This window comes from Pseudomonas sp. GL_091 (genome assembly GCF_057837725.1).
The window spans coordinates 117,501-175,171 of sequence record NZ_CM174451.1 but is presented as its reverse complement, the minus strand read 5'-3'; the positions used below and the strand labels follow the sequence as shown (position 1 = coordinate 175,171).

Genomic DNA, 57,671 nt, shown 5'->3' with positions numbered 1-57,671 from the left:
GCCAGTTCGGCCAGGGCGAAGGCGGAAAACGGAGTTTGCGAAGCAGGCTTGAGCACCATGGTGCAACCGGCGGCCAGGGCCGGACCGGCTTTACGGGTGATCATTGCAGCCGGGAAGTTCCACGGGGTGATTGCAGCGGTCACGCCGATTGGCTGCTTGATCACGATCAGGCGCTTGTCTGGCTGGTGGCCCGGAATCACGTCACCGTAGATGCGCTTGGCTTCTTCGGCGAACCACTCGATGAAGGAAGCGGCGTAAACGATTTCGCCCTTGGCTTCGGCCAATGGCTTGCCTTGCTCCAGGGTCATCAGACGAGCCAGGTCGTCCTGGTTCTCGATGATCAGCTCAAACCAGCGACGCAGCTTGTTTGCACGTTCCTTGGCGGTCAGTGCACGCCAGGCCGGCAGCGCTTTGTCAGCAGCTTCGATCGCACGGCGGGTTTCGACAGCGCCCATTTTCGGCACGGTACCCAGGATTTCGCCCGTTGCCGGGTTGTTGACCTTGATCGTCTGACCATTGTCCGCATCAACCCACGCGCCATCGATGAAGGCTTGCTGGCGGAACAACTGGGTGTCTTTAAGCTGCATGTCGGCTTTCCTTAACAGCACCGCAACGAATGCGGAGCAAATTATGATTGTAGAAAGGCGCCTCAATAGGCTGCCGTCAGGGAAATCATTCACCGGGCTGAAGCACATAAATAGCGCACTGATTCAAATCGTGCGGTTCAGCACCCAGACAAGAGCGTTTGAAATCTCAAACGAATCCTAGGATCAAAGGGGGTAAAGGACAATAGCCTGTTCGAAAAAAAGAACGAAAACGACGCTTTTGCCTATTTTTTCTGATCAACGTAGCAAGCGCGCGTTACAGCTTTAAAAAAACGCAGGCGATTCAGCAGCATGGACGCCCGCAGCGCATATGCGTATCATGGCGCCCGCTGCACCAGTAGCTCAGCTGGATAGAGTACTGCCCTCCGAAGGCAGGGGTCGTGGGTTCGAATCCCGCCTGGTGCACCATATGTTGTAGCGAGAAAGCCTCAGGCCTTATGGGTCTGGGGCTTTTTTTGCATTCTGGGTTTGGCGATGTCAATCGTTGAAACACCTGCCTCATTCTGCATTTTCCTCAATGCGTTCAGTATCGCGATAAACCAACACATGAGGGAATATGCCGATGACACAAGGCTATTCAAAACCGTGGCACAGCTATCAGGAGCAGCTTGAGCTACTGACGGCTCGCGGAATGGAAGTGACTGCCCCCCTCAAAGCGTTGGAATACCTGGAGCGCATTGGCTACTACCGCCTCAGCGGCTATTGGTTTGCCTTTCGGGAGCGCACTGAGCTTTGCTGCCCACTCGATCGACAAGGCAGTAATAAACCAAACAAAACTAAACCGACTCGCCTTCCTCTCGACAAATTCAAACCAGGAACAACATTCCAGAATGCCGTCGAATTGTACGTGTTCGATAAGAAGCTGCGATTTTTGGTCCTGGATGCGCTGGAGCGTATTGAAATTGCACTACGGGTGGACATTGCCCACGGTCTCGGCAAACACGGAAAATTTGCTTATCTCAAACCCGAACTGTTCCATGAAAGCTTTTCTATCCAGCTGGATGGCAAGACGGGTTTGACGAAGCATCATGCCTGGCTTGGCAAACACGCTGCGCTGATCAATCGCTCGAATGAAGACTTTATTCGCCACAACAAAGAAAAATATGGTCTTCCATTAGCGGTCTGGGTGGCATGCGAGGTTTGGGATTTCTGAACGCTATCCACGCTTTATGCTGGAATGAGTGAAGCGGACCAAAATGCTATTTCTCAAGAGTACGGCATCACGAATGGAAGGGTTTTCGCCAGTTGGTTACGCAGCCTGAACTATCTACGCAATGTATGCGCTCATCACAGCCGCATTTGGAACCGAAACATCGTTGATCAACCGAAATTGCCACCCGCCGAGCAGGCTCCCACGTTGTCTGCCTTTCATGATGATGCATATCGCCGGGCTCGCCCGTTCATGCTTTTGTGCATCGCCCAGCATCTGATGAAATTTATCAACCCATTGTCGAGTTGGGGGAAACGCTTGAAGGCGCTGTTGGAAAACGACTTTCCTGATCTGGCACACCTGGGTCTCAGCCTGGAAGGAATGGGGACAAATCAAGACTGGCAGAGATACGACTGGTGATATGCAGAAAGTCGGGACAATAAAAAACCCCTGAGCAGTCTCAGCGCCGAAGCGTATCAACCGACAGGGGCCGTGTTGTAGGCGATTATAAGGGTTGATGACCTATCGTCAACGACCGGGATCACCGGCAATCTTTGCTTCAGGTTACTGGGAGTAAGTCATTCCCGCGTCAGTTGTTCGGTTTGTCCAAACGACTGCTTACGATAAAAACCGCCGAAGCGGTTTTTTCATTCTGTCGTCCAGTCGAACTCGTCGTACTCATCATCGTCCTCGTCGTCCTCGAAAAACTCTTCTTCAAGGTCGTCGTCTTCAACAATGTCTTCTTCCGGCTGGTTCAGCAGAAAATCCTTGCGACTCTCGGTAATCGCTCGCCGCAGTTCCTCGCCCTTTTGCGGGCAGTTGAGCATTTGGGCGATGCGGTCGATTTTTTTTGCCACGGCATCCTCCAACGCATCGGCTATAGCCTGATAGTGCGCGCTTTCGGGGGCGGATGCCAAATCCCCGGAATGCCGCGCACTTCAGTTTTATGCATATCCGTTGGGGCGATCAGCCTTCAGCGGTGATAGCGCCGTACCACGCTGCTGTTTCTCAGGACGTGGCCTTTGATTTTTTCCAGCAGCTGCGCACGGGTCAGGCCGGCGGGCAAGGCTTCCGGGGGCAGGTCCAGGGCATAGATCTGGATGATGTAGTGATGCGCGCTGTCGCCAAGGGGCGGGCAAGGGCCGATGTAGCCGGTGGTTGCCTTGCTGTTGGTACCGCCGACGCCCTCGAGGCCGGGTTTGCTCCCGGCGCCGGCCGGGATCTGGTGGGTAGCGGCCTTGATGCCGTAATGCACCCAGTTATCGACGCCCTGGCCTTTCTGGCCGTCAGGGTCATGCATGACGATGGCGTAGCTTTGGGTGGCTGCCGGGCCGGCGTTCCAGTTCAATGCCGGGGAAATGTTATGTCCGCCACAGCCCGCGGAATCGCTGGCGGCGGCGGACGTGAACAGACGGTCATCGGAGACACCCGGAATGTTCAGGGTGAAGCGCTCCTGGGCCTGCGCCGGGAACTGCACGCACAGGGCGACTGCTATGGCCGCGAGCCAAGGGTTCATTGAGGTCAATCGGGGCATACCGGAGCACCTTGTGCGTGTTGGGCCGTCGTCGGCGTGCAAACTATAGCCGGACCATTCGCGCCTTGGCAGGGGGGAATTGGCTGAACCTCGCGATAAGCGCCAGACTCATAAGTGAAACGTCTGTCTGGAGAGCAATCATGACTCTGCATCGTGTTGCGCGTGTCGCCAATGTGCCCGAAGACCGGGGTCTGGAAGTGCAAGTCCAGGACAGCAAGGTTCTGCTGTTGCGGGCTGGCGAACAACTGCGCGCTTATCAGGCCGAATGCCCGCATGCCGGAGCCCCGCTGGCTGACGGTGCGGTATGCAACGGGCGCCTGACCTGTCCGTGGCACAAGGCGCAGTTCCGGATCGAGGATGGCGGGCTGTGTGAGCCGCCGGCCCTGGACAGCCTCCAGCGCTATCCCCTTGAAGTCCGGGACGGCGACATCTGGGTCGGCGACCAGCCGATGCCGGGTGCCCACCCGCCACCGGCCGACGATCCACGAACCTTCATCATTGTCGGCGCTGGCGCAGCAGGCACGGCGGCGGCAGCGGCGTTGCGCGAGAAAGGTTTCGGCGGCCGGTTGCTGTTGATCGACCGCGAAGCCGATGCCGGATATGACCGCACCGCGCTGAGCAAATACGTGATAGCCGGGGAGATGACGCTGGACGAGGTCCCGCCGCTACGCGATGAGGATTTTTACTGCGAGCAGCGGATCGAGCGCCTGCGAGGCGAAGTGGCAAGCCTGGATGCGCCAAACCGGACGCTGCGGCTGACTGACGGCCAATCGCTGACATACGACGCCGCGCTGCTGGCCACCGGCGGCGTGCCCAATCTGCTGACGCTGCCCGGCGCCGACCTGCCGCAAGTGTTCGTCTTGCGCTCCAAAGCCCATGCGCAGCAGATTCTGGACAGCGCCAGCGCCGGCCAGCGGGTGGTGATCATCGGTGACAGTTTCATTGCCATGGAGTCCGCCTCGTCCCTGCGCCAGCTTGGCCTGCACGTGACCGTGCTGGCCCGCCACGAAGTGCCGTTTGCCAAACAGTTCGGTGACACGGTCGGCAAGGCTATTCGCGCCCGGCATGAAGCCCATGGCGTCGAGTTTCATACCCGGGGCAAAGCGGTACAGATCGAAGGGACGGACAAGGTCGAAGCCGTGCGCCTGGACAACGGCCAACGCTTGGCCGCCGATCTGGTGCTGGTCGGCATTGGCGTCACGCCAGCCACTGCTGCCTTTACCGGACTGCCGAAGGAGCAGGATCACTCGCTGCATGTCGATGGCGCAATGCGCGTGTCCGACGGCCTCTGGGCGGCTGGCGATATCGCCACGTTCCCGCTGAACAACCAACGCCTGCGCATCGAACACTGGAGACTGGCCCAACAGCAGGCGCGGATCGCTGCGGCCAATATGCTGGGCGGTGACGAGCATTATCTCGATGTGCCGTTTTTCTGGACCTGGCATTTCGGTAAAACCTACGAATACCTCGGGCACGCCGAGGCCTGGGACGAAGTCGAGTTCAATGGCGACCCTTACGATCCGCCCTTCATAGGCCTGTTCGGAAAAAACGGCGTGGTGTCGGCAGCGGTAGCCTGCGAGATGGACCGGGCCATGGCGATGCTCGCGGAGCGGATGAAACAACCGTTGCCCTGGGAAGAGGCATGGCGCCTGATCCGTGACGTTCCCTAGGGGGCGTTCTCAATTAGTTTCCCTACCGCGCCGGGTCTGCTGTTGTGCAGGGCAAGGCGCGAGAAGTGCAGTTTGGTCATTCCAAATCAGCTTCGAGCAACACAGCCCTGCACAACAGCAGGCCCGGCCCTTCGGGTTGTGCCTTAAAGCTGGCCATGCTGCGTTGCAGGCCTTGGAAAGGGAACAACCATTCCCAGCGGCCTACGCCTTGCCTGGCCAGCTTTAAGGCGACAACGCGGTGGGGAAACTAATTGAGAACGCCCCCTAGATGCCGGACAGCAAAACGCCCGGCGCCTGCGCGATGCAGAGGCCGGGCGTTGCAGAGTTAACAGCCGCCGTTATTCGGTGGCACCAGCATCTGCGAACTTGCTCATCACAAAACCGGCAAACTCTTCGACGGTCATTTTCTGGCCGTTGAAGTCCACCTGATTGTTGGCGTAATGCAAGTTGGTGACGATGTTATTGCCGTCCAGTTTTGCCAGTTGGCTACCGACCGCCATACTGCTGAACATGTCTGCGGTGGCGGTGGCCTGGTCGGCAATCAGCTTGGCGTCGGTCTGACCGTCGATCTGCGATTGCACGGAGAGCACATCGACCAGCATGGCTTTGGACACTTGCAGCTTGAAGTCCAACAGGGCGATCATCTGCCTGACCAACTGATCGGTCGGCAGATCGATGGCTTGTGGCTTGGTCAGGTCGAGCACCATATTGGCGCGGCTCTCACCGTTAGCGGTGTTGAACGACAGGTTTTCCAGGGCCACCTGCGGACCAGCCGCCAGCAGTTTTTCCAGGCTGGACTTGAGCAGTGCTTCTTCGGCTTCGGTCAGCTTCAACTCCGGCGCCGGCAGGCCGGCCGCCGTCGCTTCCGCCGCCGCCCTTTCATACGGCTGCAGTTTGCTCTGGTAAACCTGCATCAACGACAGGGTGGCTGGAATGTCGAGGTTCTTCAGGCTCATGGCCAGCGCACCGGAACCAATGGCCTTGCCGTTCAGGGATACTTCGCCGACCTTGTAATCGGCACGTCCGGAGGCGTTGCTGCCCTTTTCTTCGGTCAGGTTTTTCATCTCGAATTTCTTGAAGTCCAGCACCGACTGCTTGACGCCGAAGGTCGATTTGCCACTGGCCAGCTCAAGAACGTTTTCGCCGGTGTAGAAACCGTAGGTACTTTTTGTCAGGTTGCTGGCCAGGGTCAGGCCGCTCAATTCAACCTGCACCGGTGCCTGGTCTTCGGAAACGGTGGTCACCTTCAGGCTGTCCATGTAGCCGTTGGCCTTGACCTTCTGCGCCTGGGCACTGGCGTCGACGTCGATGCTCAAGCCGGAGAACTTCATGCTCGACTTGTCATCCAGCGCCATTTCCAGCGGCTGCAACTCGAAGGTGGCATTGGTAGCGTTGTCATAGCCGATATTGACCACGCCGGTCAGCGGGGACTTGTCCTTGGCGGCGGCAAACCACTTCTCGGTGGACGGGGTCTTTTCCAGTTCGTAGTGACTGGTCGCCAAGACAGGCAACCACTTGAGCGACATCAGCCGCGAGAACGGCAACGGGCCGTGTTCGATGTGATCGACAAACAGCAATTCGACCGGCGTTTCGCCGAACATTTCACCTTCGCCCTTGAGGCGATAGTGCGCGGTGCTGCTGAATACATGACGTTCCAGCGATACCAGTTCCAGCGACGCGGTGCCGTTGGAACCGACCATCGCCGCCTGCAATTCCTTGTTGGCATTGGCAATCGAGGTGTTCAACACACCTTCGATTTTGGTGCCGGTGAACCAGGCTCCGCCTGCGCTGATGGCACCGATTGCGACAACAATTCCCAGTAGCACGCCTGCTGATTTATTCATGTATGCCCCGTTCATGTCCGTTGTTGAAAGTGAGGTCGTCTTCCCTGAACCCATGACGGGTTGCGGCTCGACTGCGCTGAAAGTGAAATGCAGATTAGCACCGGGCGCGACGAACGGCTCAATGATTAAAGGTGAAAGAGTGTCTTGGGGGTGTTCACAAGGTTGGAGATATTCGCAGTCAATGCAATCGCCTTCGCGAGCAGGCTCGCGATGGCGATCGAACAGCCAATATCAACTCAAGAGTATTGGACTTCTATCTCATCCAGCTGATGATCGAAGCTTTTGAGCCGCGCAGTCCAGGTGTACACCAGCACTTCGAAGTCGCGGTTGATCACCGCCCCGCCCGTCACTTCCGCGCGCGGGTCGCAGACATCCAGTTGATAGCGCTCGCGGGCCATGGCCGTGGCGACATCGGCCAGCTCCCGGGCATTGCTGAGCCAGTGCCGACCGTCGTCAGCCACTTGCCGGTCCAGCGCCAGGCATTGTTTTTTCAGGGTTTCGAGGCTTTTTTCCAGCGGCGTGCCGGTCAATTCGCCCATGACTTCCTGAAACGTGCGCCCCGGTTGCCAGTAACTGCCCCAGAAATAGCGGTCGAACACCGTTTCGACACGACGCAGCGCCACCTTGGTGTCCCAGATCAGGACCAGGGTCTTGCCTTGTTCGAGTTGTCTTTTCTTGATGCGTTGATTCTGGACCGAGGCCCAGGCCACCACCGCAATGGACATCACGGCAATCAGCGCGGCGGCACTGTCGAGGAACGCCAGAGCCTTGTCGATCTGGTCGGCCAGCATGATGCCGTAGAAATAGGTGGCCGACAGCAGCACCAACGCCACGATGGCGCACCAGAAGCCGAGAGCGTAAGGGTTTTTCATTATTGGTTTCCCCCTGACCTGCGCGAGCCTTGTGCGAAGAAAGGGCGCTTTGCACGGGGCGACCCTCCAACACTTCAAAGCATAGCAACGGCCTCAGGGTTTGCCGGAGTTCGACGCTTGCGTTCGTCCGCTTTCCCATCCGCCGCCCAAGGCGAGGAACAAATCGATCTGACTGGCGGCAACCTGAGTGTTCGCGGCCGCCAGTTGCGCCGTGACGTCGATGTAGGTGCGGGTGGCTTGCAGGTCGGCCAGGAACGAGGCGCGGCCGGCCTGGAAGAAGCGGTGGGTCTGGTCGGCCGCCAGTTTTGCCGATTGCTCGGCATCGGCCAGTGCATCGCGGCGTTGCAGCAATGCCGTGTACTGGGCCAGGCCGGTCTGGGTTTCGCGAATGGCGTTGAGCACCACCCCATCGAAATGCGCCAGGGTCGCCTGGGTCACCGCTTCGGCTTCGCGGATGCGCGCCCGGGCGCCGTTGGTCGGCACGTTCCAGGTCAGCGACGGACCGAAGCCCCAGCGATTGGTAGACGGGTCGCCGAGATCGTCGAGGATACCGACGGTACCGATGGTCGCACCGATGCTGATGTTCGGGTACAACTCGCCCGTGGCGACGCCAATACCGGCCGTCGAGGCCGCCAGCCGACGTTCGGCCTGCCGTACATCGGGACGACGCTTGAGCAACGCGGCGCCATCGCCCACCGGAATCAATTGCGCGATTTTCGGCAGCTCGTCGCAGGTGGCGGTGCCGGCCGGCAGTTGGTCCACCGGTTTGGCCAGCAACATCGACAAGCGATACAGCCCGGCCTGACGTGCGGCCTCATAGCGCGGCATGTCGGCGCGCAGGGATTTGAATTGGGTCTGCGAGCGGGTGACCTGGGTTTCGTCGCCACGCCCGGCATCGCGCAGGCGCTGGATCAGCGTGGTGCTCTGGGCTTGCAGGTCGAGGGAATGCTGGGCGATTTCCCGCTCTTCATTGGCCGCGCACACTTGGGTGTAGGCCCGAACCACGTCGGCCACTACGGTGATGCGTGCAGTATCGGCGGCGGCCTGCGTCGCATCGACATTGGCCTTGGCCGCTTCGATACCGCGTTGCAAGGTGCCGAACAGGTCGAACTGGTACGACGCGCTGATGCCGATATCGCCGATGTTGGCCACCGGCACTTTTTCCGGCAGCAGGAAGGCCTGCCCCGCCTCCTGCAAGCGCTGGGCGCCCATCTGCACGCCGCCGCTCCAGCCGCCCGCCGCTTCCGCCTCGTCGACCTGAGCGCGAGAGCGGGACAGACTGGCCGCCGCCACTCGCAAATCAGTGTTGGAGGCCATGGCCTGCCGCACCAATTGGTCGAGTCGTGGATCCTTGTACAGGCGCCACCAATCGGCTGGCACCGGTGCGGAAACCACCGTTTTACCGTCGACCGCCAGATCGCCCTGGAAGTCTGGACGATGGACAGCCGCCGCTTCAGGCAAATGATAATCCGGCCCGACCATCTGACACGCCGACAGCAGCAAGCCTAACCCGGCGACCGCCAAACCCGAGGCCTTGCTCATTGCGCCAGCTCCCGCTTTTGATCGTCGATGATCGATACCGTGGCGGTGCGCCCGGCGATCATGCGGAAATCTTCCGGTACGTCATCGAAGGCGATGCGCACTGGAATCCGCTGGGCCAGCCGCACCCAGCTGAAGGCCGGGTTGACGTTGGGCAGCAGGTTGTTGCCGCTGGTGCGGTCGCGGTCTTCAATACCGGCGACGATGCTCTCCACATGCCCGCGCAGGCGCGCATTGTCGCCGATCACCCGGATATCGACGCTTTGGCCGATATGGATGCCGTTCAGTTTGGTTTCTTCGAAATAGCCATCGATATGGAACGAGTTGCTGTCGACCACCGACAACACCGGACGCCCGGCGCTGACGAACTCCTGGGCCCGTGGCGCGCGGTCGTTGACGTAGCCGTCCACCGGGCTGCGGATCACCGAGCGGTCGAGGTTGAGCTGCGCGCTGTCCACCGCCACTTGGGCTTCCATCAAGGCCACTTGGGCGCGGGCCACTTTTGACTGGCTTTCTTCCAGTTGCTCACCCGGCACCAGGTTGCCCAGGCCCTTGTTCCGCTTGGCCTCGCGCTGGGCCTGGGCCAGGGTTTCTTCGCGGTCGGCGACTGCCGCTTTCGCCTGGCGCAGGGCCAGCTTGAAGCGGTCCGGATCGATGCTGAACAGCACCTGGCCGCGCTTGACCAACTGGTTGTCGCGCACCTCCACTTGCTGGATCAGCCCGGACACGTCCGGCGCGATTTGCACGATGTCGGCACGGATGTGCCCGTCGCGGGTCCAGGGCGCGAACATGTAATACATCACCATGCGCCAGACCACGACAACGGCGAAGCACACGATCAGCAGGGTCAACACCACACGGCCCAAGGTCAAAAACGGTTTTTTCATGTCATCAGGTATCGACTGAGTGAGTCCACGGCGCCAAGCAGCAAGGCGTAGAGGGCCACGTTGAACAATGCCCGGTGCCAGACCAGACGGTAAAAGTGCAGGCGCGTCAGCACCCCGTGCACCAACAGGTACAACACATACGTAATGCCCATCAGCACCAGCAGCGTGGGCAGGAACACCCCGCTCAGATCCAGGTCACCGATCATAGAGGTGCTCCATCAATGCCATGGGGAAGCGGTTCTTCGGGCTCGGCCGAACCGACGAATTCGACGCCGGGCAACAGTGCCAGGCGCAGGCCGCTCAGGGCGTGCAGCAGATGCCGACGGGTTTCAGCATCGCCGGCACCGCTGAGGGCGCGACGCGTGCGGTCGAGGGTCATCAGCAACGGGCTCGGTGCCTGCAAGCGCTCACCGGCCTTGAGGCAGGCCTTGAAGTACTCGCCCACCTCGGCCACCACCTGACGCAGCAGTACCTGCGGCACACCGAGGACCCGCGGCGTATAAGCGAGCAGGTCCAACAGATTCAGCGCCACCCGCACTTCCCGCAGCGCCACGCCGGAGTCCTGGCCGGTCATGGCCAGGCGCGGCAGATGCTGCATCAGCCGATCAAGCATCCGTATGCCCAGAAGCCGATGCTCAGACAACGTGGCCGGCTCGGAGAGGCTGACGATGTCACGCCAGCTGAAGCGGGTCAGGCGCTTGGCTGCCAGTTCGGCACCGAACGGCCGGGCGATCAGGGTCCAGATGAACGCGAACAGCAGCCCCATGGGACCGGCCAGGTTGGAGTTGGCGAAACTGAGGAAGTCCGCGTCGTAAGCGCCCTGAATGCTGATGAAGGACGAAGTGTTGACCAGGGTCAGCAGCATGCCCAGGTAAAACTGCGGCTTGACCGTCAGGGTGCCGACGCAAATGAACGGCACGGCAAACGCCAGCACCAGCATCGGAAAGTCGTGCAGGTTGGGCAGCACCAGAAACAGATAAAGGCTGGCGAACACCACCGACATCGCCGTCCAGAAAAAGAACCGGTAAATCTGCGGCGCCGGGTCGTCCATCGAGGCAAAGAAACTGCACGCCACCGCCGCCAGGATCACGGCGCTGCCGCCATCGGTCCAGCCGAGCAGAATCCACAATACCGAGGCGACAATGATTGCCGTAACGGTCGACGCCGCGGAATAAAACATCAGGCCGCGATCCAGGAACGGCGATAGCCGCCCCAGCCGCCAGTGCCGATACACCGCGCGCCAGCTGTCCTGGCTTTCGCACTGGATGGCGTATTGCAGGCTGCGGCAGTCCTGCCACAAATCGATCCACTCGCCGAGACGGTAAATGGCATTGGAGAACAGCAGTTGCTTGCGGTCATCCAGCGCTTCGGGAGCCGGTTGCAGGGCCTCAAGTTGATCTTTCAGGGCCTGCCAGCGGTCGAGATCGGCATCCTTGTGCTCGAGCCATTCGGTGGTCGCGGCCAGCAAGGGTGCGAACTTGTCCACAAGCTCTGGGGTGCGCCGTTCCAGGGCATAGAGTGCATCGTCGAGGGCATCGATCACTGGCAGCAGGTGAATCATCCGTCCGCGCAATTCCTTGGTGTTGCGTACTGTCTGCGGACGCGAGCCTTCGTGGGGCAACTGACCGATCATCAACTCCAGGGAGTTGAACGTGGCGACCATCGATGCGCGCAACGCGCTGACTTCTTCAGGCTGCACGTTGCGACTGAGGAAGCGCAGGCTATAGGTCGATGCATCGGTAAACCATTTGCTCACCGAATCATTGAACACCGGCGCCAGGCGCCGGGGCCAGAACATCGCACCGACCACCGCCGCCACGGCGATGCCGAGAAAGATTTCTTCGGTCCGCGCTTCGGCCACGTCCCACACCCCCAGCGGGTTGTTCACCACCGGCAGGGCGATCAACGGCAAGGTGTAACCGGCGAGCATCAAGGCGTAGTTGTTGGCCGTGCGCAAATGCAGGGACAGAAACAACAGTGTTCCGGTCCACAGCGCAATCACCACCACCAGCACGTAAGGGCTCTGCACGAACATCGGCACGAACAGAACCGCCGCCGCAGCGCCGATAAAGGTGCCGACCGCCCGGTACAACGCCTTGGAACTGGTAGGGCCGAGAAACGGACTGGAAACGATGTACACCGTGGCCATCGCCCAGTACGGACGCGGCATTTGCATGAGCAGGGCGATGTACAGCGCGATCATCGATGCGGCGAAGGTTCGGACTCCGTAGAACCAGTCCCGCGCCGGGGGCATGCCAGAGAAGAATCCGTTCAAGAGTTGGCCACCGATGGCGGCGTAGCCGCTTCAAAAGCTCTCAGTACCCGCAGCGTAGCCTCCAGATCACTCTGGTTAATGCCTTCAAGAACTTCGTGGCGCAAGCGCACCAGCTCCACTTCGACCGCCTGCACCAGCTCCCGACCGGTTTCGGTCAGGCTCAGGCATTTGGCGCGGCGATCCTGTGCATCTTCGGTGCGGCAGACGTAACCGCCATGGCACAACTGATCGAGCAAACGCACCAGCGACGGGCTCTCCATCCCTGCTGCCTGGGCCACCGTCACCTGGCGCACACCCTCGCCCAGACGCCCGATCATCAACAGCGGAACGGCGCAGGCTTCGGAGATTCCATAGTTGGCCAGCGTGGTCTGGCAGATTTTGCGCCAATGCCTGGCGGCCACCACCATGGCACTGCTGATGTTCATCTGGAGAACGTCGAGGTTATTCGGCACGAGGGAAAATACACACTGTTAGTTTGCTAACTATCAATATTGCATTGGAGGGGTTTTTCCGTCAAGTTTTGAAACAAATACGTAACAGCGACCCGCCGAGAGCCATCAACGTTTCCTGGCACGCTCATACACTTCACTGCGTTCGCGCTTTCCTACTGCAACGACAGAAACGACGACGCGCTCATCTATCACCTCGTAGACGAGTCGATACCCCGATGACTTCAACTTGATTTTGTAGCAGTCGGGCATGCCATGGAGTGAGTCGGAAGGGATTCGAGGCATTTCGAGCCGCTCTGCCAACTTCTTTTTGAATTGTTCACGCAGCGTGTGCCCCAGCTTGTCCCATTCCTTGCGTGCAGATGGCAGAAATTCGAGCTTATAAGTCACCCAGCGTTACCGGGATCGGCGTTTCATGACGACGAGAACGCACGATTTCCGCCAACTCCAGATCATCCAGGCGTTCCATCATGGCTTCGAACACATCGGCAGGAACCATGTAACCCATGACGCGATTGTGATTGAGCACTGCGACGGGCCCTCCATGGGCGCCATTCAAAACGGCAGAGGGGTTTTTCTTTAGTTCAGACACGCTGACAGCCATATCAGCCAAAACGCTTTGCATAATTAAGACCTCAAATAAGGTCTTAATTCTGGTCAGTTATTGTAATCAGAGCAACCTCGGTTGAGCACCGCCTATCAGTTTTTTACACCCCACGCCCCTTCCTCAACAGCACATCCAGCTGATCAACTACTTCGGCCCAATCCGCGTCATCGAGTATCTCCTCACGCAGAAGATCCGCCTGACTCGGGCTCCAGAAAAATGCATCCGCAAGGTGCAGCTCCGGTTTGAGCGGTGAATGGGTGGCGATGAATTTATCGATGCTTTCGGCATCGTCCGGCAGGCCAAGTTGCTTGAACAGGGATGGAAGGTTGTGGTTCGGGTTTTCCATGACGAACTCCTGATGACCAATTTAGGGACCGCTGCGCGGTCATTCGCGGGCAAGCCCGCTCCCACAGGTTAATCGCAGTCCCTGTGGGAGCGACGGTGCGGCGATCCGACTTGCCCGCGATGACGTCAGCATTGACGAAACAAAACTCAATGACTCAACTCCCGCACTTCGGCATGCGGCACCATTTTCAGAAACTCGGGCATGTCCATGCGCACCAGGTTGACGTGGTTGCCGGCCTCCAGATAGATGTCTTTCTGCCGGGTCAGCAGCGGATCGATGACCACCTCCAACCCATAGGACTCACCCAGCGCCGGTACGGCACCGCGTTCGCAATCATCGAACAGGTGCGCCAGGTTGCTTTCGCGGGAAACCTGCCACTCACCGCTGCTGCGGACTTTGCTCAGGTCCAGGTGACGGCTGGCGGGCAGCACGGCCATCAGGTAATGCCCATGGTGATCGTCGAGGATCACCGATTTGGCCACCCGTTCGGCAGGAATACCTGCGACCCGTGCCGTTTCGAGGCTGCTGGCCGAGTGTGGGTGGCTGACGATGTCATATTCGCATTGAGCCTTTTCCAGGCTTCGCTGCACGGTTCTTGCCATACGCATGATGCACCTCGGTGTCCGCCATGACCGCCGGCGGACGATGGTTAAAGTTTTGCTTGCGTAGTGAAAGTCTAGGCCCGTCAGCGCGATCCGGCGGGAAATCTGCCCATCGGATGTCGACGGCAGTTGAGCAAAATTCATACCGGCCAAGGCTCAACTAAACTGTATTCAGAGCCACTCCACGACTCTCCCGGAGGGTCAAGTGAACACGCGTTGCTGTGCAGTTGCGTTGCTGTTGGCGTTGAGCGGACCGGCCTGCGCCGCCGACACGGTTGTGTTGCTGGTGCCCAACCCCATCGGGATCTGGCTGATCACCTTCGGCCTCGCGTTCCTGATCGCTGAGGCGGCCCTGCCCAATTACGGCGTAATCGGCCTGGGCGGCATCGTGATGTTCGTGATCGGTGCGGTGATCCTGTCCAATACCGAAGTGCCCGTGCCGTTGATGATCGGCCTGGGACTGGTCAGCGCACTGTTGCTGATCTACCTGGTGTTTCACGCCCTGAAGACCCGACCGCGCCACACCGTCAGCGGTGATGCCGGGCTGGTCGGCAGCGAAACGCTGGTCACGTCAGTGCAGCTCGGCAACGCCTATGGCGGCTGGGTTCATCTGCAAGGAGAACGATGGCAAGTGCTCAGCGCGACGCCGCTGCAACCCGGGCAACAGGTGCGGGTGGTGGGGCGCAAGGGCTTGCTGCTGCAAGTGGCCGCGGCTGACGCGGCGCCGGGCGGAGAATAGTCATGGGTTTGCAATTGGGTCTTGTCGCGCTGCTATTGTTGACCATCGCACTGGCGGGGTCGACGTTCCGCATCCTGCGCGAGTACGAGCGCGGGGTGGTGTTCCAGCTCGGGCGCTTCTGGCAGGTCAAGGGCCCTGGCCTGATCCTGCTGATTCCGGTGGTCCAGCAGATGGTCCGGGTCGATTTGCGCACCGTGGTGCTGGACGTGCCGCCGCAAGACGTGATCACCCGCGACAACGTGTCGGTCAAGGTCAACGCGGTGCTGTATTTCCGCGTACTCGACCCGCAGAAGGCAATCATCCAGGTCGAGGACTTCCTGGCCGCCACCAGCCAATTGGCGCAAACCACGCTGCGGGCGGTGCTGGGTAAACACGAACTGGACGAACTGCTGGCCGAGCGCGAACGGTTGAACCTGGACATCCAGCAAGTACTCGACGCCCAGACCGACGCCTGGGGCATCAAGGTCGCCAACGTCGAGATCAAGCACGTGGACCTCAACGAATCGATGATCCGCGCCATCGCCAAGCAGGCCGAAGCCGAACGGGAACGGCGAGCCAAGGTGATCCACGCCGAAGGCGAATTGCAGGCCTCGGAAAAACTCATGCAGGCCGCCGAAATGCTTGGCCGCCAACCGGGGGCCATGCAGCTGCGCTACATGCAGACCCTGAGCTCGATTGCCGGCGACAAGAGCTCGACCATCGTCTTTCCACTGCCGATCGAGTTGCTCAAGGGCATGGCGGACTTGTCATCGAAACCCTGAAAGTTGCGATGACGCCACTCATTGTCCGGTATTGCCGGACAGGTACAACCTCGCGGCAACACCACCGGCCTTCATCTGACGAGCGATATGCCATTGCACCGGCAACGGTGCGAACTCGTCAGGTACGTCGGCGGTACTGATCAGCCAGGTTCGTCCCGTGCCCTTTGGCAGGTCGCTCAAGTGGTCCAGATACACGTCTGGCATCGTCAAGGTACCGAAACCATAGTCGTTCGGCCGGCTCGAAGTGCCATCGGCCCGTGGCGGGGTGTAGAGCAGGGGCTGGGTACTGGTGCGGTTGTAGTAGACGTAACTCAAGTACCAGAGCATGTCACTGGTAACGATCCGGTCCCCCGGCTGAAAATGCAGATTGACGTCTTCCACCAGGACGTTGACCTGATCATGGACGTCCACCGTCGCGTTGTTTTTCAGGCCCACCAGTTCAACACCGACAAACAGGACCAGCACCGTCAGGGCCAGCACCCGGGAACCGGAGTACAAGCGGTCGATTGCCAATGCCGCCAACAGCGGCAGGCCAAGGGCATACGCGGTGAGATAGCGCTCGATGAATATCGGCGAAAAAAACGACACCGCAAACACCAGCAGCATCGGGACAAAGGTGAAGACCGCGAGCAACGCACTGCCGCGGAACACGCTTCGATCACGTGCCAGCGCCACCCACACCAACAACGGCAAGGCCAGCGGCAAGGCAATAAATACCAGGGGAGGCAGGGTTTCTCCGTCGTCCTGGGTCAGCAACGACCAGACCATCGACGGTAAGGAATCCAGGCTGACGGGCAGTTCCCAGCCAACATCGCCATTGGCCTTCAGTTGGTCCAGGTGCCGTAGCAGGTCGACGAACCCCGGCAGCCACGGCAGATACAGCGCCACGATAGCCACATTGGCCAGCCACCAGTCACCCCGCTGGATGTGCCGCAGACGATGCCCCGGCTGCACGCGGATGATCCCCAGGTACAACCAATGGCAGAGCACGCACAGGGCCGTGAAGTAATGGGTGTAAAACGCCGCGCTCATCAGCACGACATAGATCACCAGATAGCGCCGGCGCTGCGGCTTGCGGATCCAGTACACCAGCGCAATGGTTGCCCCCAGCAACCACAGCCCCAGCAGCGAATACATTCGCACTTCCTGGCTGTAGCGCACCGCCGTGGGCAGCAGGGCCAGCAGGACGCCGGCGAAGATCGCGGCACGGCGGGTGGCGAGCCGATCGACCAGCCACACACCGAGCCCGACCGAGGCAATCCCCGGCAGGGCACTGAGGCAGCGGATCGACAATATGCCGTCGCCAAACATCGCGATCCAGCCGTGCAGCAACATGAAGTACAGCGGCGGGTGCACGTCGTAGGCGGCGTGCAACCAGATGTCAGGTAATGAATAACGGGCCAGCAGCAGGCTGGAACCTTCGTCGCCCCAAATCGCGGCAGCGGTCAGATCGTAAAAGCGCACTAGCGCGGCCAATACCAGAATCGGCACTAGCCAATACTCTCGCGCCCAGCGGATCAACGGTTGCGCGCCCCTGGCGAAACCAGGATTGGCGTGCGGTCCCTGAGTGTCGCCCATCGGCGTTTCTCTGCGCGCCTCCATTGCCTCCCCTTGCGACGTTGAGTGAAGAGCCAGATTGTTTGCGCATCACTTTAGCCCTTCAAGCCGAGCAACGTCGATGCTGACCCGATAATGAAGCGATAGCCGGCGGCTGCACCGTCAGCGCTGCGCCGTCTCAGCCAACGGATACACCGACTCCCAACCGCCACCCAACGCCTTGTACAACCCGACGGCCGCCAGCGACACGCCGGTCGAGCTCTCGACCCACTGCTCCTGCGTCGCCAGCAACGCCCCTTGCACGGTGAGTACGGTGACGAAATCCACCACACCCTCAACGTACTGTTGTTGCGCGGTGTCCAGAGCAATGCGGTTCTGGCGCACGGCTTCGGCCAGGCTGTCGCGACGCAACTGGCTGGCGTTGTAGGCGGTCAGTTGGTCATCGATTTCATGCCAGGCGCGCAGCACGGTTTGCTGATAGGCGATAGCGGCTTCCTGTTGTTGTGCTTCACGCAACTCGAGCACGCCCCGCAAGCGGCCTCCGTCGAACAACGGCAAGCTCAATTGCGGGCCGATCCCGAACGAACGCGAACCCCAGGAGCCGAAATCGCTCAGTTGCATGGCCTGGGAACCGATGTTCCCCGACAGGGTGATTCGCGGATAGAAATCGCCCTTGGCCACGCCAATGCTGGCAGTGGCGGCATGCAGCCGTGCTTCGGCCTGGCGAATGTCCGGCCGACGTTCAGCCAGTTGCGAGGGCAAGCCAATGGCGACCTGACGCGGCGTTTGTGGCACTGGTGCGTCTGTGGATAACTCCGCCGCCAATGCCTGGGGCGGTTCGCCCATCAACAGACTCAAGGCGTTAATCAGTTGCCACTGGCGCTGCTCCAATGCGGGCAGGCGCGATTCGATGGCCGCCACCTGTGCGGCGGCTTCGGCGACATCCAGGTCCGTCGCGACGCCGTCGGCCAGACGCAGTTGCGAAAGTTTCAGGCTATGGCGGGCGACGTCGAGATTCTGCTCGGTGACGAGCCGGGTGTTCTGCACACCGCGCAACTGAATGTAGTCCTGGGCGGTTTCAGCCAGCACCGACAGCAGCACGCCGCGTCGGTCGTTCTCGGCGACTTCCAGGTTGGCGTCGGCGGCTTCGGTTTCCCGCCGCACGCGGCCCCAGAAATCCAGCTCCCAGGAGGCGGAAAAGCCGGCATCCCACAGGTTGAAGGCGGATTGGCCGTTGTGTCCTGACGGGTCGTTCAAGCCTTCACCGCTGTTGCGATTGCGTCCGTAACGGCCGCTGGCGGCCGTGTTGGGGTAACGCTCGGCGGTGATGACCTGACGCACTGCACGACTTTGCTGCAAGCGGCTGCCGGCCAGCTTCAGGTCGAGGTTGTCGGTCAGGGCACGCTGGCTCAGGGCCGAGAGTTTCGGGTCGTGGAACACTTCCCACCAGCGCTCGGCCATCGTTTCGGTGACAGCCTGGCTGGCGGCTGCCTTTGATGGTTTCGACCATTCGGCGATTGGCTGTTCCTCAGGCTTCTGGAAGTCCGGGCCGACGGTGCAGCCGCTCAATGACAGCAAACCCAGCCCGATAGCGAGTGCCTGAATGCAGTACCTGTGGCGAGGGAGCTTGTCGGATCGCCGCACCGTCCCGTTCGAGTGCGTAGCGCTCGTCGATTTCGGGTCCGCTTCGCTGCCCAGCGGGGGCAAGCTCCCTCGCCACATGGATGGGGACTTACCCACGCTCATCGCTGAGTCACCTCACGCGCAGACAACGCATTGCTGCCGGTATCGATACTCGCCTCCACCGACATCCCCACCCGCAAACGCTCGGCCAGCGACTGTCCCGGCTCCAGCACAATCTTCACCGGTATCCGCTGCACCACCTTGGTGAAGTTGCCGGTGGCGTTGTCCGGTTTGACCGCGGCGAACGTCACCCCGGTGGCCGGTGCAATGCTTTCGACACGACCGTTCAATGCCGCACCGCCCAGACTGTCGACGCGCACCTGTACAGCCTGCCCCGGCTGCACATCCGTCAGTTGGGTTTCCTGGAAATTGGCCATCACGTAAGCCTGCGCCAGCGGCACTACTGCGAGGATTTTGCTGCCCGGCGTAACGTAGGCGCCGACCCGCACCGCGCGTTCGCCGACCATGCCATCCTGTGGCGCGACGATCCTCGTATAGGACAACTCGTAGCTGGCCATTTCCAGCTTCGCTTGCGCCCGTTTCAGTCCCCCTTCGGCTGCATCGCGCTGGGCGGTGAGGATCTCCACCTGCTTGCGTTCCGCCGCCAGTACCGCCTTGGCATTGGCCAATCGTGCCGAAGCCTGGTCGATGCGCGTTTGCGCCTGTTGCGCATTTTGCACCGTGCCGGCGCCCACCCCGGCGAGGTGGTTGTAGCGGTTCAATTCATGCTCGGCAAAGGCCATTTCCGCCTTGGCCGAGACCACCGAGGATTGCGCCTGGGCAATCACCGACGCCTGGCGCTCGAGGGTCGCCCGGGCGTTTTGCAGTTGCGCCCTGGCCACCAGCGTTTCGGCATCGGCGGCCTCGGCGGCTGCGCGTAAATCCCGGTCATCGATCAGCGCCAACAACTGCCCGGCCTTGACCTGCTGGTTGTCCTCAACCAGCACTTGCTTGATAAACCCGGCAACGCGAGGCACGACCAGGGTGAAATCCGCCGAGACATAAGCATCGTTGGTGTTCTGCTGGGTACGCTTGCCGAACAGGCCGGGCATCGCCAAGTACAGCAACACGCCGGCGGCCAATGCGGCGGCCACGGCAACCGCGACTTTCTGCTTTGCTTGAGTGTTCATAAAAACCTTCTGTATCAGTGGAGCATTCAGGTCGGTGCGCGCGGCGGAAAGATCCGCGTCGGCAGCCAGAAAATCAGCAGGATCAAGGTCACGGCGATACCGGCCATGCACAGGTAAAGATCAGAGGAAGTGAGCACCACCGCTTGCTCATGCAGACGATGAGCGAGGCTTGCGCTGTCGCGCTCGGCCAGCGGCGAGTTGCCGAGGCGATCGACCAGCATGGTCGAGTGAAAATGCAGGCGTGCCGTGGTCAACGACTCGATCACCCCGGTGGCGATGACCGCCGACAGGCCTTTGACGGTGTTGAACCAGGCCGATGCAAACGGCCCCTCCATCGGGTTGATGCTGCCGGTGGACAGCATCAGCAGCGGCAACACCGCCATGGGCTGACCGAAAATCTGCAGCCATTGCAGCACATAGAAATCATCGCGAATCCACGCGGAGGTCAGTTGCGAGCCGCCGACGCACGACAGCGCCAGCATGCTCAGGCCGATGCCCAACACCCAGCGGCAATCGACCCAGCGAAAGTTGCACAGCGCCGCCACCAACGGCAGCGCAATCAATTGCGGCAGCGCCGCCAGCAGCATGATCGGCGCAGTCTGCACCGGGCGATAACCCTGGACCTGCGCCAGGTAGCTGGACGGAATAATGATCACCGCCTGCAACACCACCAGCACGCCCGCCAGGGTCAACAGGGCGAAGGACAGATTGCGGATACCGAGCATCTGCATCTTGAAAAACGGAATCGGCTGCGACCACTCGCCGCTCAAAAACAGCACCAGTAGCAACAGCCCGCCACCGAGCAATCCGCAGATCAGGTTCGACTCGAACCAGTCCAGGCGATTGCCCTGCAGGATGCCGATCACCAGCATGCAGATGGCGGGAAAACCCAGCAGAACACCGCGCCAGTTGAAGGACTTGAAGCGCTCCAGACGCAGGGGGTCCTGGGGTAAGCCATACGCCACTGCGGCCGCGGCAATCAGGCACGGCGCGATGATTTGCCAGAAGGTCCATTGCCAGCCGACATACTCGGTCCACAACCCGGCCAACGGCGTGCCCAGGCCCGGACCGAACGTCGCCGTCAGGGCATAACCGGCCAGGCCATACAACTTCACATTGGCGGGCAAAAACCGCAGGGCCACGGTCATCAGCATGGGTGGCAATGCACCGCCCGCCAGGCCTTGCAGGGTGCGCAGCAACAACAGGCTTTCGTAATTTGGGGCGAAGGGGCACAACACACCCAGCAGGGTGAACAGGCCGATGGCGCACAGGGTGAAACGCCGCAACGAGAACGTCACCGCACACCACGGCGCGAAGGCCATGGCCGCCACGGAAGTCGCGGTGTAACAGGCGACCAGCCAGGTGCCTTCGTCGTAGCCGATGGCCAACGCACCACGGATGTCGGCCAGGGCGACTTTGGTCACCATCTCGTTCAGGCCCGACACCAGCACCGCCAGCAATACGCCAATCAGGCCGATGATGATTCGAGGGCCGAAGACGGGTGGAGCGGCTGCCGTACTGGCCGCAGCGACGGGTGCCGGGGCCGTGAGGGAAGTCATGTATGCAAGCTCCGGCGTGGAAAGACCGAAGCATTCTAGGAAGCGTGATGCCTGACGAAAATCAACTTATTGGCAGGTTATAAGTGCGCCAGACGCAATGATGAGAGGCCTCTGTGGGAGCGAGCCTGCTCCGGGCGGCGTTCCGACGAATGCGGTTTATCACTCAACATTGATGCCGACTGAACCAACGCCTTCGCGAGCAGGCTCGCTCCCACAGGGTTTTGCGTTCACCTCAGTCCGGCTGCGCGGCCAGCCACGTCTCATCGCAACACGCCTTGAGCGTTTCCCGCAGCCAGCGGTGGGCCGGATCCTTGTCGAAACGCGGGTGCCAGGCCTGGGTCAGCATCAGGGTCGGCAACGGGATCGGCAGGTCGAACGAGCGCAGCTTCAGACCGAGCCGTCGCACGCTCAGCAGCGCCTCTTTGGGCACCGGCAGAATCAGGTCGGAATCGGGCAAGGCAAACATCGCCGCATGAAAGCTCGGCGCGATCACCGCCACCCGCCGCTCCAGCCCCAAGGCATTGAGCGCGGTATCGATCGGACCCCGGGCAATGCCACGCCGGGACATGCTGATATGGGAATAACCGGCATAGCGCTCTGCCGTGATCTCTTCTTCCAGCAGCGGATGATCCTCGCGCACCAAACCAACGAAGTGGGTGGAAAACAGGTTCTGAATCTTCACTTCCGGCGTCAGCGGCCGGGTGTTGCTGATGCTCAGATCGATCCGCCCTTCGCGCAACGCCTCATCATCGCCATCGCCTTCCGGGACGAAACGCAATTCGCAGTGCGGCGCCTGCCGGTCAAGGGTGTCGAACAGCTTGCCGCCGTAGACGCCGACAAAGAAGTCGTTGGCCCGAATACTGAAACGCCGCCGCAGCGAACTCAGCTCCACCGCATCGGCCGAACGAAACAGCAACCCGGCCTGCTCCACCACACTGCGCACCTGCTCGCGCAATTCCAGCGCCTTGGGGGTCGGCACCAGGCCACGCCCGGCGCGCACCAAAATCGGATCGCCAATGGCTTCGCGGATGCGCGTCAACGTCCGGCTCATGGCCGCCGGACTCAGGTTCATCCGCCGCGCGGCGCCCACCACACTGCCCTCGTCGAGCAAGGCGTCGAGGGCGACCAACAGGTTCATGTCTGGCAATTGCATTGCGAGTACTCGTGTCTGATCAGGATTGACTCAGACGCAATGCTAGCAAACATCACCGAACCATCCCCCAGCGTTTCACCGTCACCCGCTCCAAGGAATCAAACACCAGATTCTCCACCAGCAACCCAATCAGAATCACCACCGCCAACCCGGCAAACACCTTATCCGTATACAGCTCATTGCGATTCTGAAAGATGTACCAGCCCAACCCGCCCTTGCCACTGGTCGCACCGAACACCAACTCAGCCGCAATCAACGTACGCCAGGCGAACGCCCAGCCGATTTTCAGCCCGGCGAGGATTGACGGCAGTGCCGCCGGAATCAGGATGAACAGCACGAAACGCATGCCCTTGAGGCCGTAGTTGCGCCCGGCCATGCGCAGGGTTTCCGAGACGCCGAGGAACCCGGCGTAAGTGTTCAGCGCCAGCGCCCAGAGCACCGAATGCACCAGCACGAAAATCAGGCTGTTCTGGCCTAATCCAAACCAAAGCAGCGCCAGAGGCAGCAGGGCGATGGCCGGCAAGGGGTTGAACATCGAGGTCAGGGTACTGAGCAGATCGCGACCTAATTGCGTCGACACCGCCAGCGTGGTCAGGGCAAACGCCAGGACGATGCCGATCAGATAGCCCTTGAGCAACACCACCAGGGAAATCCACACCTTGCCCAGCAATTCACCGCTGAGCAGGCCGTCATACAAGGCGTGTGCGGTTTGCACAAAACTCGGCAGTAGCAGGTCGTTGTTTTGATACCGGGCAACAGCTTCCCACAGCACTGCGAGCAAAATCAGGATCAGGCTTTTGCGCAGCCAACCTTGCTGCCACAGTCGTTGGCCGAGGGGTAACTCGCGCTCCAGCGGCACGCTGGTCAGTGGCTGCAAAACCGTTTCGAACTCTTCACGCGGGGATGATAAATGGCTCATCGGGCCCTCCTCTCAACTGGCTCAATAAGCGATGCGGATGTCGGCGAAATCCAGTTCATGCTCGGCTTGAGGTGATTGGCTTTCATCGAACAACAACCGATGAATACGCCGTGCCGATTCCTGAAACGTCACACCGCCGAGGCTGTGCAAATCGTATTGATGGCTGTGGACTTCCGCCCTCACCCGGCCCGGATGGGGTGACAACAACAGAATGCGATTGCCCACCACCAGCGCCTCTTCGATGGAGTGCGTGACGAACAGCAGCGTGAAACGCACTTCCTCCCAGAGCAGCAATAATTCTTCCTGCATCTTGCGTCGGGTCAGGGCATCGAGGGCGGCGAAGGGTTCATCCATCAACAGGATTTTCGGCTGCATCGCCAGCGCCCGGGCAATGGCTACTCGCGCCTTCATGCCACCGGACAAGGTGTGCGGATAAGCATCGGCAAACGCCGCCAGGCCGACCTTTTCCAGATAGTGCAGCGCCCGCTCTTCAGCCTCCCTGCGCTTGAGGGTTTTCGAGGCCAGCAGCGGAAACATCACGTTCTGCTTCACGGTTTTCCACGGCGGCAGTTGATCGAACTCCTGAAACACCACGATCCGGTCCGGTCCCGGCGCATCGACGCGCTGGCCTTGCAGACGGATCTCGCCTTCCACGGGCTGGATGAATCCGGCGGCGGCTTTGAGCAATGTCGACTTGCCGCAGCCGGACGGCCCGAGCAGGACAAAGCGGTCCGCCGGATCGATCTCGAAACTGACTTGATGGGTTGCCCGCACCACCCGCTGCGGTGTGCGGTATTCGAGGCTGACGTTATCGACCGACAGCAGCGCCTGGGCTGCCGCGATCGGTTTGCTGACCGTGTGGCCTTGCAAAGGGGCGTTCATTTCGGTCAGCTCCCTTGCAACGGCTTGGCGTCCTGGAAGAAGTAATCCTTCCACGAATCCGGTTTGTTTTTGATCGCGCCGACGCGGTAAAGGAACTCGGCCAACGGGTAAGTGTTTTTCGGCGTGACGCTGAATTCGAACTGTGGGTTGTCGATGATTTTCAGCAACGCGGCGCGGTCGATCTTGGCTTTGGTAACGCGGATGTAAGTATCGGCTGCAGCGCCTTTATCGTTCTGCGCGAATTGCGCCGCTTCGGTCAGCGCATCAATGAATGCCTTGTAGGTTTTCGGGTTCTCGTCGCGGAATTTCTCGGTAGCGAACAGCACCGTCGGCGAGTTCGGACCGAGCAGGTCATAGGTGTTCAGCACCACGTGCACGTTAGGATTGGCCAGTTCCTGATCCTGGAACGGCGGGTTGGAAAAGTGCCCGCTCAACTCGGTGCCGCCGGCCACCAGCGCAGCCGTGGCATCAGGATGTGGAACGGCGATGGTGTATTTGTCGAGGCGATTGAAGTCCTTGTCACCCCACTGTTTGGCCGCCGCATATTGCAGGAAGCGCGACTGCACGGACACGCCCACCGCCGGCACCGCGATGCGGTCCTTCTCGGTGAAGTCGGCGATGGTTTTGACCTTGGGATTATTGCTCACCAAGTAGTACGGAAAGTTGCCGAGGGAAGCCACGGCTTTTACGTTCTGCTTACCGTGGGTGCGATCCCAGATGGTCAGCAGCGGGCCGACACCGGCGCCGGCAATGTCGATCGAGCCCGACAGCAACGCATCGTTGACCGCTGCACCGCCGGAGAGCTGGGTCCAGTCAACCTTGATGTCGATACCTTCCTGCTTGCCGTACTTCTCGATCAGGTTCTGATCGCGCACCACATTGAGCAGCAGGTAAACGATGCCGAACTGTTCGGCGATGCGGATTTCACCTTCGGCGTGGGCCACGGTCGGCGCCACCAGGCTGCTGGCGATCAGGCTGAAACCCAGGCCGATGGCGGCGGCCAGCGGTGCGAATGGAAGACGTTTGGACATGATCAGATCTCCGACAAATCAGAAAGGCGCGTCGCCCTGGATGGTGGTGCGATACAGCTTGCGGCGCAGATGGCTGGGGCATCCGGCGGCGAGGTGGATCAGCGAACGGTTGTCCCAGAACACCAGGTCATGGGCCTGCCATTGATGGCGATAGATGTTTTGCGGCAACACGCTGTGGGCATAGAGCTCGGTCAGCAGTTGCTGGCTCTCGTCCTCCGGCAGGCCAACGATGCGGGTGGTGAACCCCTCGCTGACGAACAACGCCTTGCGGCCGTTTTCCGGGTGGGTACGCACGACCGGGTGCACCACTTCGGCGACCTGGGCGAGTTGCTCAGGGGTCAGGGTCGGGCGCCAGTTGCCTTCGAATTTGGTCTCGCTGTAACGCGCCGTGTAGGAATGCGCCGCCGAGCGACCTTCCACCGCTTTGCGCAGCGCGTCGGGCAGGCTGTCCCAGGCTTTATGCATATCGGCGAACAGCGTGTCGCCGCCCTCGGACGGCAGCTCCTGGGCATGCAGCATCGAACCCAGACTCGGCAGTTCTTTGTAGGAGAGATCGGAATGCCAGAACTTGCCGGCGTCGCCGAGGCCGATGTTCTGGCCATTCTCGACGATGTTGGAAACGATGAGGATTTCCGGATGGTTCGCCAGCAGAAACTGCTTGAGCACGTGGATCTGCAACACACCAAAACGGCGGCTGAAATCGATGTGCTGTTCGGGGGTTATGCGCTGGTCGCGGAACACCACTACGTGATGATCCAGGTGCGCGCGGTGAATGCGGGCGAAGTCCTGGTCGTTGACCGGGCGGGTCAGGTCCAGGCCGATGATTTCGGCACCGACGGCACCGCTGAACGGGCGAATTTCGAAGGTTTGCGGCGCGGCAGTCGCGGCGCTTGGGGTGGCAGTAGCTGCGGACATCTTTCAATCTCCCACGCACGGCGCGCTCACGGGCGCGCACGTCGATCAGAAACTCACGCTGGATTGCGTGTTGGTTCAGGTCGTGCGGCGCGCCGATTGGTCGGCAGGTACGCAGGCGAGTGACTTTAAAGCTATAAGAATTGTAAATTAAATACCGTTAATGAATAACGATATGGCGGATGGTGAGGAATGGACGGGGTGGTGAGTGACGATTTGTGTCACTTCTGAGCGTAATGTGGCGATTTCACTGACGCCATCGCGGGCAAGCCCGCTCCCACAGGTTTTTGTGTCGGGCACATATTTGTGTTCCAGCAGAGAACCCTGTGGGAGCTGGCTTGCCAGCGATGAGGCCAGAAAGGCCACTGAAGATCTAGCGCTCGTGCAGCGCCTCGGCCCGCGCGCGGATGATTGGCTTGAGCAGGTAGCTGAGGACGGTCTTCTTGCCGGTGATGATGTCCACGGAAGCCACCATCCCCGGAATGATCAGCAATGGCTTTTCATCGGTACCCAAGTGGCTGCGGTCGGTGCGCAGCTTGATGATGTAGTAGGTGGTTTTCTTGTCTTCATCGGTGATGGTATCGGCGCCGATCTGCTCCAGCCTGGCCTTCAACCCGCCGTAGATGGTGTAGTCATAGGCGGTGAATTTCACCGTCGCTTCCTGCCCCGGATGCAGGAACGCGATGTCCTGCGGGCGGATCTTCGCCTCGACCAGCAAGGTGTCGTCCAGCGGCACGATTTCCACCAGGTCGCTGCCCGGCTGGATAACCCCGCCGATAGTATTGACCAGCAACTTGTTGACGATGCCCCGCACTGGCGAAGTGACCAGCGTACGGCTGACCCGGTCTTCCAGGGCCTTGCCGGTGGCCTGGGCCTTGTTCAGGTCGGTGCGTGCTTCGTTGAGTTGGGTCAGGGCTTCGCTACGGAACTTGCCGCGGGTTTCATCGACCTTGCGCTGCACTTCCTTGATTGCCGATTCGGCACGCGGAATGGCCAGGGTGGTGGCGTCGAGCTGACCACGGGTCTCCGCTTCGGCACGCCTTAGGCGCAAGACTTCCACCGGCGATACCGCGCCCTGGGCCACCAATGGCTCAGACATGCTGATTTCCTGACGCTGGAAGCCCAATTGCTGGCGATACTGCGCCTGCTTGGACGTGAATTCGCGCAGCTCTTGCTGGCGCTGGATCAGCTGCTCCTGCAAGCCGCCAATCTCGTCGTGCAACTGTTGGCGGCGGCTTACATAGAGCGATTCTTCGCTCTTGGCCTGACCCGGCACGGCCTTGAGCACATCCTCGGGGAAGTTCAGCGGGCGATCTTCGACCTCGGCGCTCAGGCGTTCGACCCGCAGCAGCATCGACAGCCGATCGGCCTCGGTTTCGCCAACGTTCGAAGCAAATCGAGTGTCGTCCAGGCGAATCAGCGGTGCGCCAGCCTCGACGATCTGGCCTTCCTTGACGAACAGCTCGGCAACGATACCGCCTTCAAGGTTCTGGATTTTCTGGATCTTCGACGATGGGATCGCCTTGCCGTCGCCCTTGGTCACTTCGTCGATCACCGCGAAATTGGCCCAGAGCATCAGGAACACAAAGAAAGCGATAATCGCCCAGATTGTCAGCCGCACCACACGTGGTGCATCCTCGATCAGCGCCTTGTTGACCTCAGGCAGCGGCTGACCCTGAAGCGAAGCAGAGCCTTTGAAGTAGCGACGGATCGAATCCTTACCCGACTTAAGCAACACTGATCTGCCCCTTCTTCAACGCTTCCATCACCGCGGCTTTCGGACCGTCGGCGAGTATCTGCCCGCGGTCGATCACGATCAGCCGCTCCACCAGCGACAACAGCGATGCCCGGTGCGTCACCAGCACCATGGTCTTGTTTTCGATCACCGCTGCCAGGCGCTGCTTGAGGCGTTCTTCGCCGGTGTTATCCATGGCACTGGTCGGCTCGTCGAGCAGCAGGATCGGCGGGTTGAGCAATAACGCACGGGCCAGGGCGACGTTTTGCCGCTGACCGCCGGAGAGGTTCTGCCCGCGCTCGCCGACTTGCAGCTCATAACCCTGCGGATGCAGGCGCGCATATTCGTGGACGCCGGCCAGTTCTGCGGCTTGCAGCACCAGTTCGTCCTCGACATACCGCGCGCCGGAAACCAGGTTGTCGCGCAAGGTGCCAGCGAGTAACTGGATGTCCTGAGGCACGTAGCCGATGTTGTAGCGCAGCTCGCTGACGTCGATCTGGCGGATATCCACACCATCGACCAACAGCGCGCCGTCATCCGGCTGATACAGCCCCACCAGCAGTTTCGCCAGCGAGCTCTTGCCCGAGCCGCTTCGGCCAATGATGCCGACCTTCTCGCCGGGACGAATCGACAGGTTGATATTCTTCAGCGCCAGGTTCTGCTGTTGCGGGTAGGTGAAGTTGAGCTGGCGGCACTCAATGCCGCCCTGTAGCACCTTGCGGCTGAGCGGACGCTCTTCGAAATTGCGCTCCTGGGGCAACTCCATCATCTGGTCGACCGAGGTCATGGTCACCCGCGCCTGCTGATAGCGGGTCAGCAGACCGGACAGGGACGCCAGCGGGCTAAGCGCACGGCCGCTGAGCATGTAACAGGCAATCAGGCCGCCCATGCTCAGGTGACCGTCGATGATCTGGTACACGCCGAAGACGATCATGATCACCCCGGCCAGTTGCTGGATCAGCAAGGTGATATTCATCGCCAGGCCGGAGAGCATTTTCACCCGCAATTCAAGACGACTGAGGGTACCGATGGTCTGCTCCCACTGATACTGGCGTTCGCTTTCGGCGTTGTTGACCTTCACCGCATCCAGGCCGGCCAGAGTTTCGATCAGGCTCGACTGACGCTCGGCCCCCAGCGCCATGGTCCGCTCCATGGTCGCTACCAGGGGTTTCTGCAAGGCGTAGCCGATGGCCAGGGCAATCGGAAATGCCAGCACCGGTATCCACACCAGATGCCCGCCGAGGATCGCGATGACGATGAAAATCAGGAGGGTGAACGGCAGGTCGATCAGGCTGGTGAGGGTCAGCGAGGCGAGGAAGTCGCGCAGGTTCTGGAACTCATGGATGTTCTGGGCAAAGCTGCCGACCCGCGCGGGCCGGTATTTCATGGCCATGCCGACGATGCGCTCGAACAGCGTGGCCGAGATGATCAGGTCGGTTTTCTTGCCGGCCAGATCCAGGCACAGGCTGCGCAGGCTTTTCAGGATCAGGTCGAAGAGGTAGGCACCCGTGATGCCGAGTGCTAGCACCCAGAGCGTCGCTTCGGCCTGGTTCGGCACGACGCGGTCGTAGACGTTCATCACGAACAACGGCGCGGCCATGGCAATGATGTTGATCAGGAAACTGGCGGCGATGGCGTCGACATACAACCAGCGCGAACGCTTGAGAGTGTCGCGGAACCACGAGCGCGCACGCGGAATCAGCGTGCCGTGGTTGACGTCGAATTTGTGCTGCGGCTGGGCGAAAAAGACCCTGCCGGTGTAGTCGTCGGCCAGCAGCTCACGGCTGACCAGGGACTCGCCGCCATCGCTTTCGCTGAGCAGCACCCGTAGCTTATCTTCGCCTTGCCAGCCAAGCAGGACGGCACTGCGACCGTCCTTGAGCAGCAGCAATGCCGGCATCGCAATCGCCGGAATATCCTCCAGCTTGCGTTGCAGCACCCGACCTTGCAGCCCCGCGCGAGCTGCCGCACGTGGCAGCAACTCGACACTCAAGCGCTGCTCGGGCAGCGGCAGGCCGGTGGTCAGCATTGCCGCGCTGGCAGGCTTCTGGTGCAGCATGCAAAGAGCGAGCAGACCATCCAGCAGCGGATCGTCATGCAACGCGCGCGGATCATGAATGAGTTGACCCCGACTGACTTCTGATTCCACGCTCGGCACTCTTGGCTAACAATTGAATAATGAAGGTCCTGCTCAATTCATACCGGGCAATTGGACCTTGGGCTTCACATCGTTTTGCACAACGGATGCCAATGGTGCGACCACTCCCTGGCTCTTGAGCAACTCGCCCATGGTCGCTTTGATTCGGTACTGCGTAAATAACTGAGTGTTCCTGATCTCCGCCAGACGACGAGAGGAGGTAAACAGTTCGTTCTCGCTGTCGAGCAAATCGAGCAGGGTGCGCTCGCCGAGGCTGAACTGACGCTGATAAGCGGTACGCACGGCGGTGCTGTGATCTACGTATTGCTGGGCGATCGGCACCTGTGCGTTGGCATTGTTCAGGGCGTTCCAGGCCAGGCCCAGCTCTTCATTCAATTGGCGCAGGGCGTTATTGCGGATGTCCAGCGCCTGATTCGACAGGTAAGCCTTGGACTCCAGATCGGCTTTGTTGCTGCCGCCGGAATACAGGTTGAAGCGCATGCGCAGCATGGCTTGCCATTCGTTGTTGTGGCCGTTCTGACCATCAATGTCGTTGTCCGCGGTACGGCCCAACTCAGCATCGAAGCGTGGGTAGAACGTCGACTTGGCCGTGTCGTACTGCTTCTCGGCAGCGGCGATATCGGATTCGGCCGAGCGCAGGATCGGGCTGTTTTCCAGCATCTGCGCACGGGCTTCATTCAGGTTGGCCGGCATCAGCGCCATGAAACTCGCCGGGCGCTCCAGTTGATCGGGCATCTGGCCGACAGCGGAGAGGTAGTTGGTTTCGGCGTCAGCCAGGTTGGTCTGCTCGGTGATCAGGTTGTTGCGCGCCTGGGCCATCCGCGCCTCGGCCTGGTCGAGGTCGGCGCCACTGCCAACGCCACGCTGGGTACGCAGCTGGATCTGGTCGTAAATGCGTTGGTGGCTCTTGAGGTTGTCCTCGGCCAGACGCACGAATTCGCGGCGGGTCAGCACGTCGAGATAAACCTGGGCCACGGTCAGCCCGGTACGCTCGGAAGTACTCAGCAGCGAATAGGCGCGGGAGTTGACGGCGGCTTGTTGACGCCCTACTTCGCTGGACGTCGCAAAACCGTCAAAAACCATTTGGGTCAGTCGCAAACTGGACTCACTGCGATTCAGGGTTTCCCAGTGCTTGTTGCTGCTGCTGTCCGTGCGCGTCGTCACACTATCGGTGCCTTCACGACCGTAACCACCCAGCAGGTCGACCCGTGGCAGGTATCCACCTTTCGCAGCCTTCAACTGATAGTCCGCAGCCAATCGGCTGTTGACGCCTGCCTGGACCTCCGGATGGACATCCAGCGCTTGTTGCATGGCGTCTGGCAAGGATTGCGCCTGAACAAAAGACGCGACGAGGGCGAAAGGTATAGCCATGAACAAAGGCGAACGCATTGTAGAAATTTCCCAGAACTTCTTGTCTTGAATCACAGCAAAAGAACGTGCTGCGTCGGAAGATCGCAAGCGGAATGACCGTATGTCGGAAAGTTCAAAAGCGGAACTGGATCACATACCGAGGACAGGTCACCACTGAAATATCAATGTGACATTACTGGGACGATTGTTTAGGATGACCTGCAGAAGGTCAATAGTTTGGCATAAAGTTAATAGCGAAAAATCATAGCCAAATTATTGACGAAATAATGCGTCAAACTTGTGCATCCATTTTGCAATGCAAGTCCAGACTGGTCGGCGCAAACGCCATCAGGTCTATGGAAGTCAACTGAACGTGACACCCCGGAGAGTCTTCAATGAGCAGTGTTGTTGCCATCGTCAAAAGCATTGTCGGTCAGGTTTTCGTGGTGTCCCCCGAGGGCGTCCGCCGTGTTCTCGTTGAAGGCGACAAGCTGTTCGCCGGTGACCAGATCGACACTGGCCTTTCCGGTGCCGTGTCCCTGGAACTGGCCGATGGCCGCACCCTCGATCTGGGCCGTGACACCCAGTGGAGCGCTGACGCCCCGGACTCCGGCACTGATCTGGCAGCCGCCACAGCACAAGCCGCGCCATCGGTAGAAGAGCTGCAACAAGCCATTGCCGCCGGTGCCGACCCGACCAAAGACCTTGAAGCCACCGCTGCGGGTCCGACGGCGGCGGGCTCTGGTGGTGCCGCCGGTGGCGGTCACAGCTTCGTGATGCTCGACGCGACCGCTGGCCGCGTCGACCCGACCATCGGCTTCCCGACCGCGGGCATCAACTCTGCTGCGCAAACCACTCAGGACACCACCGGCGGCCAGACCACCAACACCACCGCCAACACCCTGCGTGACTCGACCCTGAGCCTCAGCGCCACGCCAACCATCACCGAAGCCGGTGGCGTGCTGGTGTACACCGCGACCCTGACCCAGGCACCGCTGATCGACCTGACTGTGACGCTGTCCAACGGCGCAGTGATCGTGATTCCCGCAGGCTCGACCACCGGCACCGTCAACGTGCCACTGGCTGCGAACGACACTGTTTATAACGACGCGCCCCAGATCGAAGTAACTGTCACCGGCACCAGCGGCGGCAGCGGCATCACCGTGACGCCGCCGACTACCCCGGCCGTGACTCAGGTCACCGACACCGTCGACACCACCACGGTCACCCTGACGGCCGGCAACACCGTCACCGAAGGTGGCCAGATCACCTACACCGCGACCCTGACCAACCCGGCGCAAACACTGGTGACCGTCACCCTGTCCAACGGCTCGACCATCACCATTGAAGCCGGCAAGACCAGCGGTACTGTCGTGGTCGAGACCCCGGCCAATGACGTCTATGTCAACGGCAGCACCGTCAGCACCACCATTACCGGCACCACCGGTGGCAACTTCGAAAGCCTGGTGCCAAACATCACGCCAGCCGTGACCACCATTTCCGATTCCGTGGACAACACCGGGCTGAGCCTGACCGCCACTGGCAACATCACCGAAGGCGGGCAGATCACCTACACCGCCACGCTGACCAACCCGGCGCAAACACCGGTGACCGTCACCCTGTCCAACGGCTCGACCATCACCATTGAAGCCGGCAAGACCAGCGGTACTGTCGTGGTCGAGACCCCGGCCAATGACGTTTATGTCAACGGCAGCACCGTCAGCACCACCATTACCGGCACCACGGGCGGAAACTTCGAACAGTTGACCCCGAGCACCCAGCCGGCGGTGACCACCATTACCGATTCAAAAGACGACACCGGCCTGAGCCTGTCGGCCTCCCCTGACGTGGCGGAAGGGGGGTCGATTGTTTACACCGCAACCCTGACCAATCCTGCTGGCACAGCAGTGACGGTGACCCTGAGCAACGGCGCGATCATCACCATCGCAGCTGGCGCAACCACCGGCAGCGTGAGCGTCCCGGCCCCGGCCGACGACGTCTATAAAGATGCCGGCAAGGTCGAAGCCACCATCAAGGACGCTACGGGTGGCAACTTCGAGAATCTGGTCACTGATTCGACACCTGCAGTGACCAATGTCTCTGACACGATCGACACATCGACGGTCAGCCTGACCGCCACGCCGACCATCGCCGAAGGCGGCACTGTGGTTTATACCGCTTCTGTCACTTCGCCAGTCACCGGGTCGCCGGTTGTCGTGACCTTGTCCAATGGCCAGACCATCACCATTGCGGTAGGCGCCAGCAGTGGTTCCGTGAGCGTTGTGACGCCTGATGATGCCTTGGCGGGTGGTAACTCCCTGAGCGTCAAGATTGACGACGCCAAGGGTGGCAACTTTGAAAAACTGGAGGTCGATGGCAAGTCGGCAGACACCTCGGTGACCGATACCGTCGACTCCACCAACCTGTCGCTGAGCGCGACGGATTCCGTGGCCGAGGGCGGTTCGATCGTCTACACCGCCACGCTGACCAACGCCGCTGGCTCACCAGTGACTGTGACCCTGTCGAACGGCGCCGTAATCACCATCGAAGCCGGTAAAACCACCGGCACAGTGACCGCTCCGGCGCCTGCCGATGACGTTTACAAAGATGCCGGCAAAGTCGAAGTCAGCATTTCAACCGCCACCGGTGGCAACTTCGAGAACCTGGTGCCGAGCAACGTACCAGCAGTGACTGAAGTTACCGACACCATCGACACCTCGACCGTGAAACTGACAGCGGATACGTCGGTGGCCGAGGGCGGCACCGTTACTTACACCGCCACCGTTGGGGCGCCTGTAACCGGTTCGCCTGTCGTCGTGACGTTGGCCAACGGCCAGAGCATCACCATCGACGTCGGTCACACCACCGGCACCGTCAGCACCACTGCGCCGAACGACGTGCTGGCCGGACATGCTCCGCTGACCAACTCGATCACTGACGTGAGCGGCGGTAATTACGAAAACCTGGTCGCGGATAAAACCCCGGTCAGCACTACCGTCACCGACACCGTCGACACCACCAATCTGTCGCTCAGCGCGACGGATTCCGTGGCCGAAGGCGGTTCGATCGTCTACACCGCCACCTTGACCAACGCGGCCGGTTCGCCGGTCACCGTCACCCTGTCGAACGGCGCCGTAATCACCATCGAAGCCGGCAAAACCACCGGCACCGTGACCGTCGATGCGCCAAAAGACGACGTGTACCAGGACGCCGGCAAAGTCGAAGCAACTATTTCGACCGCCACCGGTGGCAACTTCGAGAACCTGGTGCCAAGCGATGTGCCGGCGGTAACTGAAGTTACCGACACCATCGACACCACAACCGTTAAGCTCAGCGCCACCGAAACGGCGGCTGAAGGTGGCAGCGTCACTTACACCGCCACTGTGGGTGCAGCCGTGACCGGTTCGCCGCTGACCGTGACCCTGGCCAACGGCCAGTCGATCACCATCGACGTCGGCCAAACCACCGGCACAGTGACCACCACCGCGCCAAACGACGTATTGAGCGGTCAAGCTCCGCTGACCAACTCGATCACTAACGTCAGCGGCGGCAACTACGAAAATCTGGTGGCCGACAAAACGCCGGTCAGCACCACCGTCACCGATACTCCGGACACCACCAATCTGTCGCTGAGCGCGACCGACTCCGTGGCCGAGGGTGGCTCGATCGTCTACACCGCGACGCTGACCAACGCCGCTGGCTCACCAGTGACCGTCACCCTGTCGAACGGCGCTGTGATCACCATCGAAGCCGGTAAAACCACCGGCACCGTGACTGTCGATGCGCCGAAGGACGACGTTTACAAAGATGCTGGAAAAGTCGAAGCAACCATTTCGACTGCCACCGGTGGCAATTTCGAGAACCTGGTGCCGAGTAACGTACCAGCAGTGACTGAAGTTACCGACACCATCGACACGACCACCGTGAAGCTCACCGCCACTGAAACAGCGGCTGAAGGTGGCAGCGTCACTTACACCGCCACTGTCGGAGCAGCCGTAACCGACTCGCCGGTCGTCGTGACGTTGGCCAACGGCCAGAGCATCACCATCGACGTCGGTCACACCACCGGCACTATCACCACCACCGCGCCGAACGACGTGTTGACCGGACATGCGCCGCTGAGCAACTCGATCACCAACGTCAGCGGCGGTAATTACGAGAATCTGGTGGCCGACAAAACTCCGGTCAGCACTACCGTGACCGATACTCCAGACACCACCAATCTGTCGCTCAGCGCGACGGATTCCGTGGCCGAAGGCGGTTCGATCGTCTACACCGCCACGCTGACCAACGCCGCTGGTTCGCCGGTGACTGTGACCCTGTCGAACGGCGCCGAGATCACCATCGAGGCTGGTAAAACCATCGGCACCGTGACCGTCGATGCGCCGAAAGACGACGTCTACAAAGACGCCGGCAAAGTCGAAGCGACCATTTCGACCGCCACCGGTGGCAACTTTGAGAACCTGGTACCGAGCAGCGTGCCAGCGGTGACTGAAGTTACCGACACCATCGACACCACAACCGTTAAGCTCAGCGCCACCGAAACGGCGGCTGAAGGTGGCAGCGTCACCTACACCGCCACTGTGGGTGCAGCGGTAACCGGCTCCCCGGTAACCGTGACCCTGGCCAACGGCCAGACCATCACCATCGACGTCGGTCATACCACCGGCACCGTGACCACCGCCGCGCCGAATGACGTGTTGACCGGACATGCGCCGTTGACCAACTCGATCACTGACGTGAGCGGCGGTAATTACGAGAACCTGGTCGCGGATAAAACCCCGGTCAGCACTACCGTCACCGACACCGTCGACACCACCAATCTGTCGCTGAGCGCGACTGACTCGGTCAACGAAGGCGGCCAGATCACCTACACCGCGACGCTGACCAATGCGGCCGGTTCGCCAGTCACCGTGACCCTGTCGAACGGCGCCGTGATCACCATCGAAGCCGGTAAAACCACTGGCACCGTGACCGTCGATGCGCCGAAGGACGACGTCTACAAGGATGCCGGTACTGTTGAAGCGACCATCAAAGGCGCCTCCGGTGGTGATTTCGAAAACCTGGTGACCAGCAACACCCCGGCCGTCACCACCGTCAACGACACCATCGACACCTCTACCGTGTCGCTGACGGCAACGGCGAACGTCGCCGAAGGCGAAACCGTCGTCTACACCGCGACTGTGGCAGCTCCGGTGACCGGTTCACCGGTTGTCGTCACACTCTCCAACGGCCAGACCATCACCATCGCTGTCGGTGAAACCACGGGCACCGTGAACTTCGTCGCGCCGAACAGCCCGCTGGCTGGCGGCAGCTCCCTGAGCGTGACAATCGATGACGCCAAGGGCGGCAACTTTGAAAAACTGGAGGTCGATGGCAAGTCGGCAGACACCGCCGTTTCGGAAACCACTGACACCACCAACCTGAACCTGTCGGCCAGCGATTCTGTGGCCGAAGGTGGTTCAATCGTCTATACCGCGACCCTGACCAATGCCGCTGGCTCACCGGTCACCGTCACCTTGTCGAACGGCGCGGTGATCACCATCGAAGCCGGTAAAACCACCGGCACCGTGACCGTCGATGCGCCGAAAGACGACTTCTACCAGGACGCCGGCAAAGTCGAAGTCAGCATTTCCACCGCCACCGGGGGCAATCTCGAAAACCTGGTGCCTAGCAACGTGCCGGCGGTGACCAACGTCACTGACACCATCGACACGACCACCGTTAAGCTCTCCGCGACTGAAACCGTGGCTGAGGGTGGCACCGTCACCTATACCGCGACGGTTGGGGCCGCTGTAACTGGTTCCCCAGTCATCGTGACCCTGGCCAACGGCCAGACCATCACCATCGAAGTCGGTCATACCACCGGCACTATCACCACCACCGCGCCGAACGACGTGTTGACCGGACATGCTCCGTTGACCAACTCGATCACCGACGTCAGCGGCGGTAATTACGAGAATCTGGTGGCCGACAAAACGCCGGTTTCGACCACCGTCACTGACACCGTCGACACCACCAGCCTGTCGCTCAGCGCGACCGATTCCGTGGCCGAGGGTGGATCGATTGTTTACACCGCCACCCTGACCAATGCCGCTGGCTCGCCGGTGACCGTGACCCTCAGCAACGGCGCGGTGATCAATATCGAGGCCGGTAAAACCACCGGCACCGTAACCGTCGATGCGCCGAAAGACGACGTCTACCAGGACGCCGGCAAAGTCGAAGCGACCATTTCGACCGCCACCGGTGGCAACTTCGAGAACCTGGTGCCGAGCACAGTTCCGGCGGTGACGGATGTGACCGACACCATCGATACCTCGACGGTGAAACTGACAGCGAGCGAAACAGCAGCCGAAGGCGGCGTCGTCACTTACACCGCGACCGTCGGAGCAGCCGTAACCGGCTCGCCGGTCGTCGTGACGTTGGCTAATGGTCAAACCATCACCATCGAAGTGGGCAAGACTTTTGGCACCGCCACTACCACTGCGCCGAACGATGCATTGAGCGGTCACGCCCCGCTGAGCAACTCAATCACCGACGTCAGCGGTGGTAACTACGAAAATCTGGTGGCCGACAAAACGCCGGTCAGCACTACCGTCACCGATACTCCAGATACCACCGACCTCAGCCTGAGCGCGACTGACTCTGTGGCCGAGGGCGGCTCGATTATTTACACCGCGATGCTGACCAATCCGGCCGGTACCCCGGTGACTGTGACCCTGTCGAACGGCGCTGTGATCACCATCGAAGCCGGTAAAACCACCGGCACCGTGACTGTCGATGCGCCGAAGGACGACGTTTACAAAGATGCTGGAAAAGTCGAAGCGACCATTTCGACCGCCACCGGGGGTAACTTCGAGAAGCTGGTGTCGAGCAACGCGCCAGCCGTGACCAACGTCACCGACACCGTCGACACCACCACGGTGAAGCTCACCGCGAGCGAAACCGCGGCCGAAGGTGGCAGCGTCACCTACACCGCCACTGTCGGAGCAGCCGTCACCGGTTCGCCTGTCATCGTGACTTTGGCTAATGGTCAAACCATCACCATCGAAGTGGGCAAGACTTTTGGCACCGCCACTACCACTGCGCCGAACGATGCATTGAGCGGTCACGCCCCGCTGAGCAACTCAATCACCGACGTCAGCGGTGGTAATTTCGAAAATTTGGTGGCGGATAAAACGCCGGTTTCGACCACCGTCACCGACACCGTCGACACCGCTAACCTGTCGCTGAGCGCGACCGAATCCGTGGCCGAAGGTGGCTCGATTGTCTACACCGCGACTCTGACCAATGCCGCTGGCTCGCCGGTCACCGTCACCTTGTCGAACGGCGCGGTGATCAATATCGAAGCCGGTAAAACCACCGGCACCGTGACAGTCGATGCGCCGAAAGACGACGTCTACAAAGACGCCGGCAAAGTCGAAGCGACCATTTCGACCGCCACCGGTGGCAATTTCGAGAATCTGGTGTCGAGCAACGTACCAGCCGTGACCAACGTCACCGACACTATCGACACCACCACCGTGAAACTCACCGCGACTGAAACCGCGGCTGAAGGCGACACCGTTGTCTACACCGCCACTGTCGGTGCCGCTGTGACCGGTTCTCCTGTCGTCATGATGTTGGCTAACGGCCAGAGCATCACCATCGAAGTGGGTCATACCACCGGCACCGTGTCCATCATCGCGCCAAACGACGTGTTGACTGGCCACGCCCCGCTGACCAACTCGATCACGGGTGTAACTGGCGGCAATTACGAGAACCTGGTCGCCGACAAGACCCCGGTCAGCACGACTTTGACCGATACCGTCGACACCACCAACCTCAGCCTGAGCGCCACAAGCTCGGTCGCCGAAGGCGGCTCGATTGTTTACACCGCCACCCTGACCAACGCCGCCGGCTCGCCGGTGACCGTGACCCTGAGCAACGGCGCGGTGATCACCATCGAAGCCGGCAAAACCACCGGCACCGTGACCGTTGCGGCGCCGTCCGATGACGTCTACAACGACGCCGGCACCGTCCAGGCCACGATCAGCAACGCCACCGGTGGCAACTTCGAGAACCTGGTGTCGAGCAACGTGCCAGCCGTGACCAACGTCACCGACACCGTCGACACCACCACGGTGAAGCTCACCGCCACCGGCTCGGCCGCAGAAGGCGGCACCGTTGTCTACACCGCCACTATTGGTGCCGCTGTGACTGGCTCGCCAGTGACCGTGACCCTGGCCAACGGCCAGTCGATCACCATCGAAGTCGGTCATACCACCGGTACCGTGTCCACCACCGCGCCGAACGACGTGTTGACGGGTCACGCTCCACTGACCAACTCGATCACCGACGTCAGCGGCGGTAATTACGAAAACCTGGTCGCGGATAAAACCCCGGTCAGCACTACCGTCACCGACACCGTCGACACCACTAACCTGTCGCTGAGCACGACCGAATCCGTGGCCGAAGGTGGCTCGATTGTCTACACCGCGACCCTGACCAATGCCGCTGGCTCACCGGTCACCGTGACCCTGTCGAACGGCGCCGTGATCACCATCGAGGCTGGTAAAACCACCGGCACCGTAAGCGTTGCGGCCCCGTCCGACGACGTCTACAAAGACGCCGGCACCGTCCAGGCCACGATCAGCAACGCCACCGGTGGCAACTTCGAGAACCTGGTGTCGAGCAACGTGCCAGCCGTGACCAACGTCACCGACACCGTCGACACGACCACGGTGAAGCTCACCGCCACCGGCTCGGCCGCAGAAGGCGGCACTGTCGTCTACACCGCCACCGTCGGTGTAGCCGTGACCGGCTCGCCAGTGACCGTGAATTTGGCTAACGGCCAGAGCATCACCATCGAAGTCGGTAAAACCACCGGCACCGTTTCCACCACCGCGCCGAACGACGCGCTAGCTGGCCACGCTCCGCTGACCAACTCGATCACCGACGTCACTGGTGGTAATTACGAGAACCTGGTCGCCGACAAAACCCTGGTCAGCACCACAGTCACCGATACTCCTGACATTACCAATCTGTCGCTGAGCGCGACCGGTTCTGTGGCTGAAGGTGGATCAATCATCTACACCGCGACACTAACCAACGCCGCTGGCTCGCCGGTGACCGTGACCCTCAGCAACGGCGCGGTAATCAATATCGAAGCCGGCAAAACCACCGGCACCGTGACCGTTGCGGCGCCGTCCGATGACGTCTACAACGACGCCGGCACCGTCCAGGCAACGATCAGCAACGCCACCGGCGGCAACTTCGAAAGCCTGGTGAAAGACCCGGCAGCGGCTGTCACGAGCGTTACCGACACCATCGACAAAACCGAAGTCAGCATCAGCGGCAGCACCTCGGTGACCGAAGGCCAGACCGCCAGTTACACCGTCAGCCTGACTCATCCGGCCCAGACCGAAGTGACGCTGAAAATCGTCTACAGCGGTACCGCCGCCGACGGTTCTGACTTCACCGGTATGTACACCGTGAAGATCCCGGCGGGCGCCAGCAGCGCCAACTTCGACGTCGCGACCATTGATGACAAGATCACCGAAGGCACCGAAAACTTCGTGGTCAAGATCGACTCGGCCACCGGTGGCAACTTCGAGAACCTGGCGATCAGCTCGTCCAACGGCAGCGTCAGCACTTCGATCATCGACAACGATGCACCGCCAGTGCTGGACCTCGACGCCAACAACTCCAGCGGTGCCACCGGGGTCGATTACAAAGTGGCGTTCACCGAAAACACTGCCGGTCCTGGCGTGTCGATCGGCGATACCGACCTGAGCATCACCGACCCGGACAGCACCCTGCTGACTGGCGCAACGATCGTGCTGACCAACCGTCAGCCAGGCGACGCGCTGAACCTGGGCAATAGCGTCAATGGCATCACCATCAATGCCAACAGCCAGGACGGTTCGGTCACGCTGACACTGTCGGGCAATGCGACTCTCGCTGACTACATGCAGCAGATCAAGAACATCACCTTCACCAACAACAGTGAAGATCCGAGCACCGTGCCGCGCATCATCACCGTGACGGTGACCGATGGCAGCAACTACTCCAACACCGCAACCACCACGGTCAACGTGGTGGCGGTCAATGACGCACCGGTCGCAGCGCCAATCAACCTCACCGGCACCGAAGACACGTCTCTGGTTCTCGGCTGGTCGACCTTCGGCGTCAGCGACGTCGACAGTCCGGCCGCCAGCCTGGGAGTGAAAATCACCCAGCTGCCGGGCGAGGGCAAACTGCAGTACCTGGACGGTTCGACCTGGAAAGATGTCGCCACCAACCAGACGTTCAGCAAGGCTGATATCGATGCTGGCAAACTGCGCTTCACGCCGGATGCCAACGAGTCGGGCGTGGACGGATATGGCGGTACCGGCCTGGGCAACAACCAGGCCGATTACGCACAGATCAAGTTCCAGCCAACCGACGGCCAGGCCCTGGGCAACACCGGCACGATCAAGATCGACATCACCCCGGTGGCGGATGCACCGACCCTGAGCGTTGCCGACAACAGCGTGAAGTCCACCGGGCTGATCAAGGAAGTCTGGACCGACCTGTCGGGCCTGGGCACCAGCGGCAACGGTGTGGACTCGACCACACTGAAAAACGTGATCGACGCCGCGGGTACACCGAACTCCAAGGGCACTGTGACCAACGTGCAGTCCGACGGTAGTGTGACCGCCGGCACGGCGTCGAAAACCTCCGGCCTGATCTACCTCGAAGCCGGCAAGACCTACACCTTCAGTGGTGTTGGCGATGACAGCCTGTTGGTGACCATCGGCGGCAAGAACGTGGCCGCGATCACGTGGGGCGCGGGCGGCAACCTCAATGGTTCGTTCACCCCGACCACCAGTGGCTACTACACCCTGGACATCTACCACCACAACCAGGCCGGCCCGGGCAGCTATGACGTCAACCTGTCGGTCAATGGCAGCACGCCGATCGACCTGAGCAGTGCCGGCGTACCGATTTACACCGGCGTGTCGGATCTGGTGAATGCCGGCGTGACCGTGTCCGACTTGCACGGCAGCAATGGCGAAGGCTACTACGACGGTTACAAACTCAACACCGGCGCCGAAGGCACCAGTGTGAAATTGTCCGCCATCACCACCGCGCTGACCGACACCGACGGCTCGGAAAGCCTTAGCCTGAAGATCAGCGGCATGCCGGTCGGCTCGGTGCTCACCGACGGCGCGGGACATACCTTCACGGTCACCGCGTCCAATGGCGAGGCCAACGTGACGGACTGGAGCCTTGGCTCTCTGACCGTCACTCCACCCCCATACTACAACGGCCAGTTCAACCTGACCGTGACCTCGACCTCCACCGAGGTCCTGGGTGGTTCGGCCAGCAACACTTCGCAGATTCCCGTGACCGTGTACCCGGCGGTCTACAACTCCGTCACCGCCACCGCGGCCGATGACACCATCACCGGCACCGACGGCAATGACATCATCGTTGCCGATATCGGTGGCCTGACCGTGGTGCCGGGCACCAACTACAACATCGCGTTCATGGTCGACAGTTCCGGCAGTATGAGTTCCTCGTCGATCAACTCGGCCAAGGACTCGCTGACGTCGGTGTTCAACACCCTCAAGCAAAGCCTGGGCAGCAACTCGGGTACGGTGAACATCTTCCTGGTGGACTTCGACACCCAGGTCAACAAGTCGGTGTCGGTGAACCTCAATGACCCGAATGCGCTGACTCAGTTGAAGGCGATTCTGGACTCGATGTCGTCCGGCGGCGGCACCAACTACGAGGACGTGTTCAAAACCACGGCCAACTGGTTCCAGAGTGCGGACGCCGTGGCCAACACCGGGGCGAAGAACCTCACGTATTTCATTACTGACGGCAAGCCGACTTACTACCAGAGCGGCGAGTCGACCAACCCGACCCTGTATGGCAGCACAACACTCGATAGCCTGATCACCACCAGCAACTATCAGTTGGGTAAAGCGATCAGCCTGTTCCCCGACAGCACGCACCAGATCGACATTACCGCCTCGGGCTACGTGACGGTCTGGACCAAGAGCAGCAACGGCAATGGCAATGGCAATGGGAACGGCAACGGCAACGGCAATAACTGGTCATCCAAGGACTTCGGCTATCTGCATGCCCAGGGCGACGGCACCTACGAGTTCTCGGGTCGTGACGGCGACGGCAACAGCACTGAAGGGAACACCACCAGCAACTCCACCAACAGTTTTACACTGCTGAGTAACCTGTCGAATGTCGAGGCCATTGGCCTCAACAGCGACGTGAGTCTCAACGACCTGAAGCCGTACGACTCGGATCAAACGCCACAAACCAACATCGATCCGAAGGATCTGGCCAACTCGATCATCGGCCACACCGAAGCGACGATGCCGGGCAACGACACGGTCAGCGGTGGCGACGGCAACGACATCCTGTTCGGCGACCTGGTGAGTTTCAACGGCATTGCCGGCGAGGGTTACCAGGCGATGCAAGCCTTCGTGGCACAGCAAACCGGCGTGGACGCCAACAAAGTCACCACCAGCAACGTGCACCAGTACATCACCGAGCATTACACCGCGTTCGATGTGTCCGGTGCCCATGATGGCAACGACAGCCTGCTGGGCGGTGCGGGCAATGACATCCTGTTCGGCTCGGGCGGAAACGACTCCCTCGACGGTGGCAAGGGCAATGACATCCTGCTCGGCGGCACCGGCAACGACACGCTGATGGGCGGACAGGGCAACGACATCCTGATCGGTGGTTCCGGCGGTGACACCTTCGTCTGGAAAGCGGGCGACACCGGCAACGATGTGATCAAGGACTTCAAGGCCAGCGAAGGCGACCGGATCGACCTGCGCGATCTGTTGCAGGGCGAAACCGGCAGCACCATCGACAACTTCCTGAAGATCACCACGGTCGATGGTGTGTCGTCGCTGCAAGTCAGCTCGGCCGGCCAGTTCAACTCGGGCAACGCGGCCGCCGCCACGCCGGACGTGACGATCAAGCTGGAAGGCAACAGCTGGTCGAGCGCCAACCTGCACAACCTGATTGCCGGTAGCGACCCGACCATCAAAGTCGATCACAACAACAGCTGATGCACGAAAACGGCCGCCCTTATGGGGCGGCCGTCACGTTTGCGGCCACTGCCCGGTGACGAATTCGTCGCTGCGCCACATACTGGCGTGCAGTTGACCTATGCTGCTGACAGCACGACGCTGGCTCAAATCCGAGGGGTGCTCAATGTTTTACGTGCAACGCGATGCGCAGGGCCTGTTGGTACGCGTGGAACCCGCCGCCTACGCCGAGGCCACGGAAACGCTGCCGGCCGACAATCATGAGATCCAGGCCTGGTTTGCCAACGCGGCTGTGGAGAACAGCCTCAAACAGCTCAAGCAAAGTGACCTGGAAATGATCCGGGTACTCGATGACTTGATTCAGGTGCTGACCCAGAAAGGCGTGATCCGCGTCACCGACCTGCCGATGGCGGCCCAGGCCAAACTGATGGACCGGACCCAGGCGCGTGAGGCGTTGGGTGGGTTGAGTCAGTTGATCGATGAGGATGAAAGCGGGTTGATCTGATCATTGATCTTCAGTGACTGTTCCAGCCTCATCGCGGGCAACCCAGCTCTAAAGAGTTACTTCCAGGGCTTGGGCTCGCCGAACAACTGGCCTTGCACACCGTATAGCCCCATCTCGCGAATCACCGACAACTCGCCTTCAGTCTCGACCCGCTCGGCAATCAGCGGCAAATCAATGCTGTGCGCCGCTCGCTGGATCGCCTCGATGAACAGGCGTTTATCACTCTCCAGGTCAATGGCCCGAATATAGCTGCCGTCGATCTTCAAGTACGCCAGCCCCAGCCGTGCCAGGTTGCCGATCATGCTGAAGCGTCCACCAAAACGTTGCAGGCTCAGGGAGAAGCCAAGCTCACGCAGGCGCTGGGTCAGTTGTTCCAGCACCGCCTGGTCAGGCAGTTGCTCTTCGCCAATCTCCAGGGTCAGACGCGGGCCGAGGTTGGAATGCGCACGCAATATCTCGAAGATTTTGTTTTGCGCTTGCGGGTCGGCCAGGGTGGCCGACGACAGATTCAGTGCCAGCGACGCCTCATGCCCGTTCATTTGCTCCAGCACCCGCTCAAGCATCAGCCGATCCAGACGCGCAGTCCAGCCGAAGCGCTCCAGCCAAGGCAGAAAACGCCCGGCGGGGATGGTCTGGCCGTGTTCGTCGAGCAGTCGCGACAGTACTTTGTAATGCAGTACCAGTTGTGTGTCCTGGGCGGCGACTACCGGCTGGAAATACAGCTCGAAACGTCGCTGCGTCAGAGCCTGGTCGAGCATCAGATGCCAGGCGTGGTGATCGTCGCCGACACGGGCCGAGAGGCTGTGTTCGATACAGGCCCAGTTCTGCTCGCCCTGGCCTTCGGCCTGCGCCAGCGCCTGATCGCCGAGGCTGAGCACGGTTTGCGGTGAATCGCCGTGAGCAAAAGGCGCCAGGCCGATAGATGCCACGGCAGCCACATCGGTGGCGCCGGTAGCGTGAAGACTGGCCAAGGCACTGTCGAGGTTCTGTGCCAGTTGCAGCGCTTCTGCCCGCACCAGCCCCGGTGCCAGTACGGCAAATTCGCCGCCACGGATACGGGTGACCAGGTTCTGGGTTTCCGGGTATTTGACGCACTCGCGAGACAGTTGCTCACCGACGGCTTTGAGTACTTCATCAGTGCGCTGACCACCGAGACGCTGATTGAGACCGGCCAGATCCTTGACCCGCAACAGCAGCAGATAACCGGAACTGGCCTGCTCCGGGTTGCTCACCCGCGCATTCAGTTGCATCTCGAAATAACGCCGGTTGGCCAACCCGGTCAACGAATCCTGATAGGACTCGACCCGTAGTTTTTCACTGCGCTCGGCCTGCTCCTGGAACAGCGCCTTGAGCTTCTCGACCATCTGGTTCATGGCCTGCACTACCCGGCGAAGTTCGGGAGTGCGCGGCAGTTCCGGCAGGCTGAGGAATTCCCGTCGGGCGATGGCGTGGGATTGCTGGACCATGTAATCCAGCGGCCTCAATTGCTGACGCAGCAACAGCGCACCGAGTACCGCACTGACCGCGCCACATAGCAACAACCAGCCCAGGCTGCCCAAAGCGCTTTGCCACAACTTGGCTAGCGCGAACATCGGGTGGCTGACCACCTCGACCCGGGCAGCCTGTTCCCAGCCACGGCTGACGATCGCATCACCACCGGCGGGCTCCAGGCCGATCAATTTGACGAACCAGCCCGGAACGTTGTTCACCGCCGGAATGCCCGTGCGCTCGACCAGGGTCTGGTCGGTCTTCAGATCGACCACGCGGATGCTCGCGTAGTAACCGCTGTCGAAAATCGAGCTGACCAGCAACTCGACCATCGCCGGGTCGTCGATGTTCGGTGTCAGGGAAAGCGCCAGCGCCGTCGCGGCGTCCTGGGCATGGGAGCGCAACTGGTTGACGTACTGAGTGCGCGAGCTCTCCAGACTGACCATGAAACTGCCGGTGAAGGCGACCACCAGGAACAGACAGATAGCAATCAACAGCTGTTTGAACAAAGACATCTGAGCGTGTGCTCCTAGTTAGTCGTCTCGACCGGGAATCCTTCGGCCTGCATTTTTTTCAACACATCCTGCCAACGCGAAAGGCGTTTGGTATCGCCGACCTTTTTATTGCCCTTGGCACCTGGCAGCCACAACCCTTCTGCATTGAAAGAGTAGACCGGCAGCAAATCCTTTCGCTGGCTGGCCGGCTTGATTGCATCAATCAGGCTGTCGAGCACCAGGGGCTCGGCCTCCGGACTCGAGTAATAGGTCAGCACCATGTGCGCGCGGTTCTGCGTCAGCGCCTTGACATAGGTGATACGCAGCTTTTCACTGGCTACACCGAGGTGACGCAGGCTGAAGTACTTGGCAATAGCGTAGTCTTCACAGTCGCCAGCGCCTTTCCAGAGGGCTTCGATCGGGGTTTCCCAGTAGTCGACTTCGTGCCACAGGTTGATGTCTTCGACGTATCGCAGCTGTGTGTTGAAGAAGCGATTGACCACATTGAGTTGTTCCAGCTCGCCGAGCTGCTTCTGACTGGTCAGCAAGTATTGCCAATCATTAATGCGTTGCTGACCCTCTCCCAAAGGTCCATACAATGCCTGCGCCCGTCGGCTGATCAGGGAAAAATCCCAATCGGCGCTCAAGCTGCCCAGCATCACGCCAGTCAGCAACAATGCGCTGCACAGCCAGCGTAAAATCCGGGGGATCGTTAAACTTGCCGCCAATGCGAGGCATCCTGGATAGGCAGGAGGGAGTCGTTTGAATGGTGAAGGTTAGACCGGGAAAAGACAATGGCACAGTGAGATCACCGGCGGCGCGCTAAACTGCAAGAAAGACAGACGTGAGCTTGTTTGACAAGCCGTCAGTCAGTTACTAGGGTCACTTGGATCCAAAAAAATTCCATCAATCAGGGTGCGTTTAGTGACACAAAAGCCCAACCCTCTCAGCAGTATCAAGGTCAACGGGCCGATTCCCGCTCATATGGCACGCTCGGTGATCGAAGAAACCCTGCGCGCGGCCATACTCGACGGGCGCATTCCTTGCGGTGCGGCCCTGCGCCAGCAAGACCTCGCCGACCTGTTCGGCGTCAGCCGCATGCCCGTACGCGAAGCCTTGCGCCAGCTCGAAGCACAATCGTTGCTCAACGTGATTGCCCATAAGGGCGCCGTGGTTGCGCCACTGGTCCAGGGCGACGCCGTGGAAACCTATGCGCTGCGCATCCTGCTGGAATCCGAAGCCCTGCGTCTCTCGGTGCCACTGCTCCGGGACGAAGATCTCGAACAGGCTGCCCGTCACATCGACCAGCTGGAAACGGAAAGCGACTACACCGAAATTGGCCGGCTCAATCGCCTGTTCCACATGGCGCTTTACAGCCAGGCACCCAATCGCCGGCTGTTGAATCTGGTCGAAGACGGCCTGATCGAAGAAGAGCGGTTCCTGCGTTTCAACCTGGAAGCCATGGGCCTGGGCAAACTCTCCCAGGACGACCATCGGGCACTGTTGCGGGCCGCCGAAGACCGGGACGTCGAACGCTCCGTGAAGCTGCTTGAACATCACCTGAACCGAGGGGTCGAGGTCATTACGCGCTACCTCAATAGCCCTGAAGTCCAGGCCAGGAACAGGTCGAAGTAGTCCGCGACGGCAAGCCCGAGGAACGTACCGAAGGGTTCACCTCGCTTGCCGCGCATTCCCCCCCCCACAAAAAAATGCTCCGCGAATAATTTGATTACAAATCCCCCGCCCCCGTACCACACCGCCCTTGCGGCGCCATGCCGCGCCCCAACGACCCGCCGCCTTAAACCCGACCGTTGCAACGTTTGCGTGATGCCTCAGTAATGGCGGCCACCTCGATTTACGCCCACTCTGGATAACCAGGACAAATAACGGGTGACACTCCGTGCGAATGGAGCAGTCCCTGCCCCCAGAAGCGAAGGAAGGAGCCTCATCACGGGAACGGAAGGATCGGCATCACTCGCGACCCGCTTCCACTCCCTCAGACACCCCCAACGACGCCCGTAAAAAGTTACTTCGAGTGAGGCATTCACTCTTTATTCAATTCTGACTTATATAAGCCGGAAGGAGTAACTACGCCAAAATAAAACTTATGCAAAAAGTCTTATTGAAACTTCTCATCTTCAAAAAAGTTGATTATTAAAATAATACCGAAACAACTTGATCAACACTTTATATGTGTATTAGTTTTTCTTCGCCGTCAGCCACAAACGGCTACAACGCCTCAGCCACTCGGCATCCATGGCACTGAAAAAGATCAATCAGTTTGAGGTACCCGTTCGTCAGGAGAAAACCTTCAGCGAACTTCAGTGCTTGATTACTTCTCACCTCAGATCATTTACAGGCTCATCCATGAAACCAACTAAAGAACGTCTGGTTCAAAAAAAATCCGAACTTAGCGAACACCCGATTTTCTCTGAAATACATTCGCTGCCCGTCCTGCGACGCTTCATGGAAACCCACGTGTTTGCCGTATGGGACTTCATGTCGCTGACCAAGCGCCTGCAACAGGAGCTGACCTGCGTGCGACTGCCCTGGCTGCCACCGCCGGATCCTCAGGCCGCGCGGTTGATCAACGAGATCGTACTGGGTGAAGAGTCGGATGATTGCCCGGCCCAGGGCCACTACAGCCACTTCGAGTTGTACCTGGATGCAATGCGCGAAGTCGGCGCCTGCACCATTGCCATCGAACGCTTCGTGGCCCTGCAACAAGAAGGCGTGAGTTACGACGTGGCCTTGCAGAGCGTCAACGTCGATCCGGCGGCCGCAGATTTCGTTCGCCATACGCTGCACACAGCACTGCATGCGCCGAGTCACAGTGTAGCGGCGGCGTTTCTGCACGGTCGCGAGAGCGTTATCCCGCAGATGTTCCAACGCATCCTCGACGATTGGGGCATCGGCATCGAGCAGGCGCCGACTTTCCGGTACTACCTCGAACGGCACATTGAGGTCGATTCCGAGGACCACGGCCCGGCAGCGGAAAAGCTCCTGTCGCGACTGGTCGATAGCGACCCGCAACGGCAGGAAGACGTGTATGCCAGTGCCATCGCTGCCGTGGAAAATCGCATCGCCCTGTGGGACGGGTTGCGCCTGAGCATGAACCAATCCGTCCTGGAGGTGAGCGCATGAACGCCGCCGACTACCAATCTTTCGCCGACGCCTGGGAGAGCCGAGCGACCATCCGCACCCGCCCGCGCCGCGTGCTGGAGAACGACGACAAGCTGATCTACCCCTTGAGCCGCCAACCGCTGGTGCTGAGCGAAACCTTTCTGCGCGCATGCCCGGAACAACGCGACTTCGCCCAGGTGCAGACGCTCTACAAGTTCATCAACGATGTGGTGATTTTCGAAACCGAGATCGTCGACAAAACCGCCCGCAGCATCGCCAAGAATCGCTTCGCGGTCGAGTTTCCGTTCGCCTGCCGCTACGACGCCATGACTGTGGTGGTGGACGAGGATTACCACGCACTGGTGGCGATGGATTTCATGCAACAGACCATCGCCATGACCGGCATCACCCCCATTGAGTTGCCGGATGAGATCGAGCTGAGCCGGGCGATACCAGCGGCCGTGGCGCTCGCACCGGAGCACCTGCGTAACGCTGTAGAACTGATCTGCGTGGCCATCGCTGAAAACACGGTGACCGGTGATGTCGCCGCGTTCGCCAAGGACGACACGGTCAAGCAATCGATCAAGGGCCTGATGGCCGATCACTTGCTGGACGAGGGGCGTCACTCCGGTTTTTGGGCGCGGCTGGTACGCATCTACTGGCATACCGCAAGTGCAGACGACCGCCAGTGCATCGCGCAGATCCTGCCGGTGTTCATTGCTCATTACCTGACCAACGACATCCAGAAATCCTTCGACTTCCGCCTGATCGACGCACTGCAGATCAACAACGCGACGCGCTACGCCCTCAAGAACGAAGTGTCGGCACTGGCCTTCCCGATCAATCGCCATCACCCGCTAGTGGCCAACATTGTGCGGTTTTTCCACAGCAGTTCGCTGCTCGATTCGCTGTGCGTACAAACCGCCCTCAGCGACTACCTGGTTTGACGAGGAGCCCATCATGAGACGTCTCGACATCTTGCTCAGCGGACAAAGCCAGGCCCTGACCGACCTGGCGCTGGAACTCGAACAACACGGTCATTCACTGTCGCGGATATCCGCACTCGACGAAATGCCGGGGCCTGCGGATCTACTGATCGACGATGGCACGTCGCTTCCGTTCACCTGTCAGGCGCCACGACTGACATTGCAATTGGGCCTTGGCCTGCCGCAGGCGTCCGGCCTGCCATCGCTGGACGTGTTGTGCTGCCATGGCTCAACGCTGCTGACTCATGTCCCAATTGCCGATGAACCGTCGGGCAACGGCCAGGCGTTGCGTATGCAGGCCATGACAGCACTGGTTGACCACGTGGCGCTGCTGGTCAGCCGCTACTCGCGTGATGCCGACTATTTGCGGCTCGCCGAACCCGTCGTACCTGTCCGCTTCGAGCGCATCGAAAGCCTGCGGTTCCTGGACAGCCTCGCGTTCGTGCATCGTCTCAATGCCACCGCCGACCGACGACTGCAGCAACTCGCGCAAACGCCGATGATCGAGAGGCTGGAACAACAATGCATCCAGGGCGCCGACCATCCGGCCTTGAGCATCGCGGCAACACCCTCGACTATCGCCAGTTGCACGCCCACAGCCGCGCCATCCAGCAACGTCTGCGACCGCTGCTGGATCAGCATCAAGGCCAGGTCGTCATCGGGATCTGCCTGCCCAAATGCAGTGCGCTGTATGCTGGAATCCTGGCGATCCTGGGCAGCGGCGCGGTGTACTTGCCGCTGGAGCCGAGCCATCCGTTGCAACGTCAGCAGTACATCCTGTCGAATGCCGGCGCGGTGTTGTTGCTGCATGACGGCGAGCATCCCCTGGCGAGCGAGATGCCAGGGCTGGACATCAGCAGTATCGGCGCCCATGAAGCAGACCTCACTCAACCGTTGATGCGCCAACGCCCCGACCTCGATGCGCCCTGCATGGCGCTCTACACCTCGGGTACCACCGGCCATCCGAAGGGCGTGCTACTCAGCCAGGCCAACCTCGCGCACTTCACCCACTGGTACGCCGACTATGTGCAACTGACCGGACAGAGCCGGGTGTTGCAGTTTTCTTCGTTGAGTTTCGACTCATCACTGATCGACATCTTCCCCACCCTGTTGCAGGGCGCGGAACTGATCGTGCCCGGCGATGACCAACGCCGCGATCCCCTGCAACTGGTGGAACTGATTCGTCATCGGCAACTGAGCCACGCCTTTTTGCCGCCGGCCTTGTTGAGCATCCTGCCACTGGAGCAATTGCAGTGCCTGGATCATGTAATGACCGGCGGCGATGTCTGCGAGCCGTGGGTCATCGAGCAACTGAGCCGCCAGGGCAAGCTCTACAACCTCTACGGGCCCACCGAAGCCACGGTGCTGATTACCGCGCGCAAACTCCAGGCAGGCGACAACAACCGCTCGCTGGGCGCTCCAATCGCCAACAGCCAGGTGTTGATTCTCGATGACGACTTTCAACCGGTGGCCGAACAGACGGTCGGCGAGTTGTACATCGCTGGCCCGGGTGTGTGCCTGGGTTACCTGAACAACCCGCAGCAAACCGCTGAGCGCTATCTGGACCTGAACTTGCCTGATGGCCTGACCCTGCGTGTCTATCGCACCGGGGACATGGCGAAGTGGACGGCGGAAGGGATCGAACTATGCGGTCGGCGTGATCATCAGGTGAAGATTCGTGGCTTGCGGGTCGAACCGGAAGAGATTGAGCGCTGCCTGCGCGACAGCCAGTTGTACCGCCAGGTTGCCGTGGTCATCGATAGCCAGCGGCGGATTCTGGCTTTCCTTGCCCAACCCCGGGAAGACCTCCCCGGCACCGCTCGCCAATCCTTGAGGGCCCACGCGAAACAGCACCTGCCGGACTACATGCTCCCCGTTGCATGGACCGAGCTGGCAGGCATGCCCTACGCCAGCAATGGCAAGGTCGACCGCAAAGCGCTTCTGGAGCTGCCGCTCAACGTCACCGAGTACCCTCCACGACGTCTGCCCGCCAGTGCCGATGAGGCCCTGCTGCTGGAGATCTGGGCCGAATTGCTGGAGCTGCCGGCGAGCGACATTTCCACCGACGAAAGCTTCTTCAATCTGGGCGGGCACTCGATCCTGCTGTCGCGCATGCTCCTGCGACTGCGCGAAGAGTTCGGGCGCAGCATCTCGATCAACCGTTTCATCGAACTGCCCACCCTCGAGAAACTGGCGACATTGGTACGCGGCTCCGGCAGCGAAGAAGTGCTGAGCGAACAGGCCATGCGTGATGTCTTCCGCGAACTGGATGTTCAGCCGCTGCCCGTCAGCCGCATGGGCGATGTGCATAAGGTGATCGTCACCGGTGCCAACAGTTTTGTCGGTGTACACATCGTGGAGGCGTTACTGGCTTGGGGTGCCAGCGAAGTCGCCTGCCTGGTTCGCGACGGCAACGGGCAATCGGCGGACGAGCGCTTTGCCCAGGCGTTGCAGGAGAACCGTCTGGAGCATCTGGATATGAGCCGGGTGCGGGTTTACGCGGCAGACATCACGCGGCCGGAACTTGGTTTGACGGCTGAGGTTTACCAGCGACTGGATCAGGAGTTTGGCGCTCTGGTGCACAACGCGGCCAACGTCAATCACGTCCAAGATTATGAGTCGCTCGCCCGGGACAACGTCGAGCCGATTTTCGAATGTTTGCGCCTGTGCGAAGGACGCAGCAAAAAAATCTTCAACTTCGTCTCGACGCTCTCGGCCTCCAGCACGATATCCGCCGATGGCCGAGTGCTTGAGTTACCGGCCGCCCCCACACCACCGATCTACATCAAGAACGGCTACAACCTGTCCAAATGGGTCGGCGAGCGAATCCTTGAACGGGCGCGGGAGCTTGGGGTGCGGGTCAATCTCTACCGCCCCGGCAACATCAGCTTCAACAGCCTCACGGGTGTGTGCCAGCCGCACAAGAATCGCCTGATGCTGATGCTCAAGGGCTCGATCCAGCTTGGCCAGGTACCGGAGTTCGCCTTGAACTTCGACTTGATGCCGGTGGACTTTCTCGCCCGATTCATCGCCTTCCACGCCAGTCGTTATCAACCGGAACAAGCGGTGTTCAACCTGCACAACCCCGAGCCTCTGAGCTGGGACAACTACGTAGCGTCCTTCCGCGAGGCAGGGCGCGAATTCGCGATGGTCAGCGTCGCCGACTGGCAACAGCAGCTGGATCGGGTCGACAGCGACAACGCGTTGTTCGGCGTGCTGGGGTTCTACCTCAACGGCTTCGAGGAGGACATCGGCGATATCTCGATGATCGGTCACGACAACGCCCAGGCCGGTGTTCGGCTAATGGGCGCGCACTACCCGCAAAAGTCCCCGGCGCTGCTGCGTCGCGGCTGCGACTACCTCAAAGAAATCAATTTCATCTGACTCAACCAAACGGAGCAAAACCATGAGTACTCTGCAACCCGACACCCTGATCAAAAACCCTCAAGGCTGCCACGTGGTGTCCTCGGTGGACGTGCCCGCCGATGCTGCGCAGGTATGGGCCGTAGTCGGTAACTTTGCCGGCTTCGATCGCTTCATCCCGGCGCTGTCGCACATAGAAATGACCGGTGATGGCGTTTCATCGCTGCGCAAAAAGTTTTTCAAGGACGGCAACCTAGTGGTCGAGCAACTCAACTCCCGGGACGACCAGGCATGGCACATGACCTGGACCACTATCTACAACACCCTGGGTGTGGCCAATCTGTGGGCAGCGATGAGCGTTGAACCACTGGATGCGGGCAAGTCCCGAGCCACATGGACCATCATCGCCGAACCGGCCCAGGGCGCCGCCGAGGCGCTGCCGGGCTTCAAGGCTTTCGTACAGGGGTTTGCCGATGATGCGATGAACAATGTGCTGAAACTGTTTGCGTAAGACGTGAAAAGCCCGTTGTGGAGAGGCTCCACAACGGGCTTTCAGTACCCCTGAAACGACAAAACCCCTGTCTGCGTTAGCAGACAGGGGTTTTGGAATTCAATCTTGACGATGACCTACTCTCACATGGGGAAACCCCACACTACCATCGGCGATGCATCGTTTCACTGCTGAGTTCGGGATGGGATCAGGTGGTTCCAACGCTCTATGGTCGTCAAGAAATTCTGTGACCAGCCCGTTAGAACTTTAACGTGCCAGTGAAAATTGGTGACTTCTACTAAAACAAAACCCCTACCTGCAGATGCAGATAGGGGTTTCGGAATTTAATCTTGACGATGACCTACTCTCACATGGGGAAACCCCACACTACCATCGGCGATGCATCGTTTCACTGCTGAGTTCGGGATGGGATCAGGTGGTTCCAACGCTCTATGGTCGTCAAGAAATTCGGGTACTGAGTCGTGACCAGCTGGCCTCGCTTCAGCAAATTGGGTATGTAATAGATTTGTGTGTTTCTCGAACTTTCGGTTCTTTCGTCTTCACACACCGCAATCTGATGCTCTTTCGAGTAGTCAAATTGCTTGGGTGTTATATGGTCAAGCCTCACGGGCAATTAGTATTGGTTAGCTCAACGCCTCACAGCGCTTACACACCCAACCTATCAACGTCGTAGTCTTCGACGGCCCTTCAGGGGACTCAAGGTCCCAGTGAGATCTCATCTTGAGGCAAGTTTCCCGCTTAGATGCTTTCAGCGGTTATCTTTTCCGAACATAGCTACCCGGCAATGCCACTGGCGTGACAACCGGAACACCAGAGGTTCGTCCACTCCGGTCCTCTCGTACTAGGAGCAGCCCCTCTCAAATCTCAAACGTCCACGGCAGATAGGGACCGAACTGTCTCACGACGTTCTAAACCCAGCTCGCGTACCACTTTAAATGGCGAACAGCCATACCCTTGGGACCGGCTTCAGCCCCAGGATGTGATGAGCCGACATCGAGGTGCCAAACACCGCCGTCGATATGAACTCTTGGGCGGTATCAGCCTGTTATCCCCGGAGTACCTTTTATCCGTTGAGCGATGGCCCTTCCATACAGAACCACCGGATCACTAAGACCTACTTTCGTACCTGCTCGACGTGTCTGTCTCGCAGTCAAGCGCGCTTTTGCCTTTATACTCTACGACCGATTTCCGACCGGTCTGAGCGCACCTTCGTACTCCTCCGTTACTCTTTAGGAGGAGACCGCCCCAGTCAAACTACCCACCATACACTGTCCTCGATCCGGATAACGGACCTGAGTTAGAACCTCAAAGTTGCCAGGGTGGTATTTCAAGGTTGGCTCCACGCGAACTGGCGTCCACGCTTCAAAGCCTCCCACCTATCCTACACAAGCAAATTCAAAGTCCAGTGCAAAGCTATAGTAAAGGTTCACGGGGTCTTTCCGTCTAGCCGCGGATACACTGCATCTTCACAGCGATTTCAATTTCACTGAGTCTCGGGTGGAGACAGCGCCGCCATCGTTACGCCATTCGTGCAGGTCGGAACTTACCCGACAAGGAATTTCGCTACCTTAGGACCGTTATAGTTACGGCCGCCGTTTACCGGGGCTTCGATCAAGAGCTTCGCGTTAGCTAACCCCATCAATTAACCTTCCGGCACCGGGCAGGCGTCACACCCTATACGTCCACTTTCGTGTTTGCAGAGTGCTGTGTTTTTAATAAACAGTCGCAGCGGCCTGGTATCTTCGACCGGCGTGGGCTTACGGAGCAAGTCCTTCACCCTCACCGGCGCACCTTCTCCCGAAGTTACGGTGCCATTTTGCCTAGTTCCTTCACCCGAGTTCTCTCAAGCGCCTTGGTATTCTCTACCCAACCACCTGTGTCGGTTTGGGGTACGGTTCCTGGTTACCTGAAGCTTAGAAGCTTTTCTTGGAAGCATGGCATCAACCACTTCGTGTTCCAAAGGAACACTCGTCATCAGCTCTCGGCCTTGGAATCCCGGATTTACCTAAGATTCCAGCCTACCACCTTAAACTTGGACAACCAACGCCAAGCTGGCCTAGCCTTCTCCGTCCCTCCATCGCAATAACCAGAAGTACAGGAATATTAACCTGTTTTCCATCGACTACGCTTTTCAGCCTCGCCTTAGGGACCGACTAACCCTGCGTCGATTAACGTTGCGCAGGAAACCTTGGTCTTTCGGCGT

General features: G+C 60.2%; 37 protein-coding genes, 1 tRNA gene, 3 rRNA genes and 2 pseudogenes (2 of these 43 cut by a window edge). 12 read left to right on the top strand and 31 right to left on the bottom strand.

Annotation, left to right across the window (positions count from 1 at the left end):
• Window positions 1-587, bottom strand: the 5' end (the start) of a protein-coding gene (gene gabD / locus AC3ITY_RS00790) for an NADP-dependent succinate-semialdehyde dehydrogenase (RefSeq protein WP_489307109.1). 856 nt of this gene lie to the left of the window's left edge; 587 of the gene's 1,443 nt are visible here — the first part of the coding sequence; its start codon is at window positions 585-587; the stop codon falls past the left edge of the window.
• A gap of 349 nt (window positions 588-936) precedes the next feature.
• Between gabD and AC3ITY_RS00785 the strand changes: the two genes are divergently transcribed.
• Both AC3ITY_RS00785 and AC3ITY_RS00780 read left to right on the top strand, forming a co-directional pair.
• Window positions 937-1,013 (top strand) — tRNA-Arg (locus AC3ITY_RS00785).
• A gap of 148 nt (window positions 1,014-1,161) precedes the next feature.
• Window positions 1,162-2,175: pseudogene (locus AC3ITY_RS00780) on the top strand (Abi family protein).
• Window positions 2,176-2,402: 227 nt separating this feature from the next.
• Here AC3ITY_RS00780 and AC3ITY_RS00775 read toward each other — a convergent pair.
• The gene (locus AC3ITY_RS00775; RefSeq protein ID WP_489307108.1) at window positions 2,403-2,672 is read right to left on the bottom strand and encodes a hypothetical protein; all 270 of its coding nucleotides are present in this window, start codon (window positions 2,670-2,672) and stop codon (window positions 2,403-2,405) included.
• A gap of 56 nt (window positions 2,673-2,728) precedes the next feature.
• Window positions 2,729-3,289 carry a YbhB/YbcL family Raf kinase inhibitor-like protein gene (locus AC3ITY_RS00770; RefSeq protein ID WP_489307107.1) on the bottom strand — a complete coding sequence of 187 codons (561 nt, stop codon included), beginning with the start codon at window positions 3,287-3,289 and terminating at the stop codon, window positions 2,729-2,731.
• A gap of 140 nt (window positions 3,290-3,429) precedes the next feature.
• On the opposite strand from AC3ITY_RS00770, the gene AC3ITY_RS00765 reads away from it, so the two are divergent.
• The gene (locus tag AC3ITY_RS00765; RefSeq protein WP_489307105.1) at window positions 3,430-4,959 is read left to right on the top strand and encodes an FAD-dependent oxidoreductase; all 1,530 of its coding nucleotides are present in this window, start codon (window positions 3,430-3,432) and stop codon (window positions 4,957-4,959) included.
• Between the two features lie 338 nt (window positions 4,960-5,297).
• Here AC3ITY_RS00765 and AC3ITY_RS00760 read toward each other — a convergent pair whose 3' ends face one another.
• From AC3ITY_RS00760 to AC3ITY_RS00710, 11 genes are all read right to left on the bottom strand, one after another.
• Window positions 5,298-6,803 (bottom strand): YdgA family protein, encoded by a 1,506-nt coding sequence (locus AC3ITY_RS00760; RefSeq protein WP_489307103.1) that lies wholly within the window; start codon window positions 6,801-6,803, stop codon window positions 5,298-5,300.
• 236 nt (window positions 6,804-7,039) lie between these two features.
• Window positions 7,040-7,675: an NADH:ubiquinone oxidoreductase subunit N gene (locus tag AC3ITY_RS00755; RefSeq protein WP_489307102.1), complete on the bottom strand. Its 636-nt coding sequence runs from the start codon at window positions 7,673-7,675 to the stop codon at window positions 7,040-7,042.
• Between the two features lie 93 nt (window positions 7,676-7,768).
• On the bottom strand, window positions 7,769-9,217 hold the full coding sequence (locus AC3ITY_RS00750; RefSeq protein WP_489307100.1) for an efflux transporter outer membrane subunit: 1,449 nt from the start codon (window positions 9,215-9,217) through the stop codon (window positions 7,769-7,771).
• The gene (locus AC3ITY_RS00745) at window positions 9,214-10,101 is read right to left on the bottom strand and encodes an efflux RND transporter periplasmic adaptor subunit (protein WP_489307099.1); all 888 of its coding nucleotides are present in this window, start codon (window positions 10,099-10,101) and stop codon (window positions 9,214-9,216) included. Before AC3ITY_RS00745 ends, AC3ITY_RS00750 begins: the two co-directional genes overlap by 4 nt.
• A complete protein-coding gene (locus AC3ITY_RS00740; RefSeq protein ID WP_007987399.1) occupies window positions 10,098-10,307 on the bottom strand; it encodes a DUF1656 domain-containing protein in 210 nt (69 codons plus the stop codon). Before AC3ITY_RS00740 ends, AC3ITY_RS00745 begins: the two co-directional genes overlap by 4 nt.
• Window positions 10,304-12,376, bottom strand: a complete 2,073-nt coding sequence (locus AC3ITY_RS00735; RefSeq protein ID WP_489307097.1) for an FUSC family protein — start codon at window positions 12,374-12,376, stop codon at window positions 10,304-10,306. Before AC3ITY_RS00735 ends, AC3ITY_RS00740 begins: the two co-directional genes overlap by 4 nt.
• Window positions 12,373-12,801 carry a MarR family winged helix-turn-helix transcriptional regulator gene (locus AC3ITY_RS00730; protein ID WP_489307096.1) on the bottom strand — a complete coding sequence of 143 codons (429 nt, stop codon included), beginning with the start codon at window positions 12,799-12,801 and terminating at the stop codon, window positions 12,373-12,375. Before AC3ITY_RS00730 ends, AC3ITY_RS00735 begins: the two co-directional genes overlap by 4 nt.
• A 132-nt stretch (window positions 12,802-12,933) precedes the next feature.
• Entirely contained in the window at window positions 12,934-13,215 is a 282-nt protein-coding gene (locus AC3ITY_RS00725) for a type II toxin-antitoxin system RelE family toxin (protein WP_057399135.1), read from the bottom strand.
• Window positions 13,205-13,450, bottom strand: coding sequence for a type II toxin-antitoxin system prevent-host-death family antitoxin (locus AC3ITY_RS00720; RefSeq protein WP_489307095.1), 246 nt, complete (start codon window positions 13,448-13,450; stop codon window positions 13,205-13,207). The genes AC3ITY_RS00725 and AC3ITY_RS00720 overlap by 11 nt, the downstream gene beginning before the upstream one ends.
• An 82-nt stretch (window positions 13,451-13,532) precedes the next feature.
• Complete coding sequence (locus AC3ITY_RS00715; RefSeq protein ID WP_489307094.1) at window positions 13,533-13,778, bottom strand: DUF2789 domain-containing protein; 246 nt, start codon at window positions 13,776-13,778, stop codon at window positions 13,533-13,535.
• Window positions 13,779-13,924: 146 nt separating this feature from the next.
• On the bottom strand, window positions 13,925-14,386 hold the full coding sequence (locus AC3ITY_RS00710) for an aminoacyl-tRNA deacylase (RefSeq protein WP_007975646.1): 462 nt from the start codon (window positions 14,384-14,386) through the stop codon (window positions 13,925-13,927).
• Between the two features lie 199 nt (window positions 14,387-14,585).
• On the opposite strand from AC3ITY_RS00710, the gene AC3ITY_RS00705 reads away from it, so the two are divergent.
• The gene (locus AC3ITY_RS00705; protein ID WP_489307092.1) at window positions 14,586-15,119 is read left to right on the top strand and encodes an NfeD family protein; all 534 of its coding nucleotides are present in this window, start codon (window positions 14,586-14,588) and stop codon (window positions 15,117-15,119) included.
• Between the two features lie 2 nt (window positions 15,120-15,121).
• Window positions 15,122-15,880, top strand: coding sequence for a slipin family protein (locus tag AC3ITY_RS00700; protein WP_489307091.1), 759 nt, complete (start codon window positions 15,122-15,124; stop codon window positions 15,878-15,880).
• Between the two features lie 18 nt (window positions 15,881-15,898).
• On the opposite strand, the gene AC3ITY_RS00695 is transcribed toward AC3ITY_RS00700, so the two are convergent.
• The 12 genes from AC3ITY_RS00695 to AC3ITY_RS00640 all read right to left on the bottom strand — a co-directional run bounded on the left by AC3ITY_RS00695 (window position 15,899) and on the right by AC3ITY_RS00640 (window position 31,988).
• Entirely contained in the window at window positions 15,899-17,482 is a 1,584-nt protein-coding gene (locus tag AC3ITY_RS00695; RefSeq protein ID WP_489307090.1) for a glycosyltransferase family 39 protein, read from the bottom strand.
• A gap of 117 nt (window positions 17,483-17,599) precedes the next feature.
• Complete coding sequence (locus tag AC3ITY_RS00690; protein WP_489307088.1) at window positions 17,600-19,183, bottom strand: efflux transporter outer membrane subunit; 1,584 nt, start codon at window positions 19,181-19,183, stop codon at window positions 17,600-17,602.
• A complete protein-coding gene (locus AC3ITY_RS00685; protein ID WP_489307086.1) occupies window positions 19,180-20,250 on the bottom strand; it encodes an HlyD family secretion protein in 1,071 nt (356 codons plus the stop codon). The genes AC3ITY_RS00690 and AC3ITY_RS00685 overlap by 4 nt, the downstream gene beginning before the upstream one ends.
• Window positions 20,251-20,276: 26 nt before the next feature.
• The gene (locus AC3ITY_RS00680; protein WP_489307084.1) at window positions 20,277-21,809 is read right to left on the bottom strand and encodes an MFS transporter; all 1,533 of its coding nucleotides are present in this window, start codon (window positions 21,807-21,809) and stop codon (window positions 20,277-20,279) included.
• Between the two features lie 232 nt (window positions 21,810-22,041).
• Window positions 22,042-22,962, bottom strand: coding sequence for a LysR family transcriptional regulator (locus AC3ITY_RS00675; protein ID WP_489307083.1), 921 nt, complete (start codon window positions 22,960-22,962; stop codon window positions 22,042-22,044).
• A 52-nt stretch (window positions 22,963-23,014) separates the two neighbouring features.
• Entirely contained in the window at window positions 23,015-23,881 is an 867-nt protein-coding gene (locus tag AC3ITY_RS00670) for an ABC transporter permease (RefSeq protein WP_489307081.1), read from the bottom strand.
• Between the two features lie 21 nt (window positions 23,882-23,902).
• Window positions 23,903-24,763 carry an ABC transporter ATP-binding protein gene (locus tag AC3ITY_RS00665; RefSeq protein WP_489307079.1) on the bottom strand — a complete coding sequence of 287 codons (861 nt, stop codon included), beginning with the start codon at window positions 24,761-24,763 and terminating at the stop codon, window positions 23,903-23,905.
• A 5-nt stretch (window positions 24,764-24,768) separates the two neighbouring features.
• Window positions 24,769-25,794, bottom strand: coding sequence for an ABC transporter substrate-binding protein (locus tag AC3ITY_RS00660; RefSeq protein ID WP_489307077.1), 1,026 nt, complete (start codon window positions 25,792-25,794; stop codon window positions 24,769-24,771).
• 18 nt (window positions 25,795-25,812) lie between these two features.
• Complete coding sequence (locus AC3ITY_RS00655; protein WP_489307076.1) at window positions 25,813-26,709, bottom strand: TauD/TfdA dioxygenase family protein; 897 nt, start codon at window positions 26,707-26,709, stop codon at window positions 25,813-25,815.
• A gap of 370 nt (window positions 26,710-27,079) precedes the next feature.
• A complete protein-coding gene (locus AC3ITY_RS00650; protein ID WP_489307075.1) occupies window positions 27,080-28,444 on the bottom strand; it encodes an HlyD family type I secretion periplasmic adaptor subunit in 1,365 nt (454 codons plus the stop codon).
• Window positions 28,434-30,590 carry a type I secretion system permease/ATPase gene (locus AC3ITY_RS00645; protein WP_489307073.1) on the bottom strand — a complete coding sequence of 719 codons (2,157 nt, stop codon included), beginning with the start codon at window positions 30,588-30,590 and terminating at the stop codon, window positions 28,434-28,436. Before AC3ITY_RS00645 ends, AC3ITY_RS00650 begins: the two co-directional genes overlap by 11 nt.
• 42 nt (window positions 30,591-30,632) lie before the next feature.
• Window positions 30,633-31,988: a TolC family outer membrane protein gene (locus AC3ITY_RS00640; protein ID WP_489307072.1), complete on the bottom strand. Its 1,356-nt coding sequence runs from the start codon at window positions 31,986-31,988 to the stop codon at window positions 30,633-30,635.
• A 356-nt stretch (window positions 31,989-32,344) separates the two neighbouring features.
• Between AC3ITY_RS00640 and AC3ITY_RS00635 the strand changes: the two genes are divergently transcribed.
• Window positions 32,345-45,019, top strand: coding sequence for a retention module-containing protein (locus AC3ITY_RS00635; protein ID WP_489307070.1), 12,675 nt, complete (start codon window positions 32,345-32,347; stop codon window positions 45,017-45,019).
• A 145-nt stretch (window positions 45,020-45,164) separates the two neighbouring features.
• A complete protein-coding gene (locus tag AC3ITY_RS00630; RefSeq protein ID WP_223460853.1) occupies window positions 45,165-45,503 on the top strand; it encodes a tryptophan synthase subunit beta in 339 nt (112 codons plus the stop codon).
• A 56-nt stretch (window positions 45,504-45,559) separates the two neighbouring features.
• Here the strand turns inward: AC3ITY_RS00630 and lapD are convergent, their stop codons facing one another.
• Both lapD and lapG read right to left on the bottom strand, forming a co-directional pair.
• Window positions 45,560-47,506: a cyclic di-GMP receptor LapD gene (gene lapD, locus AC3ITY_RS00625; protein ID WP_489307068.1), complete on the bottom strand. Its 1,947-nt coding sequence runs from the start codon at window positions 47,504-47,506 to the stop codon at window positions 45,560-45,562.
• Window positions 47,507-47,520: 14 nt separating this feature from the next.
• Window positions 47,521-48,213 carry a cysteine protease LapG gene (gene lapG, locus AC3ITY_RS00620; protein WP_489307066.1) on the bottom strand — a complete coding sequence of 231 codons (693 nt, stop codon included), beginning with the start codon at window positions 48,211-48,213 and terminating at the stop codon, window positions 47,521-47,523.
• A 196-nt stretch (window positions 48,214-48,409) separates the two neighbouring features.
• Between lapG and AC3ITY_RS00615 the strand changes: the two genes are divergently transcribed.
• The 5 genes and pseudogenes from AC3ITY_RS00615 (at window position 48,410) to AC3ITY_RS00595 (ending at window position 55,468) form a co-directional block, all read left to right on the top strand.
• The gene (locus AC3ITY_RS00615) at window positions 48,410-49,120 is read left to right on the top strand and encodes a GntR family transcriptional regulator (RefSeq protein WP_489307064.1); all 711 of its coding nucleotides are present in this window, start codon (window positions 48,410-48,412) and stop codon (window positions 49,118-49,120) included.
• 732 nt (window positions 49,121-49,852) lie between these two features.
• Window positions 49,853-50,629, top strand: a complete 777-nt coding sequence (locus tag AC3ITY_RS00610) for a DUF3050 domain-containing protein (protein ID WP_489307062.1) — start codon at window positions 49,853-49,855, stop codon at window positions 50,627-50,629.
• Window positions 50,626-51,555: a diiron oxygenase gene (locus AC3ITY_RS00605; RefSeq protein WP_489307060.1), complete on the top strand. Its 930-nt coding sequence runs from the start codon at window positions 50,626-50,628 to the stop codon at window positions 51,553-51,555. The genes AC3ITY_RS00610 and AC3ITY_RS00605 overlap by 4 nt, the downstream gene beginning before the upstream one ends.
• A gap of 13 nt (window positions 51,556-51,568) precedes the next feature.
• Window positions 51,569-54,978: pseudogene (locus AC3ITY_RS00600) on the top strand (amino acid adenylation domain-containing protein).
• A 22-nt stretch (window positions 54,979-55,000) separates the two neighbouring features.
• The gene (locus tag AC3ITY_RS00595; protein WP_489307059.1) at window positions 55,001-55,468 is read left to right on the top strand and encodes an SRPBCC family protein; all 468 of its coding nucleotides are present in this window, start codon (window positions 55,001-55,003) and stop codon (window positions 55,466-55,468) included.
• A 103-nt stretch (window positions 55,469-55,571) separates the two neighbouring features.
• Here AC3ITY_RS00595 and rrf (AC3ITY_RS00590) read toward each other — a convergent pair.
• The 3 genes from rrf (AC3ITY_RS00590) to AC3ITY_RS00580 all read right to left on the bottom strand — a co-directional run.
• Window positions 55,572-55,687, bottom strand: a 5S ribosomal RNA gene (gene rrf, locus AC3ITY_RS00590).
• Between the two features lie 108 nt (window positions 55,688-55,795).
• Window positions 55,796-55,911: ribosomal RNA gene (gene rrf, locus AC3ITY_RS00585) — 5S ribosomal RNA — on the bottom strand.
• Between the two features lie 149 nt (window positions 55,912-56,060).
• Window positions 56,061-57,671: ribosomal RNA gene (locus AC3ITY_RS00580) — 23S ribosomal RNA — on the bottom strand (it continues 1,283 nt past the right edge of the window).

Bases quoted from the DNA above. Each gene is read 5' to 3' on its own strand.
- lapD (WP_489307068.1), bottom strand. From the start codon at position 47,506: ATGTCTTTGTTCAAACAGCTGTTGATTGCTATCTGTCTGTTCCTGGTG.
- AC3ITY_RS00655 (WP_489307076.1), bottom strand. From the start codon at position 26,709: ATGTCCGCAGCTACTGCCACCCCAAGCGCCGCGACTGCCGCGCCGCAA.
- AC3ITY_RS00755 (WP_489307102.1), bottom strand. From the start codon at position 7,675: ATGAAAAACCCTTACGCTCTCGGCTTCTGGTGCGCCATCGTGGCGTTG.
- AC3ITY_RS00670 (WP_489307081.1), bottom strand. From the start codon at position 23,881: ATGAGCCATTTATCATCCCCGCGTGAAGAGTTCGAAACGGTTTTGCAG.
- AC3ITY_RS00685 (WP_489307086.1), bottom strand. From the start codon at position 20,250: ATGAACACTCAAGCAAAGCAGAAAGTCGCGGTTGCCGTGGCCGCCGCA.
- AC3ITY_RS00695 (WP_489307090.1), bottom strand. From the start codon at position 17,482: ATGGAGGCGCGCAGAGAAACGCCGATGGGCGACACTCAGGGACCGCAC.
- AC3ITY_RS00760 (WP_489307103.1), bottom strand. From the start codon at position 6,803: ATGAATAAATCAGCAGGCGTGCTACTGGGAATTGTTGTCGCAATCGGT.
- AC3ITY_RS00690 (WP_489307088.1), bottom strand. From the start codon at position 19,183: ATGAGCGTGGGTAAGTCCCCATCCATGTGGCGAGGGAGCTTGCCCCCG.
- AC3ITY_RS00730 (WP_489307096.1), bottom strand. From the start codon at position 12,801: ATGAACATCAGCAGTGCCATGGTGGTGGCCGCCAGGCATTGGCGCAAA.
- AC3ITY_RS00630 (WP_223460853.1), top strand. From the start codon at position 45,165: ATGTTTTACGTGCAACGCGATGCGCAGGGCCTGTTGGTACGCGTGGAA.
- AC3ITY_RS00680 (WP_489307084.1), bottom strand. From the start codon at position 21,809: ATGACTTCCCTCACGGCCCCGGCACCCGTCGCTGCGGCCAGTACGGCA.
- AC3ITY_RS00715 (WP_489307094.1), bottom strand. From the start codon at position 13,778: ATGGAAAACCCGAACCACAACCTTCCATCCCTGTTCAAGCAACTTGGC.
- AC3ITY_RS00710 (WP_007975646.1), bottom strand. From the start codon at position 14,386: ATGCGTATGGCAAGAACCGTGCAGCGAAGCCTGGAAAAGGCTCAATGC.
- AC3ITY_RS00765 (WP_489307105.1), top strand. From the start codon at position 3,430: ATGACTCTGCATCGTGTTGCGCGTGTCGCCAATGTGCCCGAAGACCGG.
- AC3ITY_RS00640 (WP_489307072.1), bottom strand. From the start codon at position 31,988: ATGCGTTCGCCTTTGTTCATGGCTATACCTTTCGCCCTCGTCGCGTCT.
- AC3ITY_RS00635 (WP_489307070.1), top strand. From the start codon at position 32,345: ATGAGCAGTGTTGTTGCCATCGTCAAAAGCATTGTCGGTCAGGTTTTC.
- AC3ITY_RS00700 (WP_489307091.1), top strand. From the start codon at position 15,122: ATGGGTTTGCAATTGGGTCTTGTCGCGCTGCTATTGTTGACCATCGCA.
- AC3ITY_RS00660 (WP_489307077.1), bottom strand. From the start codon at position 25,794: ATGTCCAAACGTCTTCCATTCGCACCGCTGGCCGCCGCCATCGGCCTG.
- AC3ITY_RS00740 (WP_007987399.1), bottom strand. From the start codon at position 10,307: ATGATCGGTGACCTGGATCTGAGCGGGGTGTTCCTGCCCACGCTGCTG.
- AC3ITY_RS00665 (WP_489307079.1), bottom strand. From the start codon at position 24,763: ATGAACGCCCCTTTGCAAGGCCACACGGTCAGCAAACCGATCGCGGCA.
- AC3ITY_RS00675 (WP_489307083.1), bottom strand. From the start codon at position 22,962: ATGCAATTGCCAGACATGAACCTGTTGGTCGCCCTCGACGCCTTGCTC.
- AC3ITY_RS00595 (WP_489307059.1), top strand. From the start codon at position 55,001: ATGAGTACTCTGCAACCCGACACCCTGATCAAAAACCCTCAAGGCTGC.
- AC3ITY_RS00610 (WP_489307062.1), top strand. From the start codon at position 49,853: ATGAAACCAACTAAAGAACGTCTGGTTCAAAAAAAATCCGAACTTAGC.
- AC3ITY_RS00770 (WP_489307107.1), bottom strand. From the start codon at position 3,289: ATGCCCCGATTGACCTCAATGAACCCTTGGCTCGCGGCCATAGCAGTC.
- AC3ITY_RS00605 (WP_489307060.1), top strand. From the start codon at position 50,626: ATGAACGCCGCCGACTACCAATCTTTCGCCGACGCCTGGGAGAGCCGA.
- AC3ITY_RS00745 (WP_489307099.1), bottom strand. From the start codon at position 10,101: ATGAAAAAACCGTTTTTGACCTTGGGCCGTGTGGTGTTGACCCTGCTG.
- AC3ITY_RS00750 (WP_489307100.1), bottom strand. From the start codon at position 9,217: ATGAGCAAGGCCTCGGGTTTGGCGGTCGCCGGGTTAGGCTTGCTGCTG.
- AC3ITY_RS00720 (WP_489307095.1), bottom strand. From the start codon at position 13,450: ATGCAAAGCGTTTTGGCTGATATGGCTGTCAGCGTGTCTGAACTAAAG.